This is a genomic window from Micromonospora sp. NPDC050495 (genome assembly GCF_040655175.1).
In the GTDB taxonomy this organism is placed as follows: Bacteria; Actinomycetota; Actinomycetes; order Mycobacteriales; family Micromonosporaceae; genus Micromonospora.
The window spans coordinates 1-56,848 of sequence record NZ_JBFAJK010000036.1; the positions used below are offsets into that span (position 1 = coordinate 1).

Annotated in this window: 50 protein-coding genes; 23 read left to right on the forward strand and 27 right to left on the reverse strand. The window is 73.5% G+C overall.

Annotated features, from left to right (window positions below):
• Positions 1-197: 197 nt before the first annotated feature.
• On the reverse strand, positions 198-554 hold the full coding sequence (locus AB0I11_RS26250; RefSeq protein ID WP_357325898.1) for an MmcQ/YjbR family DNA-binding protein: 357 nt from the start codon (positions 552-554) through the stop codon (positions 198-200).
• Between the two features lie 336 nt (positions 555-890).
• Here AB0I11_RS26250 and AB0I11_RS26255 point away from each other — a divergent pair, with 336 nt between their 5' ends.
• A complete protein-coding gene (locus AB0I11_RS26255) occupies positions 891-2,189 on the forward strand; it encodes a hypothetical protein (protein WP_357325901.1) in 1,299 nt (432 codons plus the stop codon).
• The gene (locus tag AB0I11_RS26260) at positions 2,179-3,204 is read left to right on the forward strand and encodes an NAD-dependent epimerase/dehydratase family protein (protein WP_357325904.1); all 1,026 of its coding nucleotides are present in this window, start codon (positions 2,179-2,181) and stop codon (positions 3,202-3,204) included. The genes AB0I11_RS26255 and AB0I11_RS26260 overlap by 11 nt, the downstream gene beginning before the upstream one ends.
• A gap of 37 nt (positions 3,205-3,241) precedes the next feature.
• Here the strand turns inward: AB0I11_RS26260 and AB0I11_RS26265 are convergent, their stop codons facing one another.
• The 3 genes from AB0I11_RS26265 to AB0I11_RS26275 all read right to left on the reverse strand — a co-directional run bounded on the left by AB0I11_RS26265 (position 3,242) and on the right by AB0I11_RS26275 (position 7,712).
• Positions 3,242-5,071: a glycoside hydrolase family 15 protein gene (locus AB0I11_RS26265; protein WP_357325907.1), complete on the reverse strand. Its 1,830-nt coding sequence runs from the start codon at positions 5,069-5,071 to the stop codon at positions 3,242-3,244.
• Positions 5,072-5,283: 212 nt separating this feature from the next.
• A complete protein-coding gene (locus AB0I11_RS26270) occupies positions 5,284-6,279 on the reverse strand; it encodes a nitroreductase (protein WP_357325909.1) in 996 nt (331 codons plus the stop codon).
• 206 nt (positions 6,280-6,485) lie between these two features.
• Positions 6,486-7,712, reverse strand: a complete 1,227-nt coding sequence (locus AB0I11_RS26275; protein WP_357325912.1) for a helix-turn-helix domain-containing protein — start codon at positions 7,710-7,712, stop codon at positions 6,486-6,488.
• An 83-nt stretch (positions 7,713-7,795) separates the two neighbouring features.
• On the opposite strand from AB0I11_RS26275, the gene AB0I11_RS26280 reads away from it, so the two are divergent.
• The 3 genes from AB0I11_RS26280 to AB0I11_RS26290 all read left to right on the forward strand — a co-directional run bounded on the left by AB0I11_RS26280 (position 7,796) and on the right by AB0I11_RS26290 (position 11,509).
• Positions 7,796-8,887 carry a ferredoxin reductase gene (locus AB0I11_RS26280; protein ID WP_357325915.1) on the forward strand — a complete coding sequence of 364 codons (1,092 nt, stop codon included), beginning with the start codon at positions 7,796-7,798 and terminating at the stop codon, positions 8,885-8,887.
• Between the two features lie 16 nt (positions 8,888-8,903).
• Entirely contained in the window at positions 8,904-10,043 is a 1,140-nt protein-coding gene (locus AB0I11_RS26285) for an acyl-CoA desaturase (protein ID WP_357325918.1), read from the forward strand.
• 284 nt (positions 10,044-10,327) lie between these two features.
• Positions 10,328-11,509 (forward strand): alanine--tRNA ligase-related protein, encoded by a 1,182-nt coding sequence (locus AB0I11_RS26290; protein ID WP_357325921.1) that lies wholly within the window; start codon positions 10,328-10,330, stop codon positions 11,507-11,509.
• A 431-nt stretch (positions 11,510-11,940) separates the two neighbouring features.
• Here the strand turns inward: AB0I11_RS26290 and AB0I11_RS26295 are convergent, their stop codons facing one another.
• The gene (locus tag AB0I11_RS26295; RefSeq protein WP_357325924.1) at positions 11,941-13,107 is read right to left on the reverse strand and encodes a D-alanyl-D-alanine carboxypeptidase; all 1,167 of its coding nucleotides are present in this window, start codon (positions 13,105-13,107) and stop codon (positions 11,941-11,943) included.
• A gap of 700 nt (positions 13,108-13,807) precedes the next feature.
• Between AB0I11_RS26295 and AB0I11_RS26300 the strand changes: the two genes are divergently transcribed.
• The 5 genes from AB0I11_RS26300 (at position 13,808) to AB0I11_RS26320 (ending at position 23,489) form a co-directional block, all read left to right on the forward strand.
• Complete coding sequence (locus tag AB0I11_RS26300) at positions 13,808-15,268, forward strand: ATP-binding protein (protein WP_357325927.1); 1,461 nt, start codon at positions 13,808-13,810, stop codon at positions 15,266-15,268.
• 23 nt (positions 15,269-15,291) lie between these two features.
• Positions 15,292-17,109 carry an acyl-CoA dehydrogenase gene (locus AB0I11_RS26305; RefSeq protein ID WP_357325930.1) on the forward strand — a complete coding sequence of 606 codons (1,818 nt, stop codon included), beginning with the start codon at positions 15,292-15,294 and terminating at the stop codon, positions 17,107-17,109.
• 147 nt (positions 17,110-17,256) lie between these two features.
• On the forward strand, positions 17,257-17,646 hold the full coding sequence (locus AB0I11_RS26310; protein ID WP_357325933.1) for a hypothetical protein: 390 nt from the start codon (positions 17,257-17,259) through the stop codon (positions 17,644-17,646).
• Between the two features lie 203 nt (positions 17,647-17,849).
• Positions 17,850-18,617 carry a toll/interleukin-1 receptor domain-containing protein gene (locus AB0I11_RS26315; RefSeq protein ID WP_357325936.1) on the forward strand — a complete coding sequence of 256 codons (768 nt, stop codon included), beginning with the start codon at positions 17,850-17,852 and terminating at the stop codon, positions 18,615-18,617.
• Positions 18,618-18,641: 24 nt separating this feature from the next.
• A complete protein-coding gene (locus tag AB0I11_RS26320) occupies positions 18,642-23,489 on the forward strand; it encodes a tetratricopeptide repeat protein (RefSeq protein ID WP_357326067.1) in 4,848 nt (1,615 codons plus the stop codon).
• 99 nt (positions 23,490-23,588) lie between these two features.
• Here AB0I11_RS26320 and AB0I11_RS26325 read toward each other — a convergent pair whose 3' ends face one another.
• The 7 genes from AB0I11_RS26325 to AB0I11_RS26355 form a co-directional block, all read right to left on the reverse strand.
• On the reverse strand, positions 23,589-24,005 hold the full coding sequence (locus AB0I11_RS26325; RefSeq protein ID WP_357325938.1) for a RidA family protein: 417 nt from the start codon (positions 24,003-24,005) through the stop codon (positions 23,589-23,591).
• Positions 24,006-24,049: 44 nt separating this feature from the next.
• Positions 24,050-24,562, reverse strand: a complete 513-nt coding sequence (locus AB0I11_RS26330) for a DinB family protein (RefSeq protein WP_357325941.1) — start codon at positions 24,560-24,562, stop codon at positions 24,050-24,052.
• 136 nt (positions 24,563-24,698) lie between these two features.
• Complete coding sequence (locus tag AB0I11_RS26335; protein WP_357325944.1) at positions 24,699-25,790, reverse strand: winged helix DNA-binding domain-containing protein; 1,092 nt, start codon at positions 25,788-25,790, stop codon at positions 24,699-24,701.
• A gap of 47 nt (positions 25,791-25,837) precedes the next feature.
• The gene (locus tag AB0I11_RS26340) at positions 25,838-26,911 is read right to left on the reverse strand and encodes a hypothetical protein (RefSeq protein ID WP_357325947.1); all 1,074 of its coding nucleotides are present in this window, start codon (positions 26,909-26,911) and stop codon (positions 25,838-25,840) included.
• Positions 26,912-26,988: 77 nt separating this feature from the next.
• Positions 26,989-28,671: a long-chain-fatty-acid--CoA ligase gene (locus AB0I11_RS26345; protein ID WP_357325950.1), complete on the reverse strand. Its 1,683-nt coding sequence runs from the start codon at positions 28,669-28,671 to the stop codon at positions 26,989-26,991.
• 150 nt (positions 28,672-28,821) lie between these two features.
• Complete coding sequence (locus AB0I11_RS26350; RefSeq protein ID WP_357325953.1) at positions 28,822-28,992, reverse strand: hypothetical protein; 171 nt, start codon at positions 28,990-28,992, stop codon at positions 28,822-28,824.
• A 70-nt stretch (positions 28,993-29,062) separates the two neighbouring features.
• The gene (locus AB0I11_RS26355; protein ID WP_357325957.1) at positions 29,063-29,776 is read right to left on the reverse strand and encodes a spermidine synthase; all 714 of its coding nucleotides are present in this window, start codon (positions 29,774-29,776) and stop codon (positions 29,063-29,065) included.
• A gap of 216 nt (positions 29,777-29,992) precedes the next feature.
• Between AB0I11_RS26355 and AB0I11_RS26360 the strand changes: the two genes are divergently transcribed.
• Positions 29,993-30,997: a zinc-binding dehydrogenase gene (locus AB0I11_RS26360; RefSeq protein WP_357326070.1), complete on the forward strand. Its 1,005-nt coding sequence runs from the start codon at positions 29,993-29,995 to the stop codon at positions 30,995-30,997.
• Between the two features lie 20 nt (positions 30,998-31,017).
• On the opposite strand, the gene AB0I11_RS26365 is transcribed toward AB0I11_RS26360, so the two are convergent.
• The 5 genes from AB0I11_RS26365 to AB0I11_RS26385 form a co-directional block, all read right to left on the reverse strand.
• Positions 31,018-31,626, reverse strand: a complete 609-nt coding sequence (locus AB0I11_RS26365; protein WP_357325960.1) for a class I SAM-dependent methyltransferase — start codon at positions 31,624-31,626, stop codon at positions 31,018-31,020.
• Positions 31,565-32,473 (reverse strand): sulfite exporter TauE/SafE family protein, encoded by a 909-nt coding sequence (locus tag AB0I11_RS26370; RefSeq protein WP_357325963.1) that lies wholly within the window; start codon positions 32,471-32,473, stop codon positions 31,565-31,567. Before AB0I11_RS26370 ends, AB0I11_RS26365 begins: the two co-directional genes overlap by 62 nt.
• A complete protein-coding gene (locus AB0I11_RS26375) occupies positions 32,470-33,087 on the reverse strand; it encodes a rhodanese-like domain-containing protein (RefSeq protein ID WP_357325966.1) in 618 nt (205 codons plus the stop codon). The genes AB0I11_RS26370 and AB0I11_RS26375 overlap by 4 nt, the downstream gene beginning before the upstream one ends.
• Positions 33,088-33,179: 92 nt before the next feature.
• Entirely contained in the window at positions 33,180-34,580 is a 1,401-nt protein-coding gene (locus tag AB0I11_RS26380; RefSeq protein ID WP_357325969.1) for an MBL fold metallo-hydrolase, read from the reverse strand.
• Positions 34,581-34,706: 126 nt separating this feature from the next.
• Complete coding sequence (locus AB0I11_RS26385; protein WP_357325972.1) at positions 34,707-34,976, reverse strand: metal-sensitive transcriptional regulator; 270 nt, start codon at positions 34,974-34,976, stop codon at positions 34,707-34,709.
• A gap of 178 nt (positions 34,977-35,154) precedes the next feature.
• On the opposite strand from AB0I11_RS26385, the gene AB0I11_RS26390 reads away from it, so the two are divergent.
• The 5 genes from AB0I11_RS26390 (at position 35,155) to eccB (ending at position 40,335) form a co-directional block, all read left to right on the forward strand.
• Positions 35,155-35,547 carry a DUF302 domain-containing protein gene (locus AB0I11_RS26390; protein ID WP_357325975.1) on the forward strand — a complete coding sequence of 131 codons (393 nt, stop codon included), beginning with the start codon at positions 35,155-35,157 and terminating at the stop codon, positions 35,545-35,547.
• A 208-nt stretch (positions 35,548-35,755) separates the two neighbouring features.
• Complete coding sequence (locus AB0I11_RS26395; RefSeq protein ID WP_357325978.1) at positions 35,756-36,073, forward strand: rhodanese-like domain-containing protein; 318 nt, start codon at positions 35,756-35,758, stop codon at positions 36,071-36,073.
• Positions 36,074-36,187: 114 nt separating this feature from the next.
• The gene (locus AB0I11_RS26400) at positions 36,188-37,567 is read left to right on the forward strand and encodes a rhodanese-like domain-containing protein (protein ID WP_357325981.1); all 1,380 of its coding nucleotides are present in this window, start codon (positions 36,188-36,190) and stop codon (positions 37,565-37,567) included.
• Positions 37,568-37,632: 65 nt separating this feature from the next.
• Positions 37,633-38,877, forward strand: a complete 1,245-nt coding sequence (locus AB0I11_RS26405) for an MFS transporter (RefSeq protein WP_357325984.1) — start codon at positions 37,633-37,635, stop codon at positions 38,875-38,877.
• Positions 38,878-38,952: 75 nt separating this feature from the next.
• Entirely contained in the window at positions 38,953-40,335 is a 1,383-nt protein-coding gene (gene eccB / locus AB0I11_RS26410; protein WP_357325987.1) for a type VII secretion protein EccB, read from the forward strand.
• A 66-nt stretch (positions 40,336-40,401) separates the two neighbouring features.
• Here the strand turns inward: eccB and AB0I11_RS26415 are convergent, their stop codons facing one another.
• The 4 genes from AB0I11_RS26415 to AB0I11_RS26430 are packed head-to-tail and all read right to left on the reverse strand — an operon-like array spanning position 40,402 to position 44,271.
• Entirely contained in the window at positions 40,402-41,004 is a 603-nt protein-coding gene (locus AB0I11_RS26415; RefSeq protein ID WP_357325991.1) for a class I SAM-dependent methyltransferase, read from the reverse strand.
• Between the two features lie 53 nt (positions 41,005-41,057).
• Positions 41,058-41,924 carry a carbohydrate ABC transporter permease gene (locus AB0I11_RS26420; RefSeq protein ID WP_357325994.1) on the reverse strand — a complete coding sequence of 289 codons (867 nt, stop codon included), beginning with the start codon at positions 41,922-41,924 and terminating at the stop codon, positions 41,058-41,060.
• A complete protein-coding gene (locus AB0I11_RS26425) occupies positions 41,924-42,883 on the reverse strand; it encodes a sugar ABC transporter permease (protein WP_357325997.1) in 960 nt (319 codons plus the stop codon). The genes AB0I11_RS26420 and AB0I11_RS26425 overlap by 1 nt, the downstream gene beginning before the upstream one ends.
• Positions 42,880-44,271, reverse strand: coding sequence for an extracellular solute-binding protein (locus tag AB0I11_RS26430; RefSeq protein WP_357326000.1), 1,392 nt, complete (start codon positions 44,269-44,271; stop codon positions 42,880-42,882). Before AB0I11_RS26430 ends, AB0I11_RS26425 begins: the two co-directional genes overlap by 4 nt.
• 119 nt (positions 44,272-44,390) lie before the next feature.
• On the opposite strand from AB0I11_RS26430, the gene AB0I11_RS26435 reads away from it, so the two are divergent.
• The 3 genes from AB0I11_RS26435 to AB0I11_RS26445 are packed head-to-tail and all read left to right on the forward strand — an operon-like array spanning position 44,391 to position 47,612.
• Entirely contained in the window at positions 44,391-45,428 is a 1,038-nt protein-coding gene (locus tag AB0I11_RS26435; RefSeq protein ID WP_357326003.1) for a zinc-binding alcohol dehydrogenase, read from the forward strand.
• A 1-nt stretch (position 45,429) separates the two neighbouring features.
• The gene (locus AB0I11_RS26440) at positions 45,430-46,248 is read left to right on the forward strand and encodes a sugar phosphate isomerase/epimerase family protein (RefSeq protein WP_357326005.1); all 819 of its coding nucleotides are present in this window, start codon (positions 45,430-45,432) and stop codon (positions 46,246-46,248) included.
• Positions 46,245-47,612 (forward strand): hypothetical protein, encoded by a 1,368-nt coding sequence (locus tag AB0I11_RS26445; RefSeq protein ID WP_357326008.1) that lies wholly within the window; start codon positions 46,245-46,247, stop codon positions 47,610-47,612. The genes AB0I11_RS26440 and AB0I11_RS26445 overlap by 4 nt, the downstream gene beginning before the upstream one ends.
• A 69-nt stretch (positions 47,613-47,681) precedes the next feature.
• Here AB0I11_RS26445 and AB0I11_RS26450 read toward each other — a convergent pair whose 3' ends face one another.
• Together AB0I11_RS26450 and AB0I11_RS26455 are read right to left on the reverse strand one after the other, a co-directional pair.
• Entirely contained in the window at positions 47,682-48,380 is a 699-nt protein-coding gene (locus AB0I11_RS26450) for a CBS domain-containing protein (protein WP_357326011.1), read from the reverse strand.
• 110 nt (positions 48,381-48,490) lie between these two features.
• Entirely contained in the window at positions 48,491-50,653 is a 2,163-nt protein-coding gene (locus AB0I11_RS26455; RefSeq protein WP_357326014.1) for a molybdopterin-dependent oxidoreductase, read from the reverse strand.
• A 226-nt stretch (positions 50,654-50,879) separates the two neighbouring features.
• Between AB0I11_RS26455 and AB0I11_RS26460 the strand changes: the two genes are divergently transcribed.
• Positions 50,880-51,278 carry a DUF2267 domain-containing protein gene (locus AB0I11_RS26460; protein WP_357326017.1) on the forward strand — a complete coding sequence of 133 codons (399 nt, stop codon included), beginning with the start codon at positions 50,880-50,882 and terminating at the stop codon, positions 51,276-51,278.
• Between the two features lie 16 nt (positions 51,279-51,294).
• Here the strand turns inward: AB0I11_RS26460 and AB0I11_RS26465 are convergent, their stop codons facing one another.
• Both AB0I11_RS26465 and AB0I11_RS26470 read right to left on the reverse strand, forming a co-directional pair.
• Positions 51,295-52,539 carry a hypothetical protein gene (locus AB0I11_RS26465; protein ID WP_357326020.1) on the reverse strand — a complete coding sequence of 415 codons (1,245 nt, stop codon included), beginning with the start codon at positions 52,537-52,539 and terminating at the stop codon, positions 51,295-51,297.
• Positions 52,540-52,570: 31 nt separating this feature from the next.
• On the reverse strand, positions 52,571-53,089 hold the full coding sequence (locus AB0I11_RS26470) for an NUDIX domain-containing protein (RefSeq protein WP_357326023.1): 519 nt from the start codon (positions 53,087-53,089) through the stop codon (positions 52,571-52,573).
• 52 nt (positions 53,090-53,141) lie between these two features.
• On the opposite strand from AB0I11_RS26470, the gene AB0I11_RS26475 reads away from it, so the two are divergent.
• Positions 53,142-53,879 carry a class I SAM-dependent methyltransferase gene (locus AB0I11_RS26475; protein ID WP_357326027.1) on the forward strand — a complete coding sequence of 246 codons (738 nt, stop codon included), beginning with the start codon at positions 53,142-53,144 and terminating at the stop codon, positions 53,877-53,879.
• 6 nt (positions 53,880-53,885) lie between these two features.
• Here AB0I11_RS26475 and AB0I11_RS26480 read toward each other — a convergent pair whose 3' ends face one another.
• Positions 53,886-54,314: an OsmC family protein gene (locus tag AB0I11_RS26480; protein ID WP_357326030.1), complete on the reverse strand. Its 429-nt coding sequence runs from the start codon at positions 54,312-54,314 to the stop codon at positions 53,886-53,888.
• 149 nt (positions 54,315-54,463) lie between these two features.
• On the opposite strand from AB0I11_RS26480, the gene AB0I11_RS26485 reads away from it, so the two are divergent.
• Both AB0I11_RS26485 and AB0I11_RS26490 read left to right on the forward strand, forming a co-directional pair.
• The gene (locus tag AB0I11_RS26485) at positions 54,464-54,958 is read left to right on the forward strand and encodes a type II toxin-antitoxin system PemK/MazF family toxin (protein WP_357326033.1); all 495 of its coding nucleotides are present in this window, start codon (positions 54,464-54,466) and stop codon (positions 54,956-54,958) included.
• Positions 54,959-54,965: 7 nt separating this feature from the next.
• The gene (locus tag AB0I11_RS26490) at positions 54,966-55,973 is read left to right on the forward strand and encodes a phosphotransferase (protein WP_357326036.1); all 1,008 of its coding nucleotides are present in this window, start codon (positions 54,966-54,968) and stop codon (positions 55,971-55,973) included.
• 12 nt (positions 55,974-55,985) lie between these two features.
• On the opposite strand, the gene AB0I11_RS26495 is transcribed toward AB0I11_RS26490, so the two are convergent.
• Complete coding sequence (locus AB0I11_RS26495) at positions 55,986-56,621, reverse strand: GGDEF domain-containing protein (protein ID WP_357326039.1); 636 nt, start codon at positions 56,619-56,621, stop codon at positions 55,986-55,988.
• Positions 56,622-56,848: the final 227 nt, after the last annotated feature.

The following is a 56,848-nucleotide window of genomic DNA, read 5'->3' on the forward strand; positions in this document are numbered from 1 at the left end:
CGCCGCGATCTGGCACAACAACGAAACCGGCGCACCCGTCACCCGGTCACTGATCGCCTACGACCACTGACCGGAATTCGGAACAACTCGTCTAGGCGTCGCCGTTGCGCAGATGAGCGAGGGGGAGCAGGGCTTGGCGGCCGGGCTCACGGCACCCACCGTGACCTGCACGATCACGATGAGAAACGGCTCAAGGATCAGCGGCCTCCGTCGCGCTCGGCGATCAGGCGCTTCGGCGCCTGGTGACGCCATGCCTTCTCGACCAGGCTCCTGATGCGGTCCTCGGAGACATTACCGAGCTGAACCTGCAGTCCGAGGAAACTTTTCCTCACGTCCTGACGTCGGACAGCCTCGTAGGTGGCGGGGTCGGCCGCCGCCGCGTCGTTCGCCTCCTGCTCGCTGACGCAGAACACGGCCGTTGTCTCGCCTTTCCCCATGCCGAGGAAGGTCCGGTCCCGAACTTTCCAGACGGGGACGTGGAACCGGAAGTGGCTGGTCTCTTCGACCTCAGGCAATGCCGTGGCCCAACGCCGGATGTCGTCGGTGGTAGTCACGCATGCACCATACGCCCACGTGCTGACCTGGAGCTTCGCCCTCATCGGTCTCCGGCCACCCGCACCCCGCCGCGACCAGCATGATCACGATGAAACGGCTCAAGACAAATGGGCCGACGATCACGGGTCCTTGCGTACCGCGGTACCGAACGAGGAAACGGGTTGCCGAGGCGCGAAGTTGCAGCTGATTTGCGCCTTGCGCGCACGTGATGCGGTTGCACAGACGAAGTATTGTGGACGGCTAGGAGGTTGCCACCCTACGAACCCATAGGGCTCGGGTCCACGACCTTCAGCGACCCAGATCATCAAACTAGGGCGACTGGGGGTAGTTGGGCGGTGGGTTCGACCGAACTGACCCTGGCGATCCTGAGTGCAGCACTGGCCGCGGCCGGGGTGTGGATCGCGCTTCGACAGTTGCAGGCGTCCGATTCCGACCTCGCGAGACTCGCGAGGTACCGAACCGCCATGGCGCTGTCACGAGAGCACTATTTAGATCTGACAGATGCCGCCCTTGAGTTCCACGCTAAGCAATTGACGCGCTCCGGGGCGTTGAGTGCCGCTGCCTCTTCGAGGGAGCTCGGCTTGATTGCGCTGCCGGAGTGGATCCCGACTGCTCCGGTGCCCCTCGAGTCGTCACGCATCGCGCTCAGATATGTCCAGGCTACGCCGCCTCGCGGGCCTGCCTTTGATCACATTCTGCCCAGGCTGCGGACGAGCGGCAATTCGTTGAGCGCCACAATGCAGGCCGAGGCGGCGGAACGTCATAAGTTGCTCTTCGACAACCCCACCTATTTTCTTGCGGCGGCGAACAAGGTTGGCCACAGTCTCACGTTCGAGTTTGCACTCGGCTCGTACTTCGGCTTCATAGACGCAAATAAGGCATTGGCGCTTGAATTCGCGACGGCTGCCCGCGTGGTACCGGGCGGAGTCGAGGTGAAGACCTCAGAGCTGGTCGTGCGGCGAGCGATCGGCGCTCCCACGGAACTAGGAAACTTCCCGCACTATGCCGCCGTGAGTACGGTGACCATCGTGCACGATCCGGGAGTCCCAGGTTCCGCAACGTTCTATATCCTCAAGAGGAGTCAGAACCTGGCGATGTCCGAGGGCTTGACTGGGGTGGTGCCGGGCGGCATGTTGCAGCCGAACTCCGTTCACCCTGCCGCAGCTCAGGGTGATCTTTCCCTGATTCGGAACATAGAACGCGAGTTTGGGGAAGAGCTGTTGGGTCTGGACACGCACCAGCAACCAGGACCGCGCCTTGTGGACTACGACGCGGAGTCGCCATTCCGAGAGATCGACAACATGATTCAGCGCGGGGTTGCCCAGTTGGCGCTGCTGGGTTTCGGGCTGGATCCGCTGACTCACGTTGCCGAGTTCATGACGGCGTTTGTCGTCTCGAAACAGGACTTCGAAGACGTCTTCAGGCCAGGATTCATCGATACTGGCTCGGAGGGCATGGTCCCTACGGCGGACGGATGGTCGGGTCTTCCGTTTCCCGACGGTATTGAGCTGGTGCTGGCGAGGGAGCCGCTCGGTGCGTGTGCCCGCGCCTGCCTTGTCCTTGCCAGAAGACACGCAACTCAACTGCTGCAGTCGGCAAGTCCGGTGGTGGACGGGATCGCTGATGGGGATTGAGGACTTCTACCGGGGCCGTATCGTGCTCGTAACTGGCGGCGCTGGCGCAATAGGATCGGTCCTCGCGAGGCAGCTGAGTGACCTGGGAGCCGCGAGGGTCATTGTCCTGGACGACCTCAGCGCATCATTCTTATGGCGGATACCGGACCGTCGGAATGTACTGTTCGTTCCGGGTTCTGTAGTGTCCGACGAGGACCTTCATCGCGTCTTCTCCGAGGGTCCGTCGGTGGTCTTTCACCTGGCGGCTCTCTTTGCGAATCAGAATTCTGTCGACTATCCCCGCAGGGATCTGGAAGTCAATGGCCTTGGCACGCTCAAGGTTCTGCAATACTCCCGCCTTGCCAGGATTGAGCGATTCGTCTTCGCGTCATCGAGCTGCTCGGTCTACGGGGTAAATGCGGAGCCACCCCTCTCCGAAGATCGAGTGTCAATCTCGCCCACCACGCCGTATCAGGCCACCAAGTTGCTCGGCGAGCTGTATTGCAACTACTTCTCCCACGAGTATTCGCTCCCATGCGTCCGGCTTCGCCTCTTCAGCAATTACGGCCCTGGCGACGTGCCGGGCCAGTATCGGAATGTCATTCCAAACTTTATATACTGGGCAATGAAGGGTGAGGCATTGCCCGTCAATGGTGATGGCAGTTCTAGTCGCGATTTCGTGTATGTTGACGACCTGGCTCGTGGGCTGCTTCTCGCCGGCTCAGTCGATGAAGCGGTCGGTCAGGCGTTCAATCTAGGATCCGGTCGAGAGACGCGCATCATTGATTTGGCCAATGCGGTGAACGCGGCCGTCGGAAATACGGGCGGTGTGCGTCTCATCCCGCAGCGGTCGTGGGATAAGCGGAGGATGGCCGCTGATCCCACATTGTCACGACGCGTACTCGGTTTCCATGCCGCGACGGACATCGAAGCTGGACTCGCGCGGACGGTCAGTTGGTTTCGGGAGAATCTCGACCTGATCGAGTCGAGTTCAACCTTCAGTCCCGGCATCTCTTCCGCGCACCGCCAGCGGTGACGCGAGCCTCGGTGCCCCGGCGTCCGCCCGGTACCGCTCAGCGGCGCTGGTTGTCGAGCATCTCGTTGAGGTGCAGCGCCGTGGTGATGAGCGCCAGGTGGCTGAACGCCTGCGGGAAGTTGCCGATCTGCTCACCGGTGAGGGCGATCTCCTCCGCGTACAACCGCAGGTTGCTGCTGAAGGTGAACATCTTCTCGAAGGTGAGCCGGGCGTCGTCGAGCCGGCCGGCGCCGGCGAGCGCCGAGACGTACCAGAACGTGCACATGTTGAAGGTGCCCTCGTCGCCGGGCAGCCCGTCGGGCGCGGCGGCCGGGTCGTACCGGTGCACCAGGCTGTCCGAGACCAGCTCCTCCTCGATGGCGCGCAGCGTCGACCGCCAGAGCGGGTCGGTGGGGGTGATGAAGTTGACCGCCGGCATGATGAGCAGCGCCGCGTCGAGGACGCTCTCCCCGTAGCTCTGCACGAAGGAACGGCGGATCGGGTGGTAGCCGCGCTCCATGATCTGGTTGTAGACGGTGTCGCGCTGCTCGGCCCAGCGGTAGACGTCGGCCGGCCGGCCGTGCCGGGCGGCGAGGCGGATCGCCCGGTCGAAGGCGACCCAGGACATCATCCGGCCGTACGTGTAGTCGCGGGGATGGTGGCGGCTCTCCCAGATGCCCGCGTCGGGCTGGTCCCAGTTGCGGCAGAGCCAGTCGACGAGCCGGACCGTGCTGCGCCAGACCTGGTGCGAGGGCCGGATGCCCTGCTGGTCGGCGAGGTGCATGGCGTAGAGGGCCTCGCCGTGGATGTCGAGTTGCAGTTGGTCGGCCGCGCCGTTGCCGATCCGCACCGGGCCGGAGCCGCGGTAGCCCTCGAAGTGTTCGAGCACCTCCTCGTGCAGGTCGGAGGAGCCGTCCACCCGGTACATGATCTTCAGCGGGGCGGCGCTGTCGCCCGCCTCGCGGATGCGCTCGTCCAGCCAGTCCACGTACCGGCTGGCCTCCTCGGTGAAGCCGAGGCCGAGCAGCGCGTGCACCGAGAAGGAGGTGTCCCGGATCCAGGTGTAGCGGTAGTCCCAGTTGCGGGTGCCGCCGATCTGCTCGGGCAGCGAGGCGGTCGGCGCGGCGATCATCGCGCCGGTCGGGGCGTACGTCATGAGCTTGAGGGTGATCGCGGACCGTTCCACCATCTCCCGCCAGCGTCCGCCGTAGGTGGAGCGGTCCAGCCAGCGGCGCCAGAAGTCGAGGGTCCGCTCGAACATCGCCTCGACCTCTTCGGCCGCCATGATCCGGGGACCCCGGACGGAGGCGGTCTCCAGCACGACGCCGCCGGTCTCGCCCTCCTCGAGGGTGACCCGACCGACCAGGTCCTGACCGTTCTCGACGTCGCGCTCCCGGAACAGCTTCGGCACCGGGCGGACCGGGTTGAGCGTCAGGCTCAGCGACGGGCTGCGGAAGACGTACCCCTCGGGGTGCACCTCCAGCTCGTGGTGCTCTCGGCCGTAGTTGAACCGCGGCCGGCACTCCAGCTTGAAGGGCATGCTGCCGCGGATCATCCGGACCAGCCGGACCAGGCGATGCTGGTCGGTGGGGCGGTCCCCGGCGATCGGCATCCAGTCGATGATCTCGGCGACCCCGTCCGCGCTGATGAAGCGGGTGATCAGGATCGGCGTGTCGGGCTGGTAGAGCTGTTTGGTCACGTAGCGCACGCCGTCGGGGGAGATCCGGAAGTAGCCGCCCCGGACCCGGTCCAGCAGCGCCGCGAAGATGCTGGGGGAGTCGAAGCGCGGTGCGCAGAACCAGTCGATGGTGCCGTCGCACGTGACGAGGGCAGCCGTCTGGAGGTCACCGATGAGCCCGTGGTCCTCGATGGCGGGATAGTCGTCCACGCCGCCCTCCCCACGTCACCTGTTTCCGTTCGGACGGTAGACGGGCGGGGCGGGCGCGGGACGGCGGAGCGGGGACGATCACCCGTCGGGGGTATCCCGGCGCGACGGTGCCGGCCGGCGGGGCGCGGCACGCATCGCGCTCGACGGCACCGCCGCCCGGCGCGCCGCGCGTCGCGCTCGACGACACCGGCCGCCCCGCCGCCAGGGACGGGTCAGGCGTCGACCTCGATCACCTCGTCCGGGGCCCGTCGGGGGGTGGCCGGCGGCTCGCCGTCGGGCGCCCAGCCGACCCGGATCACCAGGTAGGGCGTACCGACCCCGGCGAGCAGGTCGCGCAGCACCTGGCGGGGCCAGGCCAGCTCGATGGCGTCGCTGATCGGCGCGGTGGCCAGCCCGTCGGCGGTGGCGGTGAGCAGCAGCGCGGACAGCGCCTCGCCGCCGCGCAGCCAGGCCGCCGGATCGTCGCGCTCGCCGAAGAGGATCAGGTACGCGGCGCCCCGATCGAAGCCGTCGCCGGCGCTCAGCCCGGCCGTACCGCCCGGCACGTGGTCGCGTACCGGCACCCGGCGGGGTGCGGGCCGCACGGCGGTGGCGCTGGGCACACCGTCGCCGTACTCGGCCGGCCGGTCGGTCCACCGGCGCAGCTCCGCCCGGTACGCCGGATCGGCCAGCTCGGCGTCGGCGGCCCGGGCGGTGGTCACGGCGAGCATCGGCATCTGGTCGTCCCGGACAAGGTGCAGGTAGGACTCCTCGGCCCCGACCGCGGCGCGCAGCCGGGACAGCAGCGCCGCCGGCACCGGCCGGTCCGAGTAGGCCCGGCGGTCGGTGTGCCGGCGGGTGATGGCCTCGACCAGCCGGCCGGCGGTGAGGTCCAGGTCGGCCGGGCCGGTGACGCGCAGCCGGGCCAGCAGCGCCGGGTCGGCCGGGTCGGGCAGCCGGGTGACGGTCACCGCCCAGCCGGCCGCGGCCAGCATCACCCGGGCGTGGTGCAGCGCGGCGCCGCAGCTCAGGGTGAGCAGCCGGCCGTCCGGGTCGATGGTGGCCAGCCGCCGGTCGGGGTCGGCGCGCAGCTCGAGGGCGTCGGAGGTGATCCGCCAGCGCCAGGGCTGGGTGTTGAACACCGACGGCGCGTGCCGGGCCTGCCGGGCCGCGGCCTCCAGCACCCGTACCACGGGGGTCTGCTCGGTCCAGGTCGATGGCCGGCTCATGGTGGCCTCCTCGTTGCTCGTCCCCTTCGACCCTGCCCCGGCGGCGGGACGGGGGGACAGGGCCGGAGGGCCCGCGGCGGCGGGCCGGGCGGCCCGCGCCCACTCGGCGGGGCGGGCGGTCCGCGCCCACTCGGCGGGGCGGGCGGTCCGCGCCCACTCGGCGGGGCGGGCGGTCCGCGCCCACTCGGCGGGCGGGCGGCCCGCGCTCAGTCGGCGGAGGGCGGGGCCGGCGGCATCGCGAGGGCCAGGGTGAGGGCGAGCACCGTCGCGGGTTCGTGCAGCCGGTCGCCGTAGAGCTCGCGCAGCTTGCCCATCCGGTAGCGGACGGTCTGCGGGTGCACGAACAGCTCCGCGGCCACGTCGTCGCGGCGGCCCTGGTGCAGCAGCCAGGACCGCAGCGTCTCGGCCAGCCGGTGCGCGGTGGCCGGGGGAAGCGCGGCCAGCGGGCGCAGCGCCTGGGCCCGCAGGTCGGCGAGCGCCTCCGGGTCCAGGCTGAGCAGCAGCTCGGCGAGGTGTTCCTCGGTGTCGACCGGCGCGTCGTCCGGCTGGCCCAGGCCGAGGGCCAGTACCCGGGTGGCCCGCTGGTAGGAGGCGGCGACCCGGTGCCAGGGGCGCGCCGGCCCGAGCACCGCCCGGTGCCCGTGCAGCAGCCGGGCGAGCTGGCGGCGCCGGCCGCCGTGCATGTCCGGCACCAGCAGTACGGCCAGCTCCTCGGCCGGGTCCATCCCGGGCAGGTCCTCGCCGCTCTCCAGGGTGTGCGGGCTGAGCAGGGCGAGCACGGCGCGCAGGTTCCGCCGGGGCAGCAGCACCACGGTGAGCGTCTGCGGCTGCGGCCAGTCGGCCCGCTCGGCGCCCCGGCGCAGGATCTCCTCCGGCTCCCCGGCCAGCAGCTGCTGGGTGAGTCGCTCCAGGTAGCGGCGCCGCACCCGCCCGGCGCTGGCCAGCTCGTCGGCGTGCCCGGCCACGCTGGCCGCGGAGAGCTCGTCGATGTACGCGAACATCAGCTCGGCGAACTCGGCCACCGTCCCGGCGGACAGCCCGCTGCGTACCGTGGTGGTGGAGACCTCCCGCCAGGCCACCCGAGCCCCGACCCGGTACGCGGCCAGCAGCGCGTCCATGCTCCGGCCGGAGCGCGCCTCCCCGCTGCCCAGCGAGTACGCGGCCTCCAGCGCGGGGGTCAGCGGGGTGCTCGGGTCGGTGGGCTGGGCGCCCTCGATGAGCTGGAGGAACGTGCCGAGGGCGATGCGGACGGCGTTCTCGATCTTCTCCCGCATGGTGCCGGTGAGCGCGCCGGAGTAGTCGGGCACCTCGGCGGTGATCGCGGTGACCGTCCGCTCGGCCACCAGCGGCAGCCGGCCCCGCAGCAGGCCGGCCACCTGCTCGTCCAGTTCGAGGCGGGCGGCGCGGTGGGGCATCCCGGGCTCGTCCGACATCTTGTTCTCCCCGAACAAAAACCTACGACTGTTTCACCTTTGCCGGTCAAGATGTTATGCGATCACGCGGTCACGCTGGTCATATGACCACAACTGTCCCGCGCCGCCCCCAGAAGGCCTCCTTCCGGACCAGGCTGTTGCGGCTGGCCGAGACGGTGACCACCCCGTTGCTGCCAGAGGACTACCTCGATCTCGTCGCGCCGCTGCGTTCCGGCGCCGCGCTGCGCGGCCGGATCGTGGCCGTGCGCCCAGAGACCCGGGACGCGGCCACCGTGGTGATCCAGCCCGGCCGGGGCTGGCGGGGCCACCTGCCCGGACAGTACGTCCGCCTGGGCGTGGACGTCGACGGGGTGCGGCAGTGGCGGGCGTACTCGCTGACCTCGGTGCCGGCCAGCCGGGACGGCCGGATCACCGTCACCGTCAAGGCCATCCCGGACGGCAAGGTCAGCAACCACCTGGTCCGCCGGGTACGCCCCGGCACGATCGTCCAGCTCGACCAGGCGCAGGGCGACTTCACGCTGCCCGCGGCGGCCCCCGAGCGGGTGCTCTTCCTGACCGCGGGCAGCGGGATCACCCCGGTCATGGCGATGCTCCGGGCCGGCCTGGCGGACCGCGCCGACGTGGTGCTGGTGCACTCCGCGCCCACCCGCGACGACGTCATCTTCGGCGCCGAGCTGCGGGCGCTGGCCGAGTCGGGCGGGCTGCGGCTGGTCGAGCGGCACACCGACGTCGAGGGCGTCCTCGGCGTGGACGAGTTGGCCGCGCTGGTGCCGGACCACCTCGACCGGGAGGCCTGGGCCTGCGGACCGGTCGGCATGCTCGACGCGGTCGAGGGGTACTGGTCGGCGAACGGGCTCGCCGACCGGCTGCACACCGAGCGGTTCCGGCCCACCGTGATCTCGCCGGGGGAGGGCGGCACCGTGACGTTCACCGGCAGCGGCGTGACCGTCGAGGCGGACGGCGCCACCCCGATCCTCGACGCCGGCGAGAACGCCGGGGTGCTGATGCCGTCCGGCTGCCGGATGGGGATCTGCTTCGGCTGTGTGGTCCCGCTGCGCCAGGGAGCCGTCCGCGACCTGCGCAACGGTGACCTCACCACCGCCGTCCCCGGCGACGGCGTGCTCGTCCAGACCTGCGTGTCGGCGGCCGCCGGTACCTGCGACATCGAACTCTGACAGGAGGCCACCCGACGTGACCGTGATCCAGAACAAGGCCGACAACCCGATCGCCCACCTGAGCGCCGAGGACATCGAGATCATCGGCAAGGAGCTGGACGCGATCCGGGACCGGGTGATCGCCGACCGGGGCGAGCGGGATGCCCGCTACATCCGCAAGGTGATCAAGACCCAGCGGACCCTGGAGTTGAGCAGCCGGGTGGTGCTGCTGTTCTCGCTCTTCCCGCCGGCCTGGATCGTCGGCACGGCCGGGCTTACCGTCGCCAAGATCCTCGACAACATGGAGATCGGGCACAACGTCCTGCACGGGCAGTGGGACTGGATGCGCGACCCGAAGATCCACTCGACCAGCTGGGAGTGGGACCACGTCTCGCCGGCCGAGCAGTGGAAGCAGTCGCACAACGAGCTGCACCACCGGTACACCAACGTGGTCGGCAAGGACAACGACCTCGGGTACGGCATCATGCGGGTCGACGAGGACCAGCCGTGGAAGGCGGCCTACCTCGGTCAGCCGCTGTACAACCTGATCAACGCCTGCTTCTTCGAGTACGGCATCGCCGCGTACGACCTGGAGTTGAGGGACAACCTCAAGAACGGTGGGCACAAGGACCCGGCGTTCCGGGCCCGGGCGAAGGCGGTCGGCCGCAAGATCCGGCGCCAGGTACTCAAGGACTACGTGGTGCACCCGCTGCTGTCCGGTCCGGGCTTCCTCACCACGCTGGCCGCCACCTTCACCGCGAACCTGATCCGCAACCTGTGGAGCCACTCGGTGATCATGTGCGGGCACTTCCCGAACGGGGTGGAGACCTTCGCGAAGAACTCCATCGAGGGCGAGACCAAGGGCGAGTGGTACCTGCGGCAGATGCTCGGCTCGGCCAACATCAGCGGCAGCCGGCTGCTGCACATCATGACCGGCAACCTGTCGTACCAGATCGAGCACCACCTCTTCCCCGACCTGCCCAGCAACCGCTACCAGGAGATCGCCCCGCAGGTCCGGGCGCTGTTCGACCGGTACGGGCTGAAGTACACCACCGGCCCGCTGCCCAAGCAGGTCGCGTCCGCCTGGTGGAAGGTGATCCGGCTGTCCCTGCCGAACCGGCGCCGCAAGGAGAGCCAGTCGCTGGCCCCGGCGCCGCTGGCCTCTGCCGGCGCCTGACCCCGCCGCCACGACGGTCCTGGGCGGTCCCGCTCGCCGCGGCTGCCCAGGACCGCGCGGGAAAAGCGGTGGGCGGCGCCGCCCCGCCGCGCTAGCCTCGACCCATGCACACCAGGCGTCGCAGCACCGCCGCGGCCGCGCGAGCTTCCCGCTCGCCGGTTGCCGCCGCCTGACCTGCTCTTTTCCCGCCGGCGACCGGAAACGGTCCGCCGGCGTCGTGCTGTCCAGGCCACCGCCGGCCCGGCGGACCCTTCCGGTCGCGCCGAACCCGGAAGGCCCACGCCATGACACCCGACGAGATCGTCCGCACCTTCCTCGACCACTACCACCGGCTCGACCATCGGGACGCGCCGGAGAGTTCGCTGATCCCGCCGCCCGGTGATCCGGTGCTCTTCACCACCTCCGGCATGCACCCGCTCACCCCGTACCTGCTGGGCCGCCCCCATCCCGGTGGCCGACGCCTGGTCAACGTGCAGCGCTGCCTGCGCACCACCGACCTGGACGAGGTGGGCGACCGTATCCACCTGACCGTCTTCGACATGCTCGGCTCCTGGTCGCTGGGCGACTACGACATCGCGACCAGCCTCCGCTGGGGTCACCAGCTGCTCACCGCGGGCTTCGGCATCGACCCCGGCCGGCTGCACGCCACCGTCTTCGGCGGCAACGACCAGCTCGGCCCGGACGAGACCGCGTGGCGGACCTGGACCGAGCTGGGCGTACCGGTCGAGGCGAACGACGCGGAAAACTGGTGGTCGAACGGACCGACGGGCCCATGCGGGCCCGACTCGGAGATCTTCCTGTGGACCGGGGACGGGCCGCCGGCCGGCACCCCCGGCACCGACGGACGGTGGATGGAGATCTGGAACCACGTCCAGCTGCGCCACCACCGGCACGAGGACGGCCGGCTCACCCCGCTGCCGCTGTCCAGCATCGACACCGGAATGGGCCTGGAACGCCTCGAGCTGGTGCTCACCGGCGGCCGGGACGTCTACCAGGGCGAGCGGCTGCGCCCGTGGGTGGCGGCGGTCCGCGACCGCTGGTCGCTGGGTGAGACGGAGCTGCGCGTCGTCGTCGACCACCTGCGCTCCGCGGTGGTCGTGCTCGCCGACGGGGTACGCCCCGGCAACACCGGCCGCGGCTACGTGCTGCGCCGGCTGCTGCGCCGGGCGCTCACCACGCTGTGGCGCGACGACCCGTCGCGCAGCCTCGCCGAGCTGCCCGACGACCCGTTCCGGGACACCGGCCGGTGGTTCCGGCAGCAGCCCGACGTCGCGCGGCTGCGCGCGGTCGTCGCGGACGAGGAGCGCCGGTTCCGGGGACTGCTGGAGCGGGGCCGCCCGCTGGTCGACCGGGTCCGGGCGCGCGGACCGCTGACCGAGCGGGACTACCACTGGCTGCACGACACCCACGGCCTGCCCCGGGACCTGGTCGACGGCCTGCTGGACGTGGCCACCGTCGAGCCGTAGCGGCGACCCGCCCCGCCCCACCGGCCCGCGCCAACCCCCCGCCGCTGGTCGGCGGGCGGCTGCCCCGACCGCGGCTGGTCGTGCCTCTCACTGGGTGGGTGGCCCCGACATGCGGCAGGTCGTGCTCTCCCCTGGGAGGCTGGCCCCGACATGCGGCAGGTCGTGCTCTCCCCTGGGTGGGTAGCCGCGACATGCGGCAGATCGTGGTGTCCCTGGGTGGGTGGCCGCGACATGCGGCAGGTCGTGGTGTCGGCGGTGCCGGTGGTCCCGAGATGCGGTAGGTCGTGGTGTCGGCGGTGCCGGTTGCGGCGATTTGCGGCACGTCGTGGTGTCGGGTGGGTCGGTAGCGGGGAAGGCGAGGGTCGGGGGCGGCGGTTACGGCCGGCCCCTCGTCCGGGGCGTCAGGGTCGCGGCGGCGGGCGCGGTGAGCGCTACGGGCGGCGGGTCAGGCGCCACCACAGGGACGGGTCCGCGGTGGTGGCGGCGGCGCGCAGCTCGACGCTCCGGCCCGCCGCCTCGACCGAGCCGACGCCCTGGCCGGCGGTGACCTCGGCACCCGGAGCGGCGGTCGAGACCCGTACCGGCACCGCCAGTCCGGGCCAGCCGATCACCTTCAGCGCCTCCGCCGGGCCCACCGGGGCGGTGGCGCCCCACGCGGTCCGCACCTCACCGGCCGGACCCGCGGCGAGCAGGGTGTACTCCTTGACCGTGCGGCGCACCGCCACGAGCAGCCGGCGGACCACCGTGTTGACCGCGGCGAGTTGCTCGGGAGTGTCGGTGCCGGGCTGGTTGAACACCGCGCCGACCACGATCAGCGTACGGGCGCCGACCTTGAGCCGGGCGGCGAAGACGAGGTTGCCACCCGCCTCGTCCGTCGAGCCGGTCTTGATGCCGAAGACGCCCTCGACGCCGAGCAGGTCGTTGTAGTTGCGGATCCGTCCGGCGACCGGGATGGTGGCCTCGGGCAGCTCGACGATGGCGGCGAAGACCGGCATCGCGAGCGCGGCCCGGGCGAGGGCGACCTGGTCGGCCGCCGTGCTGACGGTGCTCGGCAGGAAGCCGCTCGGGTCCGTGTAACGGGTGTCGGTGAGGCCCAGTTCCTCGGCGGCGGCGTTCATCTTGTCGACGAAGGCGGCCTCGCTGCCGGCGTCCCAGACCGCCAGCTGGTGGGCGATGTTGTTCGCCGACGGGAGCATCAGGGCTTCCAGCGCGTCCCGCTCGGTGAGCCGTTCCCCGGCCACGACCGGCACCAGCGACTGCCCGCTGGGAATCCGCGCCCGGTAGTCGGCCACGTCCGCGGCCGTCACAGTCAGGGTCGGGCCCTGCTCATCCCCGCTGAGCGGGTGCTCCTTGAGGATGACGTACGCGGTCATCACCTTGGCCACGCTGCCGATCGGCTGGGCCGGGCCGCCCCCCGACCCGCCGAGCCGGCCCAGGCCCTCGACCATCAGCTCCGCGGAGCCGCTCTTCGGCCAGGGCAGGGCCGGCGCTCGGCCCGGCACGCGCAGGGTGGCGGCGATCGAGGTGGTGACGGTGGCGGTGGGAAGGTCCCGGGTGAGTTGTACGGCGACACCCGAGCCGAGCAGCGCGGCCAGCACGAGGATCAGGACGAGGGGGAGTACCCGCCGACGCCGCTTCGCGGGCTGGGCAGCCGGGCCGGGCGCACCGGCGGCGAACGGTGGTCCGCCGGGGGCGGTGCCGTCGACGGGCGGAATACCGGCCCGGCCGGCGCCGGGGCGACCTGCCCCGGCCGGCGTTGCCCGACCTGCGCCGGCCGTCGGGACCGGCGTTGCCCGACCTGCTCCGGCGCTCGGGTCCGGCGTTGCCCGACCTGCGCCGGCGCTCGGGTCCGGCGTTGCCCGACCTGCCGGTCGGGGCTGCGGGTGCGGTGCCGCGGGTGGTGGCGGCCCGACCGGTCGGCCGTACACCTGGCCGCCGGGGCTGGCCGGGCCGCCCGCGTTCGGCTCCGGCGGGCCGTCCACGCGGCGGCCGTAGACGGCGCCGGACGGTCGCGGCGCTGCGGCGGCCTCCCGCCGGTCGATGCCGTCGGTCGTCGGCCGGTCCGGCCCCTCGCCGTCGGCCGGCCATCTCGCCTGCGGCATGCCCGCGCCCTTCTCCCCGTCCCCGAAATGCCAGGTAGAACCTAGCAACCGAGCGCCGGCCGTGGTCGCCGGCCGGATCGCCGTCCAGCCGGGGGAGTGAGCGGCGGGCCCGGCCGGGGGCGCGGTGCGGTGGCAGCCGGGGTGGGCCGGTGTCAGACTCGGCAGCGGGGACCGCCGCACCGAGGGACGTGGACGCATGGGCTACGAGGTCAGGCCGGACCAGGAGACGATCACGCTGGTCGGCGCCCGGGTCACCGTCGTGGATGCCGCCGTGCTGCTCAGCGCCGCCGAGGCCGGCCCGGTCGAGCTGCTCGGCGGCACCGACTTCCCCGCCCCGGTCCGCGAGGTGCGCAGCACCGTGCGCGCCGCCGACGGGCTGCACCGCTTCGAGGCGTACCTGCGGGTCGACGGGCCGGGCTCGACGGTCGGGCTGCTCGCGCTGGGGCTGGCCGGGCCGGTGGGGCTGCTGCTCGCCCAGCGGCTGGCCGCGCGTACCGGGGACGGGCTGGCCGCCGGCGTCGGCCGGATGGCCGCGGAGGCCGGCCGGCGGTTGGGGCTGCGCCCCACCGACACCGCGCTCGCCGAGCCGCCCCGCGACCGGGCCGGCCAGGAGGTGCTGCGCACCGCCGAGAAGCTGGGACTGCGCCCGAAGGTCAGCCAGGACGGTGGCGCGCTGACCGTACGCGCCGCCGTGCCCAGCGCCGAGGTGACCCCCGCACACCTGCACGCCATGCTCGGGGTGGTGCTGCAGACCGTACGCGAGCTGGCCGGTGACGGACCCGAGCCGGCGGTGCTGCGCGGCCGGTCGTACACCGTGGGCGGGAGCGTGGCCGCCGCGGCGCCGGCCAGCAGCGCGGCGGTGACCCTCGACCAGGTCGGCGGCCTGGCCGACGTGGTGGCCCGGTTCCGCGAGGTCGCGGTGTCGTTCCGGCACCCGCAGGTGATGGCCCGCTGGGGCGCCCGCCGCCCGCAGGGCATCCTGCTGTACGGGCCGCCCGGCACCGGCAAGACCATGCTGGCCCGGGCCCTCGCCAACGAGGTCGGCGCGGACTTCGTGGAGATCCGCACCCCGGAGATCCTGGACAAGTACCTCGGCGGCTCGGAACGCAACATCAAGCGGATCTTCCGGGAGGCGCGCCGCTACCGGCGGCCCACCGTGATGCTCTTCGACGAGTTCGACAGCATCATCAGCTACGCGGGGGCCGGTGGGGACGCCGCCAGCCAGGCGGTCAACGCGGTCGCCGGCATCTTCAAGCAGGAGATGAACACCCTGTTCGAGGAGAACCCGAACGTGATCGTGGTGGCCACCACCAACTTCCCGCAGCGGGTGGACGCCTCGCTGATCCGTTCCGGGCGCTTCGACCTCAAGATCGCCATCCCGGCGCCGGACGAGGCCGGCCGTGCCGAGATCATCGCCAAGATGATCCGCGAGCTGATCGACCGGCACGAGCGCTCCGGATTCCGGATGTTCGCCGCCGACGTCGACCCGGTGGCGCTGGCCGCGGAGACCGCCGGGCTCACCGGCGCCGACCTGCGCGAGGTGCTGCGCCGGGTGCAACTCGCCAAGGCGATGCGGGAGGCGACGGTGGGTGCGCCGGCCGCGCCGATCAGCCAGGATGAGCTGCGGGAGGCCGTCGCGGGGCTGCGCCGCGGCTGACGACGGCCCACGGAAGGAGCACCGTGTCGTCGTCCACCCTGCTGTCCCGTCGTGATCTGGCGTTCCTGCTCTACGACTGGCTCGACGTGACCCGGCTGACCGACCGGCCCCGCTACGCCGAGCACTCGCGGGACACCTTCGACGCCGTGCTGGACCTCTCCGCCCAGGTCGCTGCCGAGCACTTCGCCACCCACAACAAGGCCGCCGACGCCACCGAACCCACCGTCGACGGTGGCCGGGTGCGGATCATCCCGCAGGTCAAGGCGGCCCTGGACGTGTTCGCCCAGACCGGTCTGCTGTCGGCCACCATGGACGAGGCGGTCGGCGGGATGCAGTTGCCGCACGCCGTGGCCGAAGCCTGCTTCGCCTGGTTCCACGCCGCCAACGTGGGCACCGCCGCGTACCCGCTCCTCACCCGGGGCAACGCCAACCTGCTGCTCACCCACGGCAGCGCCGAGCAGATCGACACCTGGGTCCGGCCGATGGTCGAGGGCCGGTTCTTCGGCACCATGTGCCTGTCCGAGCCGCAGGCCGGCAGCTCGCTGGCCGACATCACCACCCGGGCCACCCCGCAGGACGACGGCACCTACCGGCTTGCCGGCACCAAGATGTGGATCTCCGGCGGGGACCATGAGCTGGCCCAGAACATCGTGCACCTGGTGCTGGCCCGGATCCCCGGCGGGCCGCCCGGGGTGAAGGGCATCTCGCTGTTCATCGTGCCGAAGGTGCTGCTCGACGAGGACGGCAGGCTCGGACCGCGCAACGACGTGGTGCTGATCGGCCTCAACCACAAGCTGGGCTACCGCGGCACCACCAACACCCTGCTCAACTTCGGCGAGGGCGTGCACCGGCCGTACGGGCGGGCCGGGGCGGTCGGCTACCTGGTCGGCGAGCCGCACCAGGGGCTCGCGCAGATGTTCCACATGATGAACGAGGCGCGCATCGGGGTGGGGGCCGGCGCCACCGCCCTCGGCTACACCGGCTACCTGAAGTCCCTCGGCTACGCCCGGCAGCGCCCGCAGGGCCGGCCGGTCGCCGACAAGGACCCCACCGCGCCGCAGGTGCCGATCATCGCGCACCCCGACGTACGCCGGATGCTGCTGGCCCAGAAGAGCTACGTGGAGGGCGCGCTCGCGTTGATCCTCTACTGCGGACGGCTGCTCGACGAGGAGAAGACCGCGCCCGCCGAGGCCGACCGGACCCGCGCCCGCCTGCTGCTGGACCTGCTCACCCCGGTCGCCAAGAGCTGGCCGTCGCAGTGGTGCCTGGCCGCCAACGACCTGGCCATCCAGGTACACGGCGGCTACGGCTACACCCGCGACTACGACGTCGAGCAGCACTGGCGGGACAACCGGCTCAACCCGATCCACGAGGGGACGCACGGCATCCAGGCCCTCGACCTGCTCGGCCGCAAGGTCACCATGCGCGGCGGGGCCGGCCTGGAACTGCTGCTGGAGACGATCCGGGCCACGGTGACCCGGGCCTGGAAGGCCGAGGGTTTCGCCGCCGAGCTGGCCGCGCCGCTCGGTACGGCCGTGGACCGGATCGCCCTGGTGACCCGCCGGCTGCACGGCACCGGCGACCCCGAGCTGACCCTGGCCAACGCCAGCCTCTACCTGGAGGCGGTCGGGCATGTGGTGATCGCGTGGATGTGGCTGGAGCAGGTGCTCGCGGTGGAGGCGCTGGGCTCGCCGGAGGGCGCGGAAGGGGAGTTCCTGGCGGGCAAGCGGCAGGCGGCGCGGTACTTCTTCCGGTACGAGCTGCCGAAGACGGTGGTGCAGTTCGACCTGCTGGACAGCCTGGACCGGACCACGCTGGACACCCGGGAGGACTGGTTCTGACCGCGCCGCTGACCGGCGACGGCGGTGGACTCCCGTCGCGCAGCCGGTCTGCACCGTCGTCGAGATGCCGGGCGGGAGACGTCACGTCCGCCGCAGCGGCAGAGGTCGGGCGCTCGACAGAGGTGGCAGGCAGAGAATAATGGCGGGATGTCGACCGAGGCGCACCTGCAGATGATCCAGGCCGTCGTCAGCCGGCTGGCCACGCAGTCCACCACCGTCAAGGGTTGGTGCGTGACCGTCACCGCCGCGGTGCTCGGTTTCGGCGTCACGACCACCACCCCGGTCGCCGTGTTGATCGCGGGTTACGTCATCGCGGCCTTCGCCATGCTGGACAGCTACTACCTGGCGCTGGAGCGCGCCTATCGAACCCTCTACAACCGGGCCGTGGCGGGCGGAGTCCCACCGTGGACGCTGACCATCGAGCGGATCGCCCTGCGCGATGTCGCGGCTGCTTTTCGCAGCCCGGCGGTTGTCCTGCTCTACGGCGCCTCTCTCCTCGCCGCCCTGGGTGTCGGTGGCTTCCTGCTGAGCAGGTAGCGGCGCTCCGGCCTCGGCTCCGCTCGGTCGGATTTCCGACGCAGCGCCGGGGCGGTCGTTCCGCCGTGGTACCTCTGGGCATTCACCCAGACGCCGTAGCCCTGACGGATTGTGTGGTACGCCCCTCGCTGGAGGCCATAGTGGCGGCTCCCGAAGACCGGACGGCCGACGATATCCGAGACCAGGAGGATGTGGCGCCACCGGTGCGCGTCCTGATCTCGTACGCGCACGGCGACCCGGCGCACGAGGAGGACGTCCGCCGGTTGTGGACGCTGCTGCGCGCCGAGGGCGTCGACGCGCGGCTGGATGTGGCGGCGGCGAGCCAGCGCCAGTTCTGGCCGCAGTGGATGTCGGAGCAGATCCGCCTCGCCCGCCTCGTCATCGTGGTCGGCACCCTGACGTACCGGGAGCGTGCGGAGGGGCGGACCACGGGGCCGGTCGGACGCGGAGTGCGCTGGGAGGCGCGACAACTTCAGGAACTGCTCTACGCCGACGTGGAAGAAGGCACCCGGAAGATAGTTCCGGTCCTCCTTCCCGGTGGCGAGGAGACCGATCTGCCGGACTGGCTGCACCCGATGGGTGGCACGACGTACCGGATCGCCACGCTGAGCCCATCCGGCGTTGAGGAACTGCTGCGGCTGCTCACGAATCAGCCGTTGGACAGCGATCCGCCCCTGGGCACGGTGCGACCCCTGCCGCCGCGGCCGCGCACCGCCTCGCGAGCCGAGAGCACGGACCACGGCGCGGCGGTGCCGTCGCCGCTGCGATCCCAGCTTCTTGTCGAGGCCAGCCTGGCCGACGACGTGCTGTCCTGCACAGTGTCGTTGGCCGGCTCGCCGGTCTGCACCCGGCAGAGCCGCATCTCCTCGGAGGTCTGGCAGGTCTGGCAGGGTCTGCAGGCGGGACCGCAGGTGGCCGCCCAGCGGATGTACGCCGTCGGCCAGTCGCTGGCCCAGGCGGTATTCGACTAGGACGGGCAGCGCCTGGTCGCGGACCTGGTCAGCCGGTTACGACCGGGCGACTGGGTCGAGGTGGTGCTGAGCGCGGCGGACGGCGCACTGATGCTGCCCATCGAGTTGCTGCGGCTTGCCGGCACAGATGCCGAGGACCTCGGGCCACTTGGCCTCATCGCGGGGGTTTCCGTGCGGCGCCAGGTGGCACCCGCCCCCAAGCCGCCGAGGCACCGGCTCGGTCGCCCGTTCAAGGTGCTGGCGGCGGTGGCCGCGCCGGACGAGGACGGGAGCACGAACGCGCCCCTGGATGTCGAGGCGGAGATGCAGGCCGTGCTGGACGCGGTCAGCGATCCCACCGCGGAGCACGGTGGCGAGGTGCAGATCCTCGAAGTCGCCTCGTTGCGGCAGATCAGCGAGGCGTTGGCCAAGGACGACTACCACGTACTGCACCTGTCCGCGCACGGCTCACCGCAGTCCGTGGAACTGGAGGACGAGGACGGTCGCCCGGCCCAGGTGGGCACCCGGCAGCTCATCGAGGCGCTGCGGGATGCCGGCAAGGCGGTGCCGCTGATCGTCCTCTCGTCCTGCTCGGGAGCGGCGGGCAGCGCGGACGCGATGGCGGCCGGGCTGGTACGCGCCGGCGCCGATCGGGTGATGGCCATGCAGGCCCCGATCAGCGACGCCTACGCGACCGCACTGCTGGCCCAGCTCTACCAGGAACTCGCCACCCGGCCCACGCAGCCCGTGGCCGCCGCGCTGGCCCGCGCCCGCCGACGCGCTGAGCGGCAGTTCCGGGACGATCCGCCCCGGCTACCCGAGTTCGCGGTGCCGACGATCCTCTCCGCCGCGGACGACCCGGCGCTGGTCGACCTCGACCTGCCCGCAACGCCCCTGCGCGGTATCCGGATCATGCCCACCGGCACGTCGGTACGTGAACTCTCGGTCGGGCAGCTGATCGGACGGCGACGCCAGTTGCGGGAGGCCACCGCCGCGCTACGTCGTGCCGCCGAGGCGAGGGAGACGAACGGCACGATCGCCGGCGTGCAGATCATCGGAGCGGGCGGAATCGGCAAGACCGCGATCGCCGGCCGAGTGACGGCTCGCCTGCGTGGTGACGGTGCTCTCGTCGCCGTCCACGAGGGCCGGTGGAACCCGACCGCCCTGCTGGCCTCGGTCGCTCAGGCCGTCCAGGACGTACCCGCCCTGGCCGGGGCCGCACAACTGTTGCGGTCCGATGCCATCGAGGACACCGTCAAGGCCGATCTTGTCCGGCAGCTGCTCGGCCATGTGCCGCTGCTGCTGGTCTTCGACGATTTCGAACAGAACCTCACCCCCGGAGGTGCGGCATTCATCGACCCAGCCTTCGACGACCTGTTCACCGACTGGTGTGACGGGGCTGAGGTGGGGGCCATCCTCGTCACCTGCCGCTACCCGTTGCCGGACGATGACCGCTACCTCGTCCGTATCCCGGTGCCACCGCTGTCGCCGGCGGAACTGCGCCGCCTGCTCCTGCGCCTGCCCGCGCTGCGCAGCCTGCCGCCGGACGAGGTCCGGCTGTTGCTCAGGGTCATCGGCGGGCACCCCCGTCTCATCGAATACATCGACGCCCTGGTCCGCGGCAAACCCGCCCAGATGCGAAGCGTGCAGCGCAAGCTGCGCGAGCTGGCCCGCCAGGAGGGGGTCGACCTACGCCGGCCGCGCCCCTTGGACCAGGCGGTCAACGCCGCCCTGCTCCTCGGCAGCGCCGACATCCTGCTGGACGAGTTGCTCGGGCTGCTCACCGACGACCAGCGGGCGGTACTCCTGCAACTCTCCGTCGCACGCGCCCCCATCGATATGGACGATCTTGCGTTCGTGATGAGCCCGGTGGGCGCCGAGCCGGCGAGCCGGCCGGAGCTGACGCATACCGTCGAGCGCCTCACCGATCTTGCCCTGCTCACCCCCGGCCCGGAAATTCTGATCCACCCGTTCACCGCTGAGATTCTCGTTCAGCAGTTCGGGCGCGTACAGCCTGATCTCCAGGAGAGGGCTCTGGCAATGCGAACGCGGCGATTCGAGCAAGGGAAGGCGGACTACGCGGATCTGCTGGAAGTGCCGCGCCACCTCGCCGCCCTGGGCCGCTACGAAGAGGTCGCGGCGATAGCCGAGATGGCCAACCGCATGATGCCCGGCAGGTTGGCGGTCGGTGCTTATCTGGCCGAAGTTCGCCCGCTCATTCCCGAATCGGAACCGAGCTGGTGCAGGGTGGTGAAATTGGAGTTCGAGGCGGTTCGCGACAGCGGTAACCTCACGACCGCCCGTGACCTGCTGGAACGAATGCGCCGGGTGGTCCAGCGCGGAGTTGACGAGCAGCCGTCGAGCCCGGAGTGGCAGGAGGCGTTTTCGCTCCTGTTGGTCGACCTCGGCGATACCGCCACCGCGGCCGGCAACCTGACCGAAGCGTCAGCTCACTACGAGAAGGCGTTGACCTACGCCGAGGAATGGAACCAGGGTCGGGACAACAGCCGCTGGTGGCGGCACCGGCCGGGACTCATTCACGGCCGCCTCGGCAATGTGGCGTTGGCCGCCGGGGACCTGCCGGCCGCGCGGGCGCACTACCAGGCCGCGTTGACGATCGCCGAGCTGCTGGTTGCCGCGGACCCGGACGATATCGGCTGGCAGCGCGGGCTCTCCGTCAACCGCAACAAGTTGGGGGACGTGGCGGTGGCGGCCGGGGATCTGGAGCTGGCCCGCGGGCATTACCAGGCGGCTCTGGAGATCCGGCAGCGGTTGGCGGCGGCGGATCCGAGCAACACCGAGTGGCGGCGCGACCTGTCGATCAGCCGCGAGAAGCTGGGCGACGTGGCGATGGTGGCCGGGGATCTGGGGCTGGCCCGCGGGCATTACCAGGCGGCTCTGGAGATCCGGCAGCGGTTGGCGGCGGCGGATCCGAGCAACACTGGGTGGCGGCGGGACCTGTCGGTCGGCCTCAACAAGTTGGGGGACATGGCGCGAGCGGCCGATGACCTTGGCGCGGCGCGAGGGCATTACGAGGCCGGTCTGGAGATCGCGGAGCGGTTGGCGGCGGCGGATCCCAGCAACGCCGAGTGGCAGCGGGACCTGTCGATCAGCCGTGACAAGTTGGGGGACATGGCGCGAGCGGCCGGGGACCTCGGTGCGGCTCGGGGACACTACCAAGCTGGTCTGGAGATCGCGGAGCGGTTGGCGGCGGCGGATCCCAGCAACACCGAGTGGCAGCGGGACCTGTCGATCAGCCGCAACAAACTGGGGGACGTGGCCGTGGCGGTCGGGGACCTGGGGGCGGCGCACGGGCACTACCAGGCCGCCCTGGAGATTCGGCAGCGGCTGACGGCGGCGGATCCGAGCAACACCGGCTGGCAGCGGGATCTGTCGGTCAGCCGTAACAAGTTGGGCGACGTGGCGCAGGCGGCGGGGGAGCCGGAGGCGGCGCGGGGGCACTACCGGGCGGCTCTGGAGATCGCGGAGCGGTTGGCGGCGGCGGATCCGACCCACACCGGCTGGCAGCGGGACCTGTCGGTCAGCCGTACCAAGTTGGGCGATGCGGCGGTGGCGGCCGGGGATCTGGGCGCGGCCCGGGCGCATCACCAGGCCGGTCTGGAGATCGCGGAGCGGTTGGCGGCGGCGGATCCGAGCAACCGCGAGTGGCAGCGGGACCTGTCGATCAGTCGCAACAAACTGGGCGACGTGGCCGTGGCCGCCGGGAACCTGGAGCTGGCTCGGGCGCACTACCGGGCCGCTCTGGAGATCCGGCAGCGGTTGGCGGCGGCGGATCCGCGCAACACCGAGTGGCAGCGGGACCTGTCGGTCAGCCGCGACAAGTTGGGGGACATGGCGCGAGCGGCGGGGGATCTGGCGGCCGCGCGAGGCCATTACGAGGCTGGCCTGGAGATCGCGGAGCGGTTGGCGGCGGCGGACCCGAGTAACCGCGAGTGGCAGCGGGACCTGTCGGTCAGCCGTAACAGGTTGGGCGATGTGGCCGGGATGGCGGGAGAACTGGAGGCGGCGCGGGGGCATTACCAGGCGGCTCTGGAGATCGCGGAGCGGTTGGCGGCGGCCGACCCGAGCAACACCAGATGGCAGCGGGACCTGTCGATCAGCCGTAACAAACTGGGCGATGTGGCCGTGGCCGCCGGGAACCTGGAGCTGGCTCGGGCGCATTACCAGGCGGCTCTGGAGATTCGCCAGCGGTTGGCGGCGGCGGATCCCAGCAACACGGAGTGGCAGCGGGACCTGTCGGTCAGCCGCGACAAGTTGGGCGATGTGGCGAGAGCGGCCGGGGACCCGGCGGCGGCACGCATGCACCACCAGGCCGGTCTGGAGATCGCCGAGCGGTTGGCGGCGGCGGATCCCAGCAACACGGAGTGGCAGCGGGACCTGTCGATCAGCCGTAACAAGTTGGGCGATGCGGCGGAGGCCGCGGGGGAACCGGAGGTGGCGCGGGGGCACTACCAGGCGGCTCTGGAGATCGCGGAGCGGTTGGCGGCGACGGACCCGAGCAACACCGACTGGCAGCGGGACCTGTCGGTCAGCCGTAACAGGTTGGGCGACGTGGCCGGGATGGCGGGAGATCTGGAGGTGGCGCGGGGGCATTACCGGGTGGCTCTGGAGATCGCGGAGCGGTTGGCGGCGACGGATCCCAGCAACACCGAGTGGCAGCGGGACCTGTCGATCAGCCGTAACAAGTTGGGCGACGTGGCGCAGGCGGCGGGGGAGCCGGAGGCGGCGCGGGGGCACTACCGGGCGGCTCTGGAGATCGCGGAGCGGTTGGCGGCGACGGACCCGAGCAACACCGAGTGGCAGCGGGACCTGTCGATCTGCCAGGAGCGGCTGACGTCATTACCGCGGCCGGACCACCCGGCACCGCAGTGAGGTCCGATCGACCGGCGAACGGCGGGCCACGCCGAACTGCGCACCTCCACGGGCCGCATCCCGCGCTTCGTCGCAACGCCGCGCGGCGAGCGGTCACCGCTACCGGCGCTCGTCCCGTACGACGGCGTCGACCTCGAATTCCACCAACCACGCTGGATCGATGAAACGCGACACCTCGACGAAGGTGCACGCGGGTCGCACCTCGGCGAAGCGTTCGCCGTGCGCCCGCGCCGCCTCGCGCCAGCGGCCGATGTCCACGAGCATGACCCTGGTTCTGATGACGTCGGCCAGCGTCGCACCGGCCTCGCGCAGCGCGTGTTCGGCGATGTCCAGGCAGCGTACGGACTGGGCGTAGACGTCTCCGGGAGCGGTTGTGGTCCCGTCGTCCGCGATCGGCGCGGTGCCGGCCACCGAGACGTACGGCCCTACCCGTACGGCGCGGGAGAAGCCGATCTCGGGCTCCAGCGGTGATCCCGATGTCACCAGGCGGCGGAAACTCGTCACGGGGTAGAGCATCGCAGGAAGGCGACCGCGCCGGGGCCCCGGGCGTCGCGCCCCCGCTACGTGGGAATGACCAGCCAGGTCCGGCCGTCGATGAGTTCCCGGACCGCGTCCAGGTGGCCGGCGTGGCACGCGGTCTCGGTGATCACGTGCAGGATGACCTCCCGCGCGCTGGCCAGCCGGTGGTCGCCGAAGTGGTCCGGCGGCCACCAGGCCGGTGCGGCGTCCAGTGGCGTGGCGGCGATGACGGCGTTGGCGCGGTCGATCTCCCGCCGGTAGCGGTCCAGCACCACGGCGGCCGGGACGTCCGGGTCGACCTGCCAGGCTTCCGCGCCCTGACTCAGCGCGGCGATGGCCGCCGGCTCGCCGCCCATGACGCAGCGGAACCAGAAGCGCTCGACGTCCTCGGTGAGGTGGCGCACCAGGCCGAGACAGCTCCAGCCCGAGGGCAGCACCGGCCGGCGCAGCGCGGCCTCGTCGAGCCCTTCCAGGATGCCGAGCACGTGCCGGCGCTGGCCGTCCAGGTGCGTGACGAGCAGGTCGGTTTCGATCGGCGTGACTGGTTGTGGCACAGGGTCCTCCGCGGGGTCTCAGGTGACGCGGCGGCTGGTGTCGTCGCGTCGACTCACCTCACCTGACGAACGGCGCCGCCGGTTCCGGACAGCCGACCCGAAATGGCGGCACGAAACCGGGCCCGGCACCAGGGGACTAATCGGCGAACTCGACCCCGGCGAGGGGGACGCCCCGGTACGCGGCGAGCCGTTCGGCCTGTGCCAGCACGGCCTTGCGCCGGGTCACGGGGAGCTTGCGCCAGGGCTGGACGGCGATGGTCAGAGCCTTGCCGGCCTTGCGGGGACGCCAGGTGCCGACCAGCTCGCCGTCGACCAGGACCGCGCCCGGGCGGCCCAGCACCGGCCACAGCTCCTTGGCCCGGGCCGGGTCCGGCAGCAGAGTGTCCCGGTCCTTGGCCTGGAGGAAGAGGTCGAACGGGCCGAGCAGGCGGGTCACCGGGGCGTCGGTCGAGGCCAGCGCCGCCTCGTCGGCGGCCAGCAGCCAACGCGGCTCGCCGTCGACCGGCACCTCGACCACGTCCCGCGGCCAGTGCGCCTTCACCTCCTTGACCGGGGCGTCGAGGTAGCCGGCGACGTGCTGCGGGGTGGCCGGACCGAGCAGCCGCAGGTAGGCGCGGATCAGGTCGAACCGGTCGCCCGGGGTGGCCGCCTTCCGGAACCCGCTGATCCGGCGCAGGACCGGCGGCGACGTGTCGAGCCGCAGCTCCAGCCCGGCCCGCACGGCGGCCAGCCGGAACGGCATCTCGTACAGGTGGGTGGCGTCGCAGGGCCGGCAGAACCGCAGGTACGGCTCGGGCAGCAGCTCGGCCAGGCGGCCGGAGACGTCCCCCTTGACGGTCGGCCGGGTGACCACGGTGCGCATCCGGTCGGCCACCTCGTCGAGGGCGGCCAGGATGCCGATCCCGGCCGCCTTCAACGGTTTGGCGGCGTCGTAGACGCGCTTGCCGGCGTCGGCGTCGGAGAACGGCTCGACCGCGGCGGCCACCTCCGCCACGTCGGCGCGGCGGTAGAGGTGGGGCGCGCCGCGCACGGTCCAGAGCAGGATCAGGTCCTCGCCGTCGAGCGCGGCCACGTCGACCCCGCGGACGGCCAGCGCCCACCGGCCGCCGTCCGGACCGGTGTCCTGCGCCCCGATGTCCAGCACGGCGGTGTCGGCGAGCGTGCCCTCGGCCCGGTCGAGCTGCTGGGACCGGACCCGGAAGGTCAGCACCTGACGACGATCGACCACGCTCACACCATAGGCAGCGGCCCCGACAGCGCGGCGCGCCGCCCCCGTCAGGTGACCGTCAGCGTGAGAGCGCCGACCTGGTTGCCGCGCTGCGCGTAGTGCGGCAGGTAGAGCTGCCAGGAGATGGTCAGCTCCCGCCCGGCGCGCATCGTGGCCGGCACCTCGGTGACCATCTCGAACACGGCGGCGCCGCCGGCCGGGACCGCGGCGAGCGGGCGGCAGTTCAGCCGGTACAGCTGGGCGGTGTTCACCGCCTGGTCCGTCGCGTTGCCCAGCGAGAAGCGTTCCATCAGGTGGCCCGGGCAGGGCTCCAGCGCCAGCGGGGCGGCGGTCGGGTTGCCGAGCGTCACCCGGAAGGTGAGTCGCGAACCGGCCGCGGCGTTCGGCGGGCCCGCGACGGTGACGGTGAGCTGATCGAGCGGTGCGGAGGGCGGCGGCGACACCGTGACCGGCTCGGTGAACCCGCCCGCGCTGAGCGTCGCCCGGGCGTTCGGGTTGATCCCTTCACCCCGCTGGCAGCCGGGGCGGTCGTCGGCGGTGATCGGCGCGCGCACCGTACCGCCGTCGTCCGGCACCTCGATGGCCAGCTCCAGCGGCCCGTCGACCGGCTCGCAGAACGGCCCGGACCAGTCCAGGCGCAGGCTGGCGTGACCGCCGGCCGGCACGGCGACCACCCGGTTCCGGGCCTCCTCGTTGATGCCGTGCGGGTAGCGCATGGGGATCTCGCGGCCGCCGGCGAGCATCGTGGTGGGTGCCTCGCCGCGCAGGGTGCACTCGGTCTTCGAGGTGTTGCGCAGGTCCACCTCGCCGATGAGCTTGCCGATGGCGGCGTCCCTGCCGCGGGGGGTCTCGCCGCCGGTGCCGGGCCGTCGCCAGTCCGTGAGCCGGCCGGCCAGCTGGGCCGCGCGGCAGGGCTCGCTTCCGGCGGCCGGGGAGCGGGGTCCGGCGGGGCGCCCGTTGAGGTCCGTCGCGGTGATCTTCAGGTCGGCCCAGGGCACGGTGCCGTCGGGGAGCAGGGTGGCGGCGGACTCGGCCGCCGCGGGGTGACCCGGTCGGGCAGCCGGTGCGGCACAGGCCGCCGCGACGGCGAGGACGAGCAGCAGGGGCAGCAGTCGACGCATCCCGCCACCCTCACACACCGGCACGGTGCCGTTCCTGAGTAGCCGGGCTCAGCGCGGCCCGGCCCGCCCCGGCCGGCTCAGCCCTCGGCGAGCAGCTTGTCGCGGACCTCGCGGCGGAGGATCTTCCCGATCTGGGAGCGCGGCAGCTCCTCGACCACCACGACCCGGCGGGGCACCTTGTAGCCGGCGAGGTGCTGCCGGCAGGCCGACCGGACCGACTCCGGGTCCGCGCCCGCTCCCGGGTCGAGGATCACCACGGCGACCACGTCCTCGCCGCCGGCGACGGCGGGCAGGCCGACGGCGGCGGCCTCCCGGACCCCGGCCACCCGGCGCAGCGCCTCCTCCACCTCGGACGGATAGACGTTGAACCCGCCCGTGATGATCAGCTCCTTGATCCGGTCCACCACGGTCACGAAGCCGTCGGCGTCCATGGTGACGATGTCCCCGGTGCGCAGCCAACCGCCGGGCAGCAGCACCTTCGCCGTCTCCTCCGGGCGGTTCCAGTAGCCGGCGAAGACCTGTGGACCCCGGATCAGCAGCTCACCGGGCTGGCCGGCGGGCCGGTCCCGGGTCGGGTCCGACGGGTCGACGATGCGTACCTCGGTGCCCGGGAAGGGCACGCCGACGGTGCCGGGGCGGCGGGTCGGGGCGACCGGGTTGCCGAGGGTGATCGGGGAGGTCTCGGTCATCCCGTACCCCTCGACGAGCAGACCGCCGGTCACCGACTCCCACAGGTCCACCGTGGCCGGCGGGAGCGCCATCGCGCCGGAGATGGCGTACCGGATCGAGGTGAGGTCCACGCCGCGTTCCCGGGCCGCCAGGGCGAGCCGCGCGTAGATCGGCGGGACGGCCGGCAGGAACGTCGGCGGGCGGCGACGGACCGCGTCGAGCACCTGGTCGAGGTCGAAGCGGGGGAAGAGCACCAGGGTGGCGCCGATGCTCACCGCGAAGGTCAGGCACAGCGTCAGCCCGTACGCGTGGAACAGCGGCAGCACCCCGTAGATGGTCTCGGCGCCGTCGCGCAGGCCGGGTACCCACGCCCGGCCCTGCGCGGCGTTGGCCCGCAGGTTGCGGTGGGTCAGGATGGCGCCCTTCGGGACGCCCGTGGTGCCGCCGGTGTACTGCAGCAGCGCGACGTCGCCCACGGCGGGCGCCGGATGGTCGGCGGGCAGCGGCGGCGCGGCCGTGACCAGCGCCGACCAGGCGTGCGTGCCGGGCGCCGGGGCGGTCATCGCGGCGCGGGCGGCGCGCACCTTCGGCAGCGGCAACCGCAGCGCCCAGCGCTTGAGCCGCGGCAGCGCCGCGGTCAGGTCGACCGCGATCACGGTCCGGACCGCGCCGCGGCCGGCGACCAGCGGGGCGACCTTGTCCCAGACCACCGCCACCTCGGCGCCGTGGTCGGTGAGCTGCTGCTCCAGCTCCTGCGCCGTGTAGAGCGGGTTGTGCTCGACCACCACGGCGCCGAGGCGCAGCACCGCGTAGAAGGCGACCACGTGCTGCGGGCAGTTCGGCAGCACCAGGGCGACCCGGTCACCGCGGGCCACGCCCAGCCGGCGCAGCGCCTCGGCCGCGCGGGCCACCTGGTCGGCCAGGTCGGCGTAGGTGGTGGTGGCGCCGAAGAAGTCCAGCGCGATCCGGTCGCCGTACCGGCGGGCGGCGCCGGTCAGCAGGTCGACCAGCGAGCCGTCGGGCGCGGCCACGGTGGCCGGCACGCCCGGGGCGTAGCTGCGGATCCAGGGGCGCTCGGCGGTCGCGTCCATCGCCGTCTCTCCTCGTGGCCGGGGGTGGCCGAGCGGACACGATCGGCCACCACCCGCCAACTTACCAGCTGGTAACCTACGCCGACGTGGCCGCCTCCGGGTGAGCGGCGGCCCGCCGGACCCGGTCGGCCGGGAAGCGGGCCAGACGGGTCAGCGGCGGGACCGCTGCACCGTCCGCCGGCCCCGGACGAAGGCGAGGATGATCACCACGATCACCGCGATCACGCCGATGATGATGAGCCAGCGGACCGCCTCGAGGAACAGTCCGAGCAGGATGAGGATCGCGGCGATGACGCCGATCACCCAGAGCAGTGCGCGCATGTCCGACCTCCCGTGCAGACGGCAGGCCACCGGCCTTCCCGTTCCGGGCCGGACCATGCCCGGCGACTGATCAGAAGCGGGCCACGTAGACGGTGTTCGCGGCCTCCCGGCCCTGCAACGGGTTGGGGAAGCGGACCACGTGCGCCACCGAGGTCGGGAACACCGTGGTCAGCACCCGCTGGAACGCCTGGTCGGGTGGATCGTTCGACCAGAGCGCGAACACCCCGTCCGGGTGCAGCAGCGCGGCCAGCCGGCGCAGGCCGTCGACCGTGTAGAAGTCGGCGTGGCTGGGATGCAGCACCTGGCGGGGGGAGTGGTCCACGTCGAGCAGCACGGCGTGGAACCGCCGGCCCGGCGACTCCGGGTCGAAGCCCGTTCCGGCGGCGACCGCGGCGAAGAAGTCGGCCTGGACGAACCGCGTCCGCGGGTCGGCGGCCAGCCCGGCGGTGAACGGCAGCAGGTCGCGGCGGTGCCAGTCGATCACGTCCTCGATCGCCTCGACCACCAGCAGGTTGCGCACCCGGGGATCCTCGAGCGCGGTGCGCGCGGTGTAGCCGAGGCCGAGCCCACCCACCACCACGTCCAGCGGCTGTTCGCCGAGCGGGGCCAGCCCGAGCCGGGCCAGTTCGATCTCCGCGACCGGGAAGAGGCTGGACATCAGGAACTCGTCGTCGAGCTTGACCTCGTACACGTCGACGTCCAGCGACGGGTCGCGGCGCCGGCGCAGGCTGATCTCGCCGATCGGGGTCTCCCGCCAGGCCAGTTCCTCGAATCGTGCGCCCACCCGGTGGTCCTCTCCGCCGTTCCGTCACCGGATGGTATCGGCCCGCCCGGTCCGCGCGCGGTCTTCCCCCGCGCCCGGCGTTGCCCGTCCGGTCCGCGCGCGGTTCTCCGCCGCGCCCGGCATTGCCCGGCCGGTTCCGGGTACGCCAACGGCTCCCGCTCGGCGCGGCGACGGCGGGCCGTCGCGGGGCGAGGAGAGGAGCGCGAGGTGGCGGAGATGCTGGCCGGACGGCTGCACGTGGGCGAGCGGGCGCTGCGGATGGAGTCCGTACCGGTGCCCGAACCCGGTCCCGGGCAGGTCCGGATCAAGGTGGCCGCAGCCGGGGTGTGCCTGTCCGACGTGCACCTCATCGACGGCACCCTCACCCCGCTGCACCTGCCCGGCGACGTGGTCACGCTCGGTCACGAGGTGGCCGGGGTGGTGGACGCCCTCGGCGACGGCGTGACGGGCTGGCAGCCGGGCCAGCGGGTGCTGCTCCAGGCGGGGGAGCGGGACCGGCGCGGAACCCTGCTCACCCGGGGCGTCGACTACGACGGTGGGTGGGCCGAGTACGCGCTGGCCCGCGAGGACACGGTCGTGCTGATCCCCGACGCGATGCCCTTCGAGCACGCCTGCATCGTCCCCGACGCGGTCTCCACTCCGTGGGCGGCGGTGACCGACACCGCGCGTACCCGGCCGGCGGAGGCGGTCGGGGTGTGGGGCGTCGGCGGGCTGGGCGCGCACGCGGTGCAGTTGCTGCGGCTGGTCGGGGCGGCGCCGATCCTCGCGGTGGATCCGCTGCCGGCGGCCCGGGAGCGGGCGCTGACCCTCGGCGCCGACCTGGCGCTGGACCCGAAGGACGACGGCTTCCGGGACGCGGTGCTGGAGTTCACCGCGGCCCGCGGCCTGGACGTCGCGTTCGACTTCGCCGGCGCCACCCCGGCCCGAGAACAGGCCATGACCGTGCTCGGCGCGCAGGGCCGGTTGGTGCTCACCGGCATCGCCAACCAGCCGGTCGCCATCCCGTCGGACAGCCGGTTCAACTACAGCCGGCAGGCGGTGCTCGGCCACTACGGCTCGTCGGCGGAACACGTCGAGCAGCTGGTGGCGCTGGCCGGGCTGGGCCGCTTCGACCTGACCGCCTCGATCAGCGACGTGCTGCCGCTGGCCGACGCGGCGGAGGCGGTGCGCCGGGTGCGGGACAAGCAGGGCGACCCGATCCGGCTGGTCCTCCGCCCGTGAGCCGGGTCGCCCGGGGTGCGTCAGTCGGCCGAGCGGGTGGCGACGACGACCGTGTCGAGGGCGTCCACGCTGCCGCCGTCGCCGGTGGGCACCGGGCGGCGGGCCGTCTCGGCGCGCCGGATGCGCAGCCCGGCGAGCCCGTCGACGACCGTCTCCGGGGTGAGCAGCACCGCCGGATCCTGCGGCCCGCCGATGCCGCCGCGCAGGTTGGCCAGGTCGTGCCCGACCACGACGAGGGTGCCGCCGGGCCGCAGCGCCTGCCGGGCCGAGTCGAGCACGCCGGCCAGCGCCGGGGCGGGCAGGTGCAGGTAGCTGATCAGCACCAGCTCGTAGCTGCCCGGCACCGGCCGGTACGCGGTGACGTCCGCGACCCGCCACTCGACCGGCACGCCCCGCGCGGCGGCCAGTTCCCGGCCCCGCTCGACGGCCACCGGCGAGAAGTCCACGGCGGTGACCCGCCAGCCCTGCTCGGCCAGCCAGACCGCGTTGCGTCCCTCCCCGGCGGCCAGGTCGAGCGCGGCGCCGGGGGGTAACCCGGCGACCGACTCGACGACGAAGCGGTTCGGTTCAGCGCTCCACACCAGTCCCGACGTGTTCGCGTACCGGGCGTCCCAGGCGCTGCTGTCCACTGTGTTCCCTCCTCCGGCGGCGCACCCCCGCCACCGTGACCGTACCGGCTACGGCAAGCGCTCCCACGACAACGAGGCCGAGTGCCGGACGTGGCGGCAGTTGCTGGGCGAGGACGAAGACGCCCATCACCACGACGAACCAGCCGAACGCCTGGCGCAGCAGCGCCGCGGGGATCTTCCCGGCGAGCCGCCCGCCGAGGAAACTGCCGGCGACGGCGGCCGCGGTGACCGCGAGCGCGAGACCCCAGTTGATGCTCACGCTGGACAGGTAGCCGGCGAGTCCGGCGAAGGACTTCATGGCGATGACCACCAGGGAGGTGCCGACGGCGACCGGCATCGGCAGGCCGCCGAGCAGGGCCAGGGCGGGCACCACCAGGAAGCCGCCGCCCGCGCCGACCAGGCCGGTGACCAGTCCCACCACGATCCCGTCCAGGATCACCCGGGCCGCCGGCAGCTCGTGCGGCGCCGGGCGGCCCTCGGTGGCGCGCCGGCCGCGGATCATCGCGACCGCGGTGGCCAGCATCATCAGGGCGAAGCCGGTGAGCAGGAGCCCGGCCGGGACGAACGCGGCCAACCGGCCGCCGGCGTAGGCGCCGGTCATGCCGGCCAGGCCGAAGATCAGACCGGTGCGCCAGCGGACCCGCCCGGCGCGGGCGTGCGGCAGCACGCCGACCGCGCTGGTGGCGCCGACGACGAGCAGGGAGGTGGCGATCGCCTCCTTGGCCGGCAGGTCGGCCACGTACACCAGCAGCGGCACGGCGAGGATCGACCCGCCGCCGCCGAGCAGGCCGAGGCTGACGCCGATCAGGACGGCCAGCCCGACGGTCAGCAGCAGCGTGCCGGTCACGGTCGCCCCGCCGTTCCGTCGCGCAACTGGCCGACGATGCTGTCCAGGTCGCAGCTGGCCCCGCGGTTGTACGGCAGCTTGCTCAGCAGCATGCCCATCGCGCAGGTGTTGCTGAGCGCGGCGAAGGTGAGCCCGGCGCCGATGAAGCCCGCGACCCACTTGAGGCCGGGGACGAGGACCGAGCCGAGGACGCTGAGCAGGACGATCGAGCCGGCGACCAGGCGGACCTGCCGCTCCAGGTCCCACCGCGGCGCGCCCTGCCGGACCGGCGCGCCCTGCCGGACCGGCGCGTTCGTCGCCTGCCAGGCCAGCATCCCGCCGTCGAGGACCTTCAGGTTCGGCAGGCCGACCCCGGCGAGCGTCTGCCCGGCCTGGGTGGCGCGGGCGCCCGAGCGGCAGATCAGCACCACGTCCTCGTCGAGGTGGGCGCGTAGCTCCTCGCGGTGCTCCTTGAGCAGGTCCAGCGGGACGTTGTAGGCGCCGGGGATGTGCACGGTCTCGAACTCGGCGGGGGTGCGTACGTCGAGCAGGCGGGGGGCGCGCCCGGCGTCGATCAGCTCCCGTAGGCCGGCGGCGTCCAGGGTGGCCGGGCGGGCAGTCTCGGAGGTGCTCATATCGCCTCTTTCTGGGATGAATGACTTGAATTACTGGCAGGGCGGAGTGCCGGCCGGCACGCGGCGCGCCGGCCGGAGGCCCCGGGCCTGGGTCAGGCGTTGTCGGTGATGGCGACGCCGGCCGCGGCGGCCGTGCCGAACGCGTCGTCGATGACGACGACCTCGCGGCCGGCGTTGGCCAGCAGTGACGCGGCGGCGGTGGCGCGGTAGCCGGAGCCGCAGTGCACCCAGACCGCGCCGGCCGGCACGTCGGCGAGCCGCGTGGGCAGGTCGGGCAGCGGGATGTGGACCGCGCCCTCGACGTGGCCGGCCCGCCACTCGTTGGTCATCCGGACGTCGAGCACGACGTCGGGCGCGGGCAGCCCGGCCGGGACGGCGCCGGCGCGGGCCGCCGCCAGGGCCGGGAAGTCGGCCATCCGCAGCTCGCGGAGCTGGTCGGGCCCGTTCGCCCACCGGTCGGCCGGGCCGGTGGCCTGCGCGGCCGGCCGGTCGATGCCGATCCGGACCAGCTCCCGCTGGGCGTCGGCGACCTGCTCCGGGGTCTCCGCCAGCAGGGTGATCGGGGTGCCCCAGTCGATCAGCCAGCCCAGCCAGGTCGACATCGGGCCGTCGAGCCCCAGGCTGACCGTGCCGGCCAGGTGCGCGGCCGCGTACGCCTTGCGGTGTCGCAGGTCCACCACCCACTCGCCGGCGGCGATCCGGTCCCGGAGTTCGGCGGCGTCGGCCCGGGTGACCGGGGTGAGGTCGACCGGCGCGGGCCCGGCGCCGTTCGCCACGCCCATGTGGGCGTAGTAGGCCGGGTACGCGTCCAGGCCGGCGAGGGTCTGGCTGACGAACTCGTCCGCGGCCAGCCGCAGCACCGGGTTGGCCTGCTTCTCCCGCCCGATCGTGGAGTCGGGGGCGTCGGCCTGGCTGGCCGAGCAGAAGCTGCCGAAGCCGTGGGTGGGCCACACCTGCGCCCCGTCGGGCAGCAGGTCGGCCAGCCGCCGGGCCGAGGCGTGCTGGTGCTGGGCCAGTTCGTGGGCGTGCTGCTGGCCGAGCAGGTCGGTGCGTCCGGTGGTGCCGAACAGCAGGGAGCCACCGGTGAAGACGCCCGCCGGCTGCCAACCGCCGTCGGTGGCCTCGTCGAGGACGTACGACAGGTGGTGGAAGGTGTGGCCGGGCGTGCCGATCACCCGCAGCCGCAGCGCGTCGGAAACGGGCACGGTGTCCCCGTCGGCGACCGGTGTCCGGTCGAAGCCGACCTGGTCGGCGGCGGCGACCAGGTAGTGGGCGCCGGTGATCCGGGCGAGTTCCAGGCCACCGGAGACGTAGTCGTTGTGCAGGTGGGTTTCCACCACGTGGGTGATTCGTACCCCCTTGGCCCCGGCCAGGTACAAGATCCGGTCGATGTCGCGCTGGGGGTCGACCACGATCGCCACCCGGCCATCGGCGGCCAGGTAGCTGCGGTCGCCCAGCGAGGACGTCGCGATCACGGACACCTCGACTGCCATGTGCGTTGTTCCCTTCTGTATACCCCCGGGGGTATGTGGTGGACAGATTTCGACCTGGGTTCACGGGTGCGGAATGACCCGCCCCCGTCGCGATCACGCGTTAGGGGCGGGGGTGGGGATCCTCGGTCAGGCCAGGGCGAGGAAGAGCTTCTCCAGCTCCTCCTCGGTCATCTCGGGCTCCTCGCCCCGGTCCCGGGCCGCGCCGCAGTGCCGCATCCCGGATGCGATGATCTTGAAGCCGGCCCGGTCGATCGCCTTGGAGACCGCGGCGAGCTGGGTCAGCGCCGCCCGGCAGTCCTCGCCGTTCTCCATCATCTCGATCACGGCGTTGAGCTGACCTCGGGCTCGCTTGAGCCGGTTCAGCGCGTCGCTGGTCATCTCGGGTTGAAGCTTCACGGCACTACCTCCTGCGTCCGAACATACCCCAGGGGGTACCAGCCTCGCCAGTGTCATACCCCTACGGGTATCCCCAACACCGGGGGATGCTGGCCGATTCCCGCCGTCCCGGCGGACCGGATTCCCGGCAACGCGCCCATTCCGGGCGGCATGATGTCCAGCGAGGGGGAACAGAAGCATGAGCTACGCGATGACCGTCCGCCTGTCCGCCGGGTTCACCCCGACCGTGGATCGCGTCCGGGCGGCCCTGAAGGATCAGGGCTTCGGAGTGCTGACCGAGATCGACCTGCGCGCGACACTGCGCGACAAGCTCGGGGTCGACCTGCCGGAGTACGTCATCCTCGGCGCCTGCAACCCGCCCCTGGCACACCGCGCGGTGCGGGCGGACCCGGCGATCGGCCTGCTCCTGCCGTGCAACGTCGTGGTCCGCGCCGAAGGGCCGGACAGCACGCTGGTGCAGGCCATGGACCCGCAGGTGATGGTGCAGGTCAGCGACGCGCCCGAGCTGCGGGCGGTCGCCGACGAGGCCACCGCCCGGCTGTGTGCCGCGCTGGACGCGCTGACCGACTGAGCCGCGTCGCCGGGCCCGCCACAGAGCCGCGCCCGGGAGCGCGGACGGATCCCCGCGCCCCGCGTCCGGCAGCGTCAGCGACCGGCGCTGCTTCCGGCCGGCAGCTGTTCCCCGGTGCCGCACGGCTCATGTGGGAATGTCGATGCACCCGGATGGGTTAAGCTCGAACGTAGATACCCCCTGGGGTATACGGATTCGAGGAGGAAGCATGCGAGAGGTCGACCTGGCGGAGTTCGCGGCTGCGCACGCCGACGGCGCCGTCGCCGTGGACGTACGGGAACCGTTCGAGTACGTCGAGGGGCACGTGCCCGGCGTCCGCTCGGTGCCGCTGGCCCAGTTGCCGACGGTGGTCGGGGAGTTGCCGCGCAACCGGCCGGTCTACGTGATCTGCGCCAGCGGCAGCCGGAGTCTGTCCGCCGCACAGTTCCTGGCCCGGGCCGGTGTCGATGCCCGCTCCGTCCGGGGCGGCACCGGCGGGTGGGCCCGCAGTGGCCGTCCCGTCGTGACCGGGGCCGACACCCGCTGAGCTGAGCCGGGCCGGTGATCCCGGAAGGGCGGGATTCTGGGCCATGAATACCCCCAGGGGTATACGTGATCGATAAATGCATCGCCAGTCACCACTGTGAAGGAGTTCGGCACCATGTTGTTCACCCAGTACTACCTGGACTGCCTGTCCCAGGCGTCGTACCTGATCGCCGACGACACCACCGGGCGGGCGGTGCTCGTCGACCCGCGCCGGGACATCGAGGAGTACCTGACCGATGCCCGGGCACACGGCCTGACCATCGAAGGGGTGATCAACACTCACTTCCACGCCGACTTCCTCGCCGGTCACCTCGAAGTGGCCGCGGCCACCGGCGCGTGGATCGGCTACGGGCACCGGGCGGAGACGGAGTACCCGAGCCGCAAGCTCGCCGACGGCGAGCGGATCAGCCTCGGCGACGTGACGCTCGAAATCATGGAGACCCCCGGACACACCCCGGAATCGATCAGCATCCTCGTCTACGAGCACGCCACCGACCCGGTGCCGTACGGGGTGCTCACCGGCGACGCGCTCTTCATCGGCGACGTGGGCCGGCCCGACCTGCTCGCCTCGCTCGGCGCCACCGCCGACGACCTCGGCCGGATGCTCTACGACAGCGTTCAGCACAAGCTGATGGGCCTCCCCGACGAGGTCCGGGTCTTCCCGGCGCACGGCGCCGGCTCGGCCTGCGGGAAGAACCTCTCCACCGAGCGGCAGTCCACCATCGGCGAGCAGCGCCGCACCAACTACGCCTGCGCCCCGATGAGCGAGGAGCGGTTCCTCGCCCTGGTCACCGGGGGGCAGCCGGCCGCGCCCGGCTACTTCGCCTTCGACGCCGTGCTCAACCGCAAGGCCCGCGAGCTGTTCGACCACAGCCGGGCCCCGCGCCCGCTCGATGCCGCCGAGCTCGCCCGGGAGCGCGCCGAGGGCGCCGTGGTGGTGGACGCCCGCGACCCGCACGAGTTCGCCACCGGGCACATCCGGGGGGCGATCAACATCCCGGCCGACGGCCGGTTCGCCGAGACCGCGGGCAGCGTGATCGCGCCGGACCGCAAGGTGCTCGTGGTGGCCCCGCAGGACCGGGAGGAGGAGATCGTCGTACGCCTCGCCCGGATCGGGTTCGATCACGTCGTGGGCTACCTGCGCGAGCCCGAGGGCGCGTTCCTCGAGATGGTTGCCGAGATGACCCGGGCCAGCCGGGTCACCGCCACCGAGTTGCGCGCGGCGCTGGACACCGCCACCGCGCCCGTGGTGCTGGACGTCCGTAACGCTGGGGAGCGGGAGCAGGGCGCCGTCGACGGCTCGCTGCACATCCCGCTCGCCGAGCTGTCCCGCCGCCTCGACGAGGTGCCGGCCGACCGCCCGGTCGTGGTGCACTGCGCCGGCGGGTACCGCTCCTCGGTCGCGGCCAGCCTGCTGCGCAACGCCGGCCGGGCCGACGTCTCCGACCTGCTCGGCGGCTACGGCGCCTGGCAGGGCCTGCACGCCGCCATCTGACCCACCCGAATCGCCGGGTGACCGGGGCAGCCGCCCCGGTCACCCGCCTGATGTCAGGAGACGAGATGACGGCCACCTCCGTCGCGCCCCGGCTGGGCCTGCGGGCGAACGTGGCCCAGTTCCTCCTGCTCGTCGCGGTCAACGCCCTGGTGGGTGGCCTGCTCGGTACCGAGCGCACGGTGCTGCCGCTGCTCGGCGAGCGCGACTTCCAGCTGACCGCCTACACCGCCGCCCTGACCTACATCCTCGCCTTCGGCGCCACCAAGGCGGTCACCAACCTGTTCGCCGGCACGCTCTCCGACCGGTACGGCCGCAAGCCGGTCCTGCTGGCCGGTTGGCTGGCCGCGATCCCGGTGCCGTTGCTGCTCATCTGGGCACCGAGCTGGGGCTGGGTGGTCGCCGCCAACGTGCTGCTCGGCGTCAACCAGGGGCTGGCCTGGTCGACCACCGTGATCATGAAGATCGACCTGGTCGGGCCGCGCCGGCGCGGCCTCGCCATGGGGCTCAACGAGGCCGCCGGCTACCTCGCGGTGGCCGGCACCGCGCTGGCCACCGGTGCCCTGGCCGCCCGCTACGGGCTGCGGCCCGCGCCGTTCCTGCTCGGTGCCGCGTACGTCGCGGTGGGCCTGGGGCTGTCCGCCCTGCTCGTCCGGGAGACGCGCGGCCACGCCGACCATGAGGCGGCCAACCACCAGGGGAGCGCCTACCACGCCGACCTGAGCACGCGGCGGATCCTGGGCCTGGTCAGCTGGCGCGACCCGGCCCTCAGCTCGGCAAGTCAGGCGGGCCTGGTGAACAACCTCAACGACGGGCTCGCCTGGGGGCTCTTCCCGGTACTCTTCGCCGCGGCCGGGCTCTCCCTGCCCCGGATCGGAGTGCTGGCGGCCCTCTACCCCGCGGTGTGGGGGCTCGGCCAACTCGTCACCGGACCGCTCTCCGACCGGGTCGGCCGCAAGCCCTTCATCGTGGCCGGGATGCTGACCCAGGCCGGTGCGCTCGGGCTGATCGCCGGCGCCTCCGGGTTCGCCGGCTGGGCGGCCGGCGCCGTGCTGCTCGGCGCCGGCACCGCGATGGTGTATCCCGCGCTGCTGGCGGCGGTCGGGGACGTCGCCCACCCGGCGTGGCGCGCCCGCGCCGTGGGCGTCTACCGGCTCTGGCGGGACGGCGGCTTCGCGGTGGGCGCGCTGTCGGCCGGACTCCTCGCGGACCTCGTCGGCATCCGGGGCGCCACCTGGGCGGTGGCCGGACTCACCGCCCTGTCCGGCCTGCTCGTCGCGGTGCGGATGTACGAGACCCACGTCCGGCCCTGAGCCGGACACGCAGGGTCCACCACGGATAGACGGAGCGCTATCCTGTCCGCCGACGAACCAGGCGGAAGGGACCCGATGCCGTCGCGGCAGGACCAGCTCCACTCGTACCAGTTCACCGTGCAGCGGGCGGTCGCGGCGCTGGTGATGCGGGAGACCGACCCCGCGCAGTCGCCGTTCCGGCGGCTGGCCGGAGCGGGCCTGGCCAGCGTGCTGGTCGCGGTGATCGCGCTCGGCGGGGTCGCCCTGTACGGCCTCTTCGCCGGCGGCGGCAGCGGCTGGCGCGACCCCGGGGCGGTGATCGTCGAGAAGGAGTCCGGCGCGCGGTTCGTCTATCGGCAGGACAAGCTGCACCCGGTGCTCAACTACGCCTCCGCGCTGCTGATCATCGGGGCGGAGCAGCCGCGGACCGTGCTGGTCTCCCGGCGCTCGATCGAGGGCGTGCCGCGCGGCCTGCCGCTCGGCATCGCCGACGCGCCGGACTCGCTGCCCGCCGCCGGCCGGCTCGCCACCGGCCCCTGGACGGTGTGCTCCCTCGCCCCGGCCGAGTCGGGACGCGCCGGGGCCCGCTCCGCGCTGCTGATCGGACGGGAAGCCACCGGCGGCCGCCCGCTCGGCGACCAGGGACTGCTGCTGCGGCACCCGGACGGCAGCCTGCACCTGCTCTGGCACGACCGCCGCTACCTGCTGCGCGACCCCGACCGGGTGCTCGCCGCGCTCGCCGCGACCCGGGCCCGGGCCGTGGCGGTGGCCGCCGCGCTGCTCAACACCGTGCCGGCCGGGGCCGACCTGGCCCCGCCGGCGCTGCCCGGCCTGGGCAGGCCGTCCGACCGGGTCGGCGGCGCCACCATCGGCGACGTCTACCTGGTGCGCAACTCCGGCGGCGGCCGCCAGTACGCGGTCGCCGAGCGGGACGGCCTGGCTGGCATCACCGAGTTCCAGGCCGCCCTGCTGCTCGCCCGCACCGGGCAGGACGACCCGAAACCGATCACACTCGGGCGCTTCGCCGCCCTGCCGAAGGTCTCCGACCGGGCACCCGGCGGCCCGGCCGCGCCGCCGGCCGTACCGCCCCGGCTGGCCACCGGCGACGGCGGCGCGCTCTGCGCCCGCGCCGCCGACGACACCGGCGTACGCGAGGTCCGCGTCGGCGTCACCCCGCCGGACCTCTCCGCCGCCGCCCCGACCGCGGCCAACCACGGTGGCCGCGTCGACCGGGTGGTGGTCGCGCCCGGCCGGGGCGCGGTGGTCGAGTCGGTCGCCGCGCCGGGCGCCACCGGCGGCGCGGTCAGCGTGGTCACCGACCTGGGTCGGCGGTACGTGCTCACCGGCGGCGACGTGCTCGGCATGCTCGGCTACGCCGGCGTCCGGCCGCTCCGGCTGCCGGCGAGCCTGGTCAGCCTCGTCCCCGCCGGCAGCCCGCTGGACCCGGCCGCGGCCCGCGCCGTCGCCGCGCCGGCCTGACCGGCCGGCCGCGGGCGGGCGTCCGGGGCGGGCATCCGGAGTGCCGGCTGCTGCGGTGTGGCCGGCTCAGGCCGGCTTACGCAGGACCGTCACCGCCCAGTCGGCGTCGTCGTGCCAGGGGCGCAGGTCCCAGGTGGCGAAGCGGTGCTCCAGCCGGAGGCCGGCCGCCGCCGCGTGGGCGTCGAGGTCGGCGAGCGGATAGCCGCGCCCGGTGTCGAAGCCGACCACCACCAGGCCGTCCGGCCGGACGTGCGCGGCGACCCGGGCCAGCACGTCCGGCTCGGTGCCGGGTGCGACGAAGACCATCACGTTGCCGGCGATCAGCGCGGCGTCGAACGGCTCGGGTTCGCCCTGGGCGGCCAGGTCCAGCTCAGCCAGGTCGGCGACGAGGAAACGCGGGCCGGGGTGGTCGACCCGGGCGGCCTCGATCAGCGCCGGGTCGGCGTCCACCCCGACCGCGGTGTGTCCGCGCGCGGCCAGGGCGGCGGCGACCCGGCCGGTGCCGGTGCCGGCGTCGAGGATCCGGGCGCCCGGCGCCACCAGGGCGTCCAGCAGCCGGGCCTCGCCGGCCAGGTCCGCCCCCTCGGCCGCCAGTTGGCGGAACCGGTCGATGTACCACTGCGAGTGTCCCGGCTTGGTCTCCGTCACCCAACGCGTCGGCTTGCCCATCCGGCCACCGTAGCTGATCTTGCTGGTTGGCCGCGCGTCGACGGCAAGGTCGATCACCCCTTCTCGGCGCCGCTGGTCAGCCCCTCGGTGAGCAGCCGTTCGCTGGCGAAGAAAAGGATCACGATGGGCAGGGTGAGGATCACCGATCCGGCCATCAGCACCGTCTTGGGCACCTCCACCCCGTCGGAGAGCAGCGACAGCCCCAGCGACACGGTCCACCGGTTCGGCCGGTCCACGAGGAAGAGCAGCGCGAAGAGGAACTCGTTCCAGGCGATCATGAAGTCGTAGAGCGCGACCGCCATGACCGACGGGGCGGCGAGCGGGAGGCTGACCCGCCGGATGATGCCGAGCCGCCCGGCCCCGTCGATCGCGGCGGACTCCTCCAGGCTGACCGGGATGGTCTCGAAGTAGTTCTTGAGCATGTAGACCGAGACCGGCAACGTCTGCGAGATGTAGACCAGCACCAGCCCGACCAGCGACCCGCGCAGCCCGGCCCGGGTGAAGACCACGAAGAGCGGAATCGCGATGACGATCGAGGGGAACAGGTAGACCGCCAGGAACAGCGCGCTGACCTGCCGCCGGCCGAAGAACCGCAGCCGGGCGACCGCGTACGCGCCGGGGATGGCGACCAGCAGCGTGAGCACGGTGGCGGAGAGCGCCACGATGCCGCTGTTGCGGATGAAGGCGAGGAAGCCCTGCCCGCCGTCCTCGACCGACCGGAGCACCTCGGCGTACGTGTCGACGGTCAGCTCGCCGAGCGGCACCAGCAGTGACCCCGGGTCGAGCAGCAGCCGCTCGATGGGGCGTACCGAGAGCACCAGCATGTACCAGAACGGCAGCAGGGTGACGAGCAGGAAGACGGCGATCACCAGCCGGCGCAGCCAGCGCAGGCTGACCGTCTCGACCCGGTCCCGGTCCATCACGCCTCCTCCCGTCGTCCGGTGAAGAAGCGCAGGTAGATCACCACGAACACGATCAGCACCAGGGCCAGCACGACCGCCTGCGCCGCCGCCGCGCCGATGTCGGTGCGCGCGGTGAGGAACTGGTAGACCCGGACGCTGACCACTTCGGTGCCGGCCGCGCCGCCGGTGAGCAGGTAGACGTCGTCGAACTTGTTGAAGGTCATGATGAACCGGAGCACCCCGAGCAGCGCGATCACCGGCATGAGCTGGGGCAGCAGGATGTGCCGGAAGCGCTGGGTCGGGGTGGCCCCGTCCACCCGGGCCGCCTCCTCGAGCTCGGCCGGCACCGCCTGGAGCCGGGCCAGCAGGAACAGGAACGCGAACGGGAAGTACCGCCACGCCTCGAACGCGATGACCGTCCAGAGCGCGGTGGACTCCTGCGACAGGAAGGGGATCGGTTCGTCCCAGCCGAGGAAGCGCCGGCCCCAGTCGTTGACGATGCCGAGCTGCGGGTCGAGCATCACCTGCCAGACGAACGCCATCGCCACCACCGGGGCCACGTACGGCAGCAGCATCGACGCGCGTACGACGGTGCGGCCCCGGAACGGCCGGCGGACGACCAGCGCGGCGACCAGGCCGACGAGGATCGAGCCGGCGGTGCCGCCGAGGCTGTAGAGGACGGTCGTCCAGAGCGTGTCGGCGAAGCCGGGGGTGTGCAGCACCCGGTCGATGTTGTCCAGGGTGAACTCGCCGAACAGGCCGGTCCGGCGCAGCGTGGCCAGGCGTACCCGCTGGAAGGCCAGCACCACGGTCCAGACGATGGGGATGCCGATCACCGCCACCACGACGAGCAGGGTGGGGGTGACCAGCGCGAGCCCGGCGCGGGACTCGCGGCGGCGCAGGGTGAGCGGGCGTCTGCCGGGGCGGGGCCGCTCCCGGGTGGGGGAGCGGCCGGCCTCCGGCGTGGTGGTGGTCAATTGACGCCCTTGGCGATCGCCTCGACGTCCTTCTTCGCCCGGCCCGCGGCCGCGGCGGCGTCGGACTTCCCGGCGATCACGTCCGCGAGCGCCTTCGGCACGGGCAGCTCGCCGAGGATCGCACCGACCAGCTTCCCCTGGCCCTGCGACAGCCCCCACCGCTGGAAGGTGTCCGGGCTCTTGCGCAGGGTGTCGAGGACGTCCTCGCCGTAGACCGCGGCGAGCGGTTGCTTGCGGTCCACCCCGGCCTGGCTCGTGTTCCAGGCGGTGAGGAACTTCTGCTTGTCCTCGGCGGTGCCGGTACGCGCCGGGAAGCGGCCCTCCGGTGACATGCCGAACCAGCGCGGGTAGCCGTCGGAGAGCATGTACTCCACGAAGGACGTCGCCGGGTCGGCCGCGCCGTCGAGCACCGCCCAGGAGCTGATCTCGCCGTACTGTGCCGGCTCGGTGCCGTTGGGACCCTTGATCGCGGTGACGAAGCCGCTGTTCTTGGCCAGCCACGCCGGGTCGGACTGGCACTGCGGGCAGGTCGGCTTGGCGTCGTTGCGCAGCCCGGCCAGCTCGTCGAGGATGAACGGCGACCAGATCAGCATGGCCGCCTTGCCGGCGAAGTAGGTGGCCCGGGTGGTGTCCACGTCCTGCGCGCCCTTGACCGAGTGGTCGCGCATCAGCTCGCCGAAGAAGCGGAACGCCTCGACGCACTCGGGGGAGTCCAGCTTCACCGCCCCGGAGTCGTCGGTGAGCTGGCAGTTGTTGGCCAGGGCCAGGTGCTCGAAGGTCTGCTGGGTGAAGACGTCGCCGGGGGCGGTCGCCGCGGTGATGCCGGCGACGCCGCCGGTGTTCAGCTTCGCCGCCGCGGTGGCGATCTTCTCGTACGTGTCGGGGGCGGGCAGGCCGGCGGCGGCGAACAGGTCCTTGCGGTAGACCAGCAGTTGGCCCCACCCGTCGCTGGGCACCGCGAGCTGCTTGCCGTCCTCGCTGGTCAGGTCGAGTGCCCGGGGCGAGAAGGTGGCCCTGCCGAGTTTGTCGACGATCCGCCGGTTGGCGTCCGGCTCCAGCAACTCGTTGCCGGCGAGGGTGCGGACACCGGCGAGCGGGACCGAGCCGACCACGTCGGGCAGGTCCCCGGCGGCGGCACTGGAGGCGATGAGCGCGGGGAACTGGTCCTCGTTCACGGTGACCAGATTGACCTTGACGCCGGTCTTGGCGGTGTAGTCGGCGATGATGGCCTTGGTGGCGTTCACCCGATCCGCGACGTCCTCCAGGCTCCAGACGGTTATCTGGGAACTGTCGGATTTCGGATCGTCGTCACCGCAGGCCAGCAGGGTTGTCCCGGCAACTGCCACGATCAGGGCGGAGGCGAGGATTCGTATCGAGGGCGATGACATCGGTGGCACTCCTCTCGAAGGGTACATCGGGGATCCAACCCCCTCGATTGATCATTTACAAGACATTCACCAATATTTCGATTTAGAATCGGGGTCGGCACTTCCCTCGGAGCGACGCCATGGCCAACTGGGTTGTCTCGCTGGCCGGGCCCCGGCGCGTGAGCCTGGAGCCCTGCCCCCCGGACCCGCTCGGCCCGGGCCAGGTCCGCGTCCGCACCTGCTACTCCGGCATCTCCGCCGGCACCGAGCTGACCCTCTACCGGGGCAGCAATCCCCGGCTCAGCAAGGACTGGGACGACACCGCCCGGCTGTTCGTGCCCCGGCAGGCCGCGCCCGCGTACCCGGTGGTCGGCTTCGGCTACGAGGAGGTCGGCGAGGTCGTCGAGGTTGCCCCCGATGTCCCCGACCGCCACCCCGGGCAGCTGGTCTGGGGAATCTGGGGTCACCGGGCCGAGGCCGTCGTGGCCGCCGCCGCGGTCACCCCGCTCGCCCCCGGCCTCGACCCCCTCGCCGCCGTCTTCGCCCGTCCCGGCGCCATCGCGTTGACCGCGGTACTCGCCGGCGACCTGCACCTCGGCGACTGGGTCGGGGTCTTCGGGCAGGGCGTGATCGGGCTGCTGGGCACCCGACTCGCCGTCCTCTCCGGCGCGCGGGTCGTCGCCGTCGACCGGGTGCCGACCCGGCTGGAGCACGCCGTCCGGCTCGGCGCCCGGCTGGTCGTCGACGCCACCACCGACTCGGCCGCCGCAGTGCTGCGCGCGACCACCGCCGGACGCGGCGCCGACGTCTGCCTGGAGCTGTCCGGGTCGTACCCGGCCCTGCACGAGGCCATCCGCGCCACCACCCACGCCGGCCGCGTCGTCGCCGCCGGCTTCTACCAGGGGTACGCCCACGGGCTGGGACTCGGCGAGGAGTTCCACCACAACCGGATCCAGCTGGTGGCGGCCCAGGTCTCCGGGCCCACCCCGGCACCCGGCACGGCCGGCCGGTGGACCGGGCCCCGGATCGCCCACACCTTCATGGACCTGGTGGCCGAGGGCAGCGTCGACCCGCTGCCGCTGGTGAGCCACGTCGTCGACGCGGGCGCGGTGGCCGACGCCCTCGCGCTGCTCGACCGCGGTGACGGTGACGTCCTCCAAATGGTGCTGAGGTTCTAACATGACCATCCCCCTCGCCTGCCAGGAGCAGCTGCTCCCCGGCGCCGGCCTGACCGACAAGTACGCCCTCGCCGTCTCCCTCGGCTACCAGGGCATCGAACTGCGCGGCCGGGGTGACCTGGCCTTCGCCCGGCGGCTGCCGGAGCTGCGCCGGGCCCGCGCCGAGGGCGTGGTCATGCCGACCGTCTGCGTCGAGATGGACCACTTCATCGGCGACTTCGACCCGGCGCGCTCCCGCGACGCGGTACGCAACCTGCGCTCCCAACTCTCGGTCATCGCCGAACTGGGCGGGATCGGCGCGATGACCCCCGCCGCCTGGGGCATGTTCTCCCGCCGCCTGCCGCCGTTCGAGCCGCCCCGCCCGCCCGAAGGCGACCGGCAGGTGCTCGTCGACGCCCTCGGCGAACTCGGCGAGCACGCCCGCGCCGAGGGGGTCAGCCTCTTCCTGGAACCCCTCAACCGGTACGAGGACCACATGGTCAACCGGCTCGACGAGGCGGTCGCCCTGTGCCGGGCCGTCGGCCTGCCCTCGGTCCGCGTCGTCGCCGACACCTTCCACATGAACATCGAGGAGGACGACGTCCACGCGGCGCTGCGCGCCGCCGCGCCGTGGCTGGGACACGTACAGGTCAGCGACTCCAACCGGTACCAGCCCGGGGCCGGGCACCTGGACTGGGCGGCGCTGCTGGGCACCCTCGACGACCTCGGCTACCCCGGCTGGCTGGCGCTGGAATGCCGGCTGCGCGGCGAACCGGTCGCCGCGCTGCGGCAGGCCGCCGCGGTGCTCGGCCCGGCCCCGCAGCGGCGGGCGGCGGCATGAGTGCCGGCACCCCGAGCGGTGCGCCGGGCCGCCTGCGCGCCGCCGGCCGGGCCGGCGCCGAACGGCTCGCCGCCCTGCGCCGGCTGGCCGTGTCCACCCTCGACGCCAACTGGGAGCACGACCACACCGTGCCCTCACGGACCCTCTACCCGCACCAGTGGAGCTGGGACTCCGCCTTCATCGCCGTCGGGCTGGCGCACGTGCGCCCCGACCGGGCCTGGCGGGAACTGGACACGCTCTTCGCCGCCCAGTGGGCCGACGGGCGGGTGCCGCACATCGTGTTCAACCCGGCGCTGCGGGCCGGCGCGTACTTCCCCGGGCCGGAGTTCTGGGACGCCGCCCGCGCCGACGGTGCCCCGGCCGGAGCCACCTCCGGCATCGTCCAGCCGCCGGTGCACGCCCCGGCCGCCTGGCTGGTACACCGCCGGGCCCCCTCAGCGGCGTCGGTGGCGGCGCTGCGCCGGCTCTACCCGCGGCTGGTCGCCCAGCAGCGCTACCTGACCGGGCGGCGGGACGTGGGCGGCGGCGGCCTCGCCGCCATCGTGCACCCGTGGGAGTCCGGGCTGGACAACAGCCCCGCCTGGGACGCCCCGATGGCCGCGGTACCGGCCGACGAGGCGGTGATGCGGGCGTACCGCCGGCACGACACCGCGCACGCCGACGCGGCGCACCGCCCCACCGACCTCGACTACGCCCGCTACGTGGCCCTGGTGGAGTCCTACCGAACCGGCCGGTACCGGGACGACGCCCTCGCCGGGCGCCACCCGTTCCTGGTGGAGTGCCCACTGGTCAACGCCGCGCTGGGCGCCGCCGAGCACGCCCTCGCCCGGATCGCCACGGTGATCGGCGCCGACCCCGGACCGCACCGGGGCCGGGCCGCCCGCACCACCCAGGCCCTCATCGACCGTCTCTGGGACCCGGCCACCGGCACGTTCCACCCGCGCGACCTGCGCACCGACCGGCTCGTCCCGGCCCGCACCGTGCTCGGGCTGATCCCGTTGATCCTGCCCGACCTGCCCGACCGCCAGGTCCGGGCGCTGCTCGCCGAGGCCCGCTCACCCCGGTTCGGCCTGGCCGCCCGGATGGACCGCCCGCTGCCCACCTACGACCGGACCGCGCCGGACTTCGAGCCGCTGCGCTACTGGCGCGGCCCGAGCTGGCTCAACACCGGCTGGCTGGTGTGGCGGGGGCTGCTCATCCACGACCGCCCCGACCTGGCCGCCGGGCTGCGCGAGTCGATGCTCGCCCTGGTCGCCGGCGCCGGCTGCCACGAGTACTTCCACCCCGACACCGGGGCGGGGCTCGGCTCCCCGGCATTCAGCTGGACGGCCGCGCTGCTGCTGGACGCCCTCGCCGAGGGCTGAGCCCTGGCCGCGGTGCTCCCCGCCGGGGGTGGCGCGGCCAAGCTCGGCCCGCCCACCCGGTCGTGGTGGTCAGGCGATGCCGGCCGGCGTCGCGCCGGACCGCAGCGCTGCCATCGGCGAGTCGTCGATCGCGTAGCCGAGCGCGTCGACCACCTCGACCACGCCGCCCACCTGGCGGGCCAGCCGCAGCGCGAGGTGCCGGGTCGACCAGCGGTCGAGCTGCCCGGTCAGGGTCACCACGCCGCCGTGGACGGCCACGTCCACCACGCCGGACGGCACGCCGAGCGTGCGGCGCAGCACGTCGACCACGTCCCAGCGGATCCCGGCGTCCCGACGCAGGTGCACCTTGAGCAGGTCGCCCCGCGTCACGATGCCGACCAGCCGGCCCAGGTCGTCGACCACGGGCAGCCGCTTGACCTGCCGCTCGTCCATGATCCGGGCCGCCTCCGGCAGCGGGGCGTCCGGTGCCACGGTGACCGCGGGCGCGGTCATCAGGTCGGCGGCCAGGGTGGCGGACGCCTTCGCGTGCGCCTCGCGTCGGTACCGGCTGGCGAAGACCCGCCGCTGCCGCGGCCGGCCCAGCAGCTCCACCTTGTACAGCAGGTCCGCCTCCGAGACCACCCCGAGCACCTGCCGCGTCCCGTCCACCACCGGCACCGCCGTGACCTGCCTGCCGGCGAGCACGTCGATGATCTCCCGGTACGCCGTGCCCTCCCGTACCGACAGCACGTCGGCGGTCATCACGTCCCGCACCTGCCACGTACGCATGGCGACCTCCTCGTTCCCGCAACCGACGCTACGGACCGGCGGTGGTCGGGAGCAGGGGCCCTGGAACCGCCCGGCCGGGCCGGAAGTCCCGGCCCGGGCTGCCCTCCGGGTCAGCCGGCCGGCACGGACTCCACCGGCTGCGCGCCGGGCCGGGGCGGGAGGTCCGCCGGGCCGCGGGGCGCCGGCTCGGCGTCCCGGGGTGGCTCGACGGTCAGCAGCTCCGCCGGCGCCGGCTCGACCTCGACCCGGCAGTCGTGGAAGGTCGGCGCGCCACCCAGGTCGGTGTCGCGGACCGCGGTGACCGCGTTGACGGTGGCCCGTCCCGGGCTCAGCCGCGCCCAGTACGCCTTGTAGGTGAAGGCCAGCCCGGGCCGGGTGGCGTCGTCCACGGCGACCGCCGCCAGGAAGACGCCCCGGTCGTTGCGCACCCGCACCGCGTCGCCGTCGGCGAGGCCGCGCGCCGCCGCGTCGTCCGGGTGCAGGTGGACCCGGGGCGGCCCGGTCCGCCGGGCGTGCCAGGGCAGCGAGGCGAAGGTGGAGTTCATCAGGAACCGGCCGGCCGGGGCGACCAGCACCAGCGGGAACCGGCGGGCCAGCTCCCGGTCGGTCGCCTCCACCGGCGGGGTGTGCCCGGGCAGCGGGTCCACCCCGAGCCGGGCCAGCGACGGGTCGTGCAGCCGGGCCCGACCGTCGGGGGTGCGGAACCCGCCGTGGGCGTACGGGGCGCTGCCCACCGCCACCCCGGTGATCCGGACGTACGTGCGTTCGCGCAGCTCCTCGAAGCTGACCGGGGTGCCGCGCAGCAGTTGCCGGGCCAGCTCCTCGTCGCTGTCGCGCAGCCGGGGGTGGTCGATGCCCAGCGCGGCGGCGAGCCGGCGGAAGATCTCGGTGTTCGGCAGCGCCTCGCCGGGCGCCTCGGTGACCGGCAGGTTCAGCGTCGTGTAGTGGTGGCCGTACGAGGAGTGCAGGTCGAGGTGCTCCGGCTGCATCGTGGCCGGCAGCACCACGTCGGCGTAGTCGCAGGTGTCGGTCCAGCGCTGCTCCAGCACCACGGTGTGCAGGTCGTCGCGGCGCAGACCGGCGAGCAGCCGGTTCTGGTCCGGTGCGGTGGCCGCCGGGTTCGCGTTGAACACCACCAGCGAGGTCACCGGCGGGTCGGCCTCCCCGGTGAGCACGGCGGCGAGCCGGCTCATGTTCACCGAGCGGGCGGGTGGGGCCGGCATGTCCGGCGGGCGGACCACCGGCCCCTCCTCGATCGGGTGGTGCCCGCTGGTCGACACCAGGGCGCCCCCGCCCGGGTACCGGAAGTCGCCGGTGACCAGCGGCAGCGCGCAGATCGCCCGGATCGCCTGCCCGGCGCCGTGGTGGCGTTGCAGCCCCAGCCCGACCCGCACGGCGGTGGGCCGGGTGGTGGCGATCCGGGTGCCGAGGTCGCGGACCACCTCGACCGGCAGGCCGCACTCGGCGGCGGCGCGCTCCACCGGCCACTCGTCGAGCCGGGCGGCCAGCTCCGGCCAGCCGACGGTGTGCGCGGCCAGCCACTCCTCGTCGGCCGCGCCCGCGTCCAGCACGTGCCGCATCAGGCCGAGCGCCAGCGCGGCGTCGGTGCCGGGCAGCGGGGCCACGTGCTGGTCGCTGCGGGCCGCGCTGTCGGTGCGCAGCGGGTCGATGGTGACCAGGTACGCGCCGCGCTCCCGGGCCTGCTGGATGAACGGCCAGAGGTGCAGGTTGGTGGCGAGCGGGTTGGCGCCCCAGAGGACGATCAGCCGCGCGTCCACGATCGACTCGGGCTCGAAGCCGACCGAGCCGCCGTAGATCGAGCGCAGCGCGGCCTGCGCCGCCCCGGTGCAGATGGTGGTGTCCAACCGCGACGCGCCCAGGTACGCGAAGAGCCGCGGACCCATGGTCCAGCCCTGCACGTGGCCCATGGTGCCGGCGAAGTAGTACGGGAGGACCGACTCGGGCCCGTCCCGGTCGATGCCGGCGCGCAGCCCGGTGGCCGCCCGGGCGATCGCCTCGGCCCAGCTCGCCGGCCGGTAGGAGACCCGCCCGACCCCCTTCGGCCCGGTCCGGACGTAGGGGGTGGTGAGCCGGTCGGGGCCGTTGACCGCGTCGAGGTAGCGGTTGACCTTGCCGCAGAGCGCCCCACGGGTGAACGGGTGATCACGGTCGCCGCGCAGCGCGACGGCGCGGCCGTCCGCCACCGTGAGCTGCCAGACGCAGGTGTCGGGGCAGTCGAGCGGGCAGGCGCCGGGGTGGGTGCTGCGAGCCATCCGGCGAGCCTACCGAGCCACGGCCGCGCAGCGCTGACCTGAGCGCGCCGGGCGCGGGCACCCTGGACCGCCACCCCGACGCGCCGGGCGGCGGTCCGGGCGCCGGGCCGGCACGGCGCCTGGCGGGGCGCTGACCGGCTTGGACCGCCGTTTGCCGCCGCCCGGGCCGGGTAACCGGCGGGTCGTCCGCCGCCGCGTCGGCGGCCGGTGGCCACAGGAGGCTGGTGTGCGGTTTCCCCGATTCGTGGAGGCGGTGTCCCGCCGGGCCGAGCTGCCCGACGACCTGGCCGCCACGCTCTCCCGCGCGGTGCTGCAGACCCTCGCCGACCGGGTCACCGGCGGCGAGTCCGGCGACCTGGCCGCCCAACTGCCCGACGAGCTGAGCGGCTACCTGACCGCCCCGGCCGAGGAGCCGGCGACCGGCGGCGCGGTCGACTTCGTGCACCGGGTCGCCGACCGGGCCGCGGTGGACCCGGCGGTGGCCGAGATGGGCACCCGCGCGGTGCTGGTCACGCTGCGCGAGACGGTGACCGTGGGCGAGTTCCACGATCTGGTGGCCCAGCTGCCGAAGGGCTTCGACGCGATGGTCGACCCGATCCCGCGCCCGCCCTACGGCGCCCCCTGAGCCGCGTCGGCCCGGCTCACCACTGCTCGGGCGGGTCGGCCAGCTCGGCCTCGGGCAGCTCCTGCGGCTCCGCCACCCAGGCCGAGTAGACCGGCAGGCCGTGCCAGGGGCCGCCCGCGCTGTCGGTGGCCACCGCGACGACCGCGTACGGGTGCCCGAAGCGCAGCTCCGCGCGGCGGGCCACGCCCTCCGGCGGCAGGCCGGCGGCCACCGCGAACGCGGTCACCGCGGCCGCCTCGAAGCCGTACCGCCCGTACCGGGCCACCACCGACTGCACCGCCGCGTACGGCAGATCCGGGTTGCCGAGCAGCGTGCCGAGGGCCCGCGCGGCGGCGTCGAAGCCGAACCCGGCCGGCATGAGGTCGTGCCGGCTCTCCGCCGACCAGCAGGGCAGCACGGCGCTGGCCAGCTCCTCCCGGCCGTCCCGGGCGAAGGTGCGGATCGACTCCTCCCGTACCGTCCAGGCGGGACCGTCACCGAGCGGCAGGTCGAACAGCGACCGCCGGCCGGGCCGCTGCCCCGCGGGGCCGGTGGCGGCGGTCACGGCCAGTTCCTGGGCCGCGGCGAGCACGTCCACCGCCGGCACGTCCGGGGCGGCGGCGACCGAGAAGACCAGCAGGCCCGCCTCGCCGTCGGCGCCCGGCGCCGGCCGGGCCGGCGCGGCGTGCACCGCGACGTCCCCGGCCCGCGCGGTGGCCGCGATCCAGCAGGAGTGCCCGTGCCAGGGGGTACGCAGCACCCGCGCCAGCCGGCCCGCCCACGCGCTGCCCGCGCCGAGCTGGTCGGCCGGCGCCACCTGGAACGGGTCCGCCCAGGACACCCGGGTGGCCAGCGCGCTGGCCAGGATCAGCAGGGTGTCCGCCTCGACGGCCATCGGGAACCGTTCGATCAGCCCGCCGGTACGCTCCCGGGCCCACGCGTCGAGGGCGGCCTGGTCGGGCAGCGGGCCGCGCTCGGTGCGCTCCGGCAGGCCGGCCCGCCACCGGGCCAGCCCGTCGAAGGGCTGCCGTTCCCAGAGCGCGGTGGCCGCCGCGACCAGCGGGTGCGGCGCGGCCAGCAGCGCGTGGGCCGCCGCCGAGGCGGTGGCCGCGTCGGTGCCGAGGGCGTCCTCCAGCCCGGCCCGGGCGTCGCCGGTGGCGGCGGGGGCGGTGAGGGCGAGCAGCAGCCAGGCGCCGAGCGGGGAGGCGATGTGGTGGGCCTCGCCGGCGGCGCCGTGCAGCCGTGCGGCGTACCGGGCGAGCGGTAGGTGCAGAGGGGTCACCGCTCCACTGTGCCGGTTGCCGGCGCGTACGTCACGACCACAGCTCGAACGGCTCGTCGATCTCCGTGCCGGCCAGGAACGCCGGCAGCAGCTCCGGCAGCCGTCCCGGGTAGCAGCGCGGCCGGTCGGCGACCAGCTCGGCCACCGGCCACCAGCGGAAGCCGAAGTAGTCCTCCACCTCGTAGTCGAGCCGGTGTGTCTCGTCGATGTCGGGTCCCGGCCCGGGCAGCCGTACCGGAACCACCACCTCGTCCTGGAGGTGGCGCAGCCGGCGGTGCACGAAGCTGGCCCGCCGCCGCCACGTCGGCGCGCCGACCTCGGCCGGGCCGACCACGATCCCGGTCTCCTCCCGCAGCTCCCGCAGCGCCGCGTCGAGGTAGGTCTCCCCGGGGTCGAGGCCGCCGCCGGGCAGCTCCCACCAGACGCCCAGCCGGGGGTGGTCCGGATCGCGGGTGTGGAACAGCAGCACCCGCTCGGCGGTGTCGAGCACCACCAGGCGGACCGCGCGGCGCTCGATCACCGGCAGGTCGCGGGGCAGTTCGGGCTGCACGGCTCCTCCCGAGGGACGGTGGCGACGGCGCCGCCCTGCGATGATGGTGATCATGTCGCAGCTCTTCGGCGAGGTCGCCGACGACTACCACGAGGCCCGCCCAGGCTATCCAGCGGAGCTGGTCGAGGCGATCCGCGGGTACCACGGCGGCCCGCCGGTCACCCTCGTCGAGGTCGGCGCCGGGACCGGCCTGGCCACCCGGACACTGCTCGACCTTGGCGCGCGGACGACCTGCGTGGAACCGGACCGCCGGATGGCGGCCGTGCTCGCCGCCCGCTTCCCGGAGGTCGAGGTGGTCGCCGCCGCGTTCGAGGAGTGGACCCCGCCGCCCGGCGGCGTGGCCGCGCTGGCCTGCGCGATGGCCTGGCACTGGCTCGACCCGGCCACCCGCAACCGGCGGGCGTACGACGCGCTCACCCCCGGCGGCACCCTGGCCGTCTTCGGCCACCGCTACGACTACCTGGACCCGGCCCACGCCGCCGGGCTGCGGGCGGCGTTCGAGTCCGTCGATCCGCAGCCGACCACGGACCGCCCGGACGGCTGGGTCCACGACGACGTGCTCGCCAGTGGGCTTTTCACCGACGTGCGGTCGCGGATGTTCCGCCGGGCCGTGCCGTTGGACACCGCGGCGTACCTGCGCCTGGTTGCCACCTTCTCGCCGCAGCTCAAGCGCCCGCCCGAGCTGCGCGAACGGGTGCGCGACGCGCTGCGCGCGACGATCGACGGGTTCGGTGGCAGCGTCGTGCTCGACCTGCGCACCACCCTGGTCCTGGCCCGCCGCCCGGCCTGACCGGCCTCAGCCGGGGTCCGGGTGGCCGGTCAGCTCGGCGTGCCGCAGCCGGACCGGGGTGCCCCGGCGCAGCGAGTTGGGGATCTCCGCGATCGCGTCGACCCGGTCCACCAGCTCCCGCAGCCGCGCCGCGTCCGCGTCGCCGTCGAGGCGTACGTCGTAGCCGATCTCGGTGGAGACGGCGGGGTCGCCGGTGAAGTCGCCGTGCACGGTGATCTCGACCCGGTGCAGGGTGATGCCCAGCGCCCGAGCCTCCCGGAACAGGTCGTTGGAGACGCAGCCGGCGACGGCCAGATAGAGCAGCTGCCCGCCGTTGAAGCCGAGCCCGTCCCCGCCACCGTCGGCCGGCCGGTCCACCACCAGCGTGAACGGCCCGGCGGACCCGATCGCCGCGGGCCGGTCCGGCAGGCTGCGGGTACGCACCTCGAAGGGCATGGGACCACCTCCGTACCCGACTCAACCACCCGGGCCGGTCGGCCGCCTCGGCGCTTCAGCCCGAACCGGCGTCGACCGCCCGGCCGACCTCGACCGGTGGCCGGGGCCGGCCGGGCCGCCCGGCGACGCCGGGCGATAGGCTGCCGGCCGTGGCAGGTCTGTTGAGGAGCGTGGCGTCCCGGCTCGGCCGGATCACCGGGGGCGCCGCGGCGCCGGCGGGCACCCCGCGGGTGATCCCCGCCCAGGTCGCGCGGCGGCGCCAGGTCTCCGCCCTGCAGCGGCGGGAGCTGGCGTACGCCCCGGAGCTGGACGGCCAGGCCGACCCGGGGGAGATCGTCTGGACCTGGGTCCCTTACGAGGACGACCCCCGGCAGGGCAAGGACCGACCGGTGCTGGTGGTGGGCCGGCAGAGCCGGACGCTGTACGGGCTGATGCTGTCCAGCCAGAGCGACCGGGACGGGCAGCGGCACTGGCTGGCCCTCGGCCCGGGGGAGTGGGACCGCGACAAGCGCCCGAGCTGGGTACGCCTGGACCGGGTGCTCACCATGCGCGAGGACAGCATCCGCCGCGAGGGCGCCGTGCTGGACCGGCCCCGGTTCGACCGGGTGGGCCAGGCGCTGCGCGCCGGCTACGGCTGGCGCTGACGGGCGGGTGGACGAGCGGCTCGCCGCCCGGGTCGCGGCCGAGTTCGGGCTGCGCCTGGTCAGCTCCGCCCCGGTGGACCTGGGCGCGGATCCGGCCGCCCGAACGTGGCGGGCGACCACCGCCGACGGTCACGCGTACGCGGTGAAGCTCACCGGCGGGGGCACCCCGGCCGGCTCGGTGGTGGCCGCGCTGCTGGCCGAGCGGGGCGTACCCGGTGTGCCCGCGCCGCTGACCACCCGGGACGGGCGGCTCGACGCCGTCCACGACGGACGCCGCCTCACCGTGGTGCCGTGGGTCTCCGACGAGCCGGCCCCCGACGGCGACCTGCGCGCCGCGCACTGGCGCGGCTACGGCGCGCTGCTCGCCGCCGTCCACGCGGTCCCGGTGACCGGCGAGCTGGCGGGGCTGCCCCGCGAGGACCACACCCACGCCGCGGTCGGGGCGGCCGTCCGCGAGACGGACCGCCGGTTGCGCGCGGTCGACGAGGCCACGGCCGACCGCTGGACCCGGGAGGTGGCCGCCCACTGGCGGGCCGCCGGCACCGACCTCGACCGGCTGCTCGCCGCGCTGGACCGGCTCGGCGCGGAGTTGCGGGCCCGCCCGGCCGAGCTGGTCGTCTGCCACGGCGACCCGCACCTGGGCAACCTGCTGCTCGGCGCGGACGGGCAGGTCTGGCTGATCGACTGGGACGACGCCGTGCTCGCCCCGCGGGAACGCGACCTGATGTTCGTCCTCGAGGGCGGGCCGGCGTTCGCGCCGCAGGGGCGGGTGGACGAGGCGTCCTTCCGGGCCGGCTACGGGCCGGTGACGCCGGACCCTCTGCGGCTGGCGTACCACCTCGGGGTGCGGGCGCTGGACGACATGTGGAGCTGGTCGGCGGAGGCCGCCGATCCCGGGCGGCCGGAGGCGGACCGGGTGCGCGCGCTGCGGATCCTGGCCGGGCTGCGGTCGCCGTCGGGGCTGCTCACCCTGGCCCGGGGCGCGCTGCGGGCGGCGGGCCGCTGGCCGCGGTGACCGGCCGGCCGCTCAGCACTCGGCCATCAGCTCCCGCGCGGCGCGGGCGGCGCTGACGCTCTTCGCCTGGTACATCGCGGCGTCCGCCCGGCAGAGCGCGTCGGTGAGCTGGGTGGGTCCGTGTACCGGTGCGAGCCCGACGGACGCGGTGACCTGCACCGTCCGGGTGCCGACCGGGATGGGCGCGGCGAGCGCCTCGCAGAGCCGGCGGGTGGCGTGCTCGATCCACCGGCGGTCCAGGGTGGGGCTGGCCAGCAGGCCGGCGAACTCGTCGCCGCCGAGCCGGGCCACCAGGTTGTCCCCGGCGAACGCGGCCAGCCGCTGCGCGACGCTGATCAGCACCTGATCGCCGGCGGCGTGCCCGTAGCGGTCGTTGACCTGCTTGAAGCCGTCGAGGTCGAGCACCACGGCGACCAGCGGCCGGCCGGCCGGGTTGGTCAGCAACGCCGCCGCCAGCCGGAAGAAGGCCCGCCGGTTCGGCAGGCCGGTGAGCGGGTCGTGGCTGGCCGCGTGCCGTTCGGCCTCCAGTTCGGCCTGGAGCAGTTCGACCTCCGCCTCGGCGCGCAGCGCTCGGCGGCGCAGTTGCCAGACGGAGACCAGGGCACCGACGGCGGAGACTCCGGAGGCGACGGTCATCGGATCCGGCACGCGCCCTCCTCCCCGTAACGCACGTGTCTCGGCCCCCGCTCGCGCTCGTCTCGACCGGCAGCCTGGTTACCCAAAGTGAACGGTTGGGCACACCGCACGTGCGTTATCATGCTCGCTGTCCAATGCAGATGCAATAGCAGATGCACGTGCATCACGATCCTGAATAGACGACATCCCTCCGCCGCCAGCACCGCCCCTCCCCGCGGCACCGGCTGGCTCGGCACAGA

Bases quoted from the DNA above. Each gene is read 5' to 3' on its own strand.
- AB0I11_RS26290 (WP_357325921.1), top strand. From the start codon at position 10,328: ATGACACCCGACGAGATCGTCCGCACCTTCCTCGACCACTACCACCGG.
- AB0I11_RS26480 (WP_357326030.1), bottom strand. From the start codon at position 54,314: ATGCCCTTCGAGGTGCGTACCCGCAGCCTGCCGGACCGGCCCGCGGCG.
- AB0I11_RS26260 (WP_357325904.1), top strand. From the start codon at position 2,179: ATGGGGATTGAGGACTTCTACCGGGGCCGTATCGTGCTCGTAACTGGC.
- AB0I11_RS26345 (WP_357325950.1), bottom strand. From the start codon at position 28,671: ATGGACGCGACCGCCGAGCGCCCCTGGATCCGCAGCTACGCCCCGGGC.
- AB0I11_RS26420 (WP_357325994.1), bottom strand. From the start codon at position 41,924: ATGGACCGGGACCGGGTCGAGACGGTCAGCCTGCGCTGGCTGCGCCGG.
- AB0I11_RS26275 (WP_357325912.1), bottom strand. From the start codon at position 7,712: ATGTCGGACGAGCCCGGGATGCCCCACCGCGCCGCCCGCCTCGAACTG.
- AB0I11_RS26300 (WP_357325927.1), top strand. From the start codon at position 13,808: ATGGGCTACGAGGTCAGGCCGGACCAGGAGACGATCACGCTGGTCGGC.
- AB0I11_RS26395 (WP_357325978.1), top strand. From the start codon at position 35,756: ATGCGAGAGGTCGACCTGGCGGAGTTCGCGGCTGCGCACGCCGACGGC.
- AB0I11_RS26435 (WP_357326003.1), top strand. From the start codon at position 44,391: ATGGCCAACTGGGTTGTCTCGCTGGCCGGGCCCCGGCGCGTGAGCCTG.
- AB0I11_RS26415 (WP_357325991.1), bottom strand. From the start codon at position 41,004: ATGGGCAAGCCGACGCGTTGGGTGACGGAGACCAAGCCGGGACACTCG.
- AB0I11_RS26380 (WP_357325969.1), bottom strand. From the start codon at position 34,580: ATGGCAGTCGAGGTGTCCGTGATCGCGACGTCCTCGCTGGGCGACCGC.
- eccB (WP_357325987.1), top strand. From the start codon at position 38,953: ATGCCGTCGCGGCAGGACCAGCTCCACTCGTACCAGTTCACCGTGCAG.
- AB0I11_RS26475 (WP_357326027.1), top strand. From the start codon at position 53,142: ATGTCGCAGCTCTTCGGCGAGGTCGCCGACGACTACCACGAGGCCCGC.
- AB0I11_RS26450 (WP_357326011.1), bottom strand. From the start codon at position 48,380: ATGCGTACGTGGCAGGTGCGGGACGTGATGACCGCCGACGTGCTGTCG.
- AB0I11_RS26445 (WP_357326008.1), top strand. From the start codon at position 46,245: ATGAGTGCCGGCACCCCGAGCGGTGCGCCGGGCCGCCTGCGCGCCGCC.
- AB0I11_RS26325 (WP_357325938.1), bottom strand. From the start codon at position 24,005: ATGCTCTACCCCGTGACGAGTTTCCGCCGCCTGGTGACATCGGGATCA.
- AB0I11_RS26360 (WP_357326070.1), top strand. From the start codon at position 29,993: ATGCTGGCCGGACGGCTGCACGTGGGCGAGCGGGCGCTGCGGATGGAG.
- AB0I11_RS26310 (WP_357325933.1), top strand. From the start codon at position 17,257: ATGTCGACCGAGGCGCACCTGCAGATGATCCAGGCCGTCGTCAGCCGG.
- AB0I11_RS26340 (WP_357325947.1), bottom strand. From the start codon at position 26,911: ATGCGTCGACTGCTGCCCCTGCTGCTCGTCCTCGCCGTCGCGGCGGCC.
- AB0I11_RS26350 (WP_357325953.1), bottom strand. From the start codon at position 28,992: ATGCGCGCACTGCTCTGGGTGATCGGCGTCATCGCCGCGATCCTCATC.
- AB0I11_RS26405 (WP_357325984.1), top strand. From the start codon at position 37,633: ATGACGGCCACCTCCGTCGCGCCCCGGCTGGGCCTGCGGGCGAACGTG.
- AB0I11_RS26270 (WP_357325909.1), bottom strand. From the start codon at position 6,279: ATGAGCCGGCCATCGACCTGGACCGAGCAGACCCCCGTGGTACGGGTG.
- AB0I11_RS26430 (WP_357326000.1), bottom strand. From the start codon at position 44,271: ATGTCATCGCCCTCGATACGAATCCTCGCCTCCGCCCTGATCGTGGCA.
- AB0I11_RS26455 (WP_357326014.1), bottom strand. From the start codon at position 50,653: ATGGCTCGCAGCACCCACCCCGGCGCCTGCCCGCTCGACTGCCCCGAC.
- AB0I11_RS26280 (WP_357325915.1), top strand. From the start codon at position 7,796: ATGACCACAACTGTCCCGCGCCGCCCCCAGAAGGCCTCCTTCCGGACC.
- AB0I11_RS26375 (WP_357325966.1), bottom strand. From the start codon at position 33,087: ATGAGCACCTCCGAGACTGCCCGCCCGGCCACCCTGGACGCCGCCGGC.
- AB0I11_RS26440 (WP_357326005.1), top strand. From the start codon at position 45,430: ATGACCATCCCCCTCGCCTGCCAGGAGCAGCTGCTCCCCGGCGCCGGC.
- AB0I11_RS26390 (WP_357325975.1), top strand. From the start codon at position 35,155: ATGAGCTACGCGATGACCGTCCGCCTGTCCGCCGGGTTCACCCCGACC.
- AB0I11_RS26400 (WP_357325981.1), top strand. From the start codon at position 36,188: ATGTTGTTCACCCAGTACTACCTGGACTGCCTGTCCCAGGCGTCGTAC.